54 protein-coding genes (1 of these 54 cut by a window edge) are annotated in these 57671 nt (G+C 37.9%); 49 read left to right on the top strand and 5 right to left on the bottom strand.

The genetic code is table 11. The features are described from left to right. Both BM137_RS03735 and BM137_RS03730 read right to left on the bottom strand, forming a co-directional pair. On the bottom strand, positions 1–1476 hold the 5' portion of the coding sequence (locus BM137_RS03735; RefSeq protein ID WP_092479816.1) for a M3 family oligoendopeptidase. The gene continues 339 nt to the left of window position 1, outside the view; only the first 1476 of its 1815 coding nucleotides appear in the window; it begins with the start codon at positions 1474–1476; its stop codon lies beyond the left edge, outside the window. Positions 1477–1502: 26 nt separating this feature from the next. Further along, on the bottom strand, positions 1503–3314 hold the full coding sequence (locus BM137_RS03730) for a M3 family oligoendopeptidase (RefSeq protein ID WP_092479815.1): 1812 nt from the start codon (positions 3312–3314) through the stop codon (positions 1503–1505). Positions 3315–3450: 136 nt separating this feature from the next. Between BM137_RS03730 and BM137_RS03725 the strand changes: the two genes are divergently transcribed. The 21 genes from BM137_RS03725 to recN all read left to right on the top strand — a co-directional run bounded on the left by BM137_RS03725 (position 3451) and on the right by recN (position 20115). Next, positions 3451–3969, top strand: a complete 519-nt coding sequence (locus BM137_RS03725) for a VanZ family protein (protein WP_425248173.1) — start codon at positions 3451–3453, stop codon at positions 3967–3969. Positions 3970–4079: 110 nt separating this feature from the next. Next, positions 4080–4805, top strand: a complete 726-nt coding sequence (locus BM137_RS03720) for a YebC/PmpR family DNA-binding transcriptional regulator (RefSeq protein WP_092479813.1) — start codon at positions 4080–4082, stop codon at positions 4803–4805. A 140-nt stretch (positions 4806–4945) separates the two neighbouring features. After that, a complete protein-coding gene (comGA, locus tag BM137_RS03715) occupies positions 4946–6001 on the top strand; it encodes a competence type IV pilus ATPase ComGA (protein WP_092479812.1) in 1056 nt (351 codons plus the stop codon). Beyond that, complete coding sequence (gene comGB / locus BM137_RS03710) at positions 5955–7025, top strand: competence type IV pilus assembly protein ComGB (protein WP_092479811.1); 1071 nt, start codon at positions 5955–5957, stop codon at positions 7023–7025. The genes comGA and comGB overlap by 47 nt, the downstream gene beginning before the upstream one ends. After that, positions 7022–7351: a competence type IV pilus major pilin ComGC gene (comGC, locus tag BM137_RS03705; RefSeq protein ID WP_244887639.1), complete on the top strand. Its 330-nt coding sequence runs from the start codon at positions 7022–7024 to the stop codon at positions 7349–7351. Before comGB ends, comGC begins: the two co-directional genes overlap by 4 nt. Before the next feature lie 14 nt (positions 7352–7365). Then, on the top strand, positions 7366–7803 hold the full coding sequence (gene comGD / locus BM137_RS03700) for a competence type IV pilus minor pilin ComGD (protein WP_092479810.1): 438 nt from the start codon (positions 7366–7368) through the stop codon (positions 7801–7803). Next, positions 7790–8137: a hypothetical protein gene (locus BM137_RS11205; protein WP_143084231.1), complete on the top strand. Its 348-nt coding sequence runs from the start codon at positions 7790–7792 to the stop codon at positions 8135–8137. The genes comGD and BM137_RS11205 overlap by 14 nt, the downstream gene beginning before the upstream one ends. After that, the gene (gene comGF / locus BM137_RS03695; protein WP_177192488.1) at positions 8073–8573 is read left to right on the top strand and encodes a competence type IV pilus minor pilin ComGF; all 501 of its coding nucleotides are present in this window, start codon (positions 8073–8075) and stop codon (positions 8571–8573) included. Before BM137_RS11205 ends, comGF begins: the two co-directional genes overlap by 65 nt. A 2-nt stretch (positions 8574–8575) precedes the next feature. Next, positions 8576–8950 (top strand): hypothetical protein, encoded by a 375-nt coding sequence (locus BM137_RS03690; protein WP_092479808.1) that lies wholly within the window; start codon positions 8576–8578, stop codon positions 8948–8950. Between the two features lie 113 nt (positions 8951–9063). Further along, positions 9064–10125 carry a M24 family metallopeptidase gene (locus tag BM137_RS03685; protein WP_092479807.1) on the top strand — a complete coding sequence of 354 codons (1062 nt, stop codon included), beginning with the start codon at positions 9064–9066 and terminating at the stop codon, positions 10123–10125. An 83-nt stretch (positions 10126–10208) separates the two neighbouring features. Then, positions 10209–10766, top strand: a complete 558-nt coding sequence (gene efp, locus BM137_RS03680) for an elongation factor P (protein ID WP_092479806.1) — start codon at positions 10209–10211, stop codon at positions 10764–10766. 60 nt (positions 10767–10826) lie between these two features. Then, positions 10827–11252: an Asp23/Gls24 family envelope stress response protein gene (locus BM137_RS03675; RefSeq protein ID WP_092479805.1), complete on the top strand. Its 426-nt coding sequence runs from the start codon at positions 10827–10829 to the stop codon at positions 11250–11252. Further along, the gene (gene nusB, locus BM137_RS03670; RefSeq protein ID WP_092479804.1) at positions 11249–11683 is read left to right on the top strand and encodes a transcription antitermination factor NusB; all 435 of its coding nucleotides are present in this window, start codon (positions 11249–11251) and stop codon (positions 11681–11683) included. The genes BM137_RS03675 and nusB overlap by 4 nt, the downstream gene beginning before the upstream one ends. 124 nt (positions 11684–11807) lie before the next feature. Continuing rightward, a complete protein-coding gene (locus tag BM137_RS03665; protein WP_092479803.1) occupies positions 11808–13259 on the top strand; it encodes an FAD/NAD(P)-binding protein in 1452 nt (483 codons plus the stop codon). A gap of 216 nt (positions 13260–13475) precedes the next feature. Next, entirely contained in the window at positions 13476–14327 is an 852-nt protein-coding gene (locus BM137_RS03660; protein WP_092479802.1) for a bifunctional methylenetetrahydrofolate dehydrogenase/methenyltetrahydrofolate cyclohydrolase, read from the top strand. A 16-nt stretch (positions 14328–14343) separates the two neighbouring features. After that, positions 14344–15684: an exodeoxyribonuclease VII large subunit gene (gene xseA / locus BM137_RS03655; RefSeq protein ID WP_092479801.1), complete on the top strand. Its 1341-nt coding sequence runs from the start codon at positions 14344–14346 to the stop codon at positions 15682–15684. Continuing rightward, entirely contained in the window at positions 15677–15931 is a 255-nt protein-coding gene (locus tag BM137_RS03650) for an exodeoxyribonuclease VII small subunit (RefSeq protein WP_092479800.1), read from the top strand. Before xseA ends, BM137_RS03650 begins: the two co-directional genes overlap by 8 nt. A 17-nt stretch (positions 15932–15948) precedes the next feature. Further along, positions 15949–16866, top strand: a complete 918-nt coding sequence (locus tag BM137_RS03645; RefSeq protein ID WP_092479799.1) for a polyprenyl synthetase family protein — start codon at positions 15949–15951, stop codon at positions 16864–16866. Next, entirely contained in the window at positions 16863–17687 is an 825-nt protein-coding gene (locus tag BM137_RS03640; protein WP_092479798.1) for a TlyA family RNA methyltransferase, read from the top strand. The genes BM137_RS03645 and BM137_RS03640 overlap by 4 nt, the downstream gene beginning before the upstream one ends. Before the next feature lie 234 nt (positions 17688–17921). After that, on the top strand, positions 17922–18371 hold the full coding sequence (argR, locus tag BM137_RS03635; RefSeq protein ID WP_092479797.1) for an arginine repressor: 450 nt from the start codon (positions 17922–17924) through the stop codon (positions 18369–18371). Positions 18372–18402: 31 nt separating this feature from the next. After that, positions 18403–20115 (top strand): DNA repair protein RecN, encoded by a 1713-nt coding sequence (recN, locus tag BM137_RS03630; protein ID WP_092479796.1) that lies wholly within the window; start codon positions 18403–18405, stop codon positions 20113–20115. Between the two features lie 283 nt (positions 20116–20398). Here recN and BM137_RS03625 read toward each other — a convergent pair whose 3' ends face one another. Further along, positions 20399–21361 (bottom strand): magnesium transporter CorA family protein, encoded by a 963-nt coding sequence (locus BM137_RS03625; RefSeq protein ID WP_092479795.1) that lies wholly within the window; start codon positions 21359–21361, stop codon positions 20399–20401. A 220-nt stretch (positions 21362–21581) separates the two neighbouring features. Between BM137_RS03625 and gndA the strand changes: the two genes are divergently transcribed. From gndA to BM137_RS03610, 3 genes are all read left to right on the top strand, one after another. Then, the gene (gene gndA, locus BM137_RS03620) at positions 21582–23018 is read left to right on the top strand and encodes an NADP-dependent phosphogluconate dehydrogenase (protein ID WP_092479902.1); all 1437 of its coding nucleotides are present in this window, start codon (positions 21582–21584) and stop codon (positions 23016–23018) included. Between the two features lie 305 nt (positions 23019–23323). Next, the gene (locus tag BM137_RS03615; protein WP_092479794.1) at positions 23324–24016 is read left to right on the top strand and encodes a response regulator transcription factor; all 693 of its coding nucleotides are present in this window, start codon (positions 23324–23326) and stop codon (positions 24014–24016) included. Beyond that, positions 24013–25551 (top strand): HAMP domain-containing sensor histidine kinase, encoded by a 1539-nt coding sequence (locus BM137_RS03610; protein ID WP_280521783.1) that lies wholly within the window; start codon positions 24013–24015, stop codon positions 25549–25551. Before BM137_RS03615 ends, BM137_RS03610 begins: the two co-directional genes overlap by 4 nt. A gap of 117 nt (positions 25552–25668) precedes the next feature. On the opposite strand, the gene yidC is transcribed toward BM137_RS03610, so the two are convergent. Both yidC and BM137_RS03600 read right to left on the bottom strand, forming a co-directional pair. Next, on the bottom strand, positions 25669–26598 hold the full coding sequence (gene yidC, locus BM137_RS03605; protein ID WP_177192487.1) for a membrane protein insertase YidC: 930 nt from the start codon (positions 26596–26598) through the stop codon (positions 25669–25671). 69 nt (positions 26599–26667) lie between these two features. Further along, on the bottom strand, positions 26668–26967 hold the full coding sequence (locus BM137_RS03600; protein ID WP_244887646.1) for an acylphosphatase: 300 nt from the start codon (positions 26965–26967) through the stop codon (positions 26668–26670). Positions 26968–27256: 289 nt separating this feature from the next. Here BM137_RS03600 and BM137_RS03595 point away from each other — a divergent pair, with 289 nt between their 5' ends. The 25 genes from BM137_RS03595 to yajC all read left to right on the top strand — a co-directional run bounded on the left by BM137_RS03595 (position 27257) and on the right by yajC (position 57495). After that, on the top strand, positions 27257–29662 hold the full coding sequence (locus BM137_RS03595; protein WP_092479792.1) for a DNA translocase FtsK: 2406 nt from the start codon (positions 27257–27259) through the stop codon (positions 29660–29662). A gap of 220 nt (positions 29663–29882) precedes the next feature. Further along, positions 29883–30959 (top strand): BMP family lipoprotein, encoded by a 1077-nt coding sequence (locus tag BM137_RS03590; protein ID WP_092479791.1) that lies wholly within the window; start codon positions 29883–29885, stop codon positions 30957–30959. Between the two features lie 365 nt (positions 30960–31324). Next, complete coding sequence (locus BM137_RS03585; protein WP_092479790.1) at positions 31325–32890, top strand: ABC transporter ATP-binding protein; 1566 nt, start codon at positions 31325–31327, stop codon at positions 32888–32890. Next, the gene (locus BM137_RS03580) at positions 32880–33956 is read left to right on the top strand and encodes an ABC transporter permease (protein WP_092479789.1); all 1077 of its coding nucleotides are present in this window, start codon (positions 32880–32882) and stop codon (positions 33954–33956) included. The genes BM137_RS03585 and BM137_RS03580 overlap by 11 nt, the downstream gene beginning before the upstream one ends. Position 33957: 1 nt before the next feature. Beyond that, the gene (locus BM137_RS03575) at positions 33958–34917 is read left to right on the top strand and encodes an ABC transporter permease (protein WP_092479788.1); all 960 of its coding nucleotides are present in this window, start codon (positions 33958–33960) and stop codon (positions 34915–34917) included. A 234-nt stretch (positions 34918–35151) separates the two neighbouring features. Continuing rightward, positions 35152–36417, top strand: coding sequence for an EF-P 5-aminopentanol modification-associated protein YfmF (gene yfmF, locus BM137_RS03570; protein WP_092479787.1), 1266 nt, complete (start codon positions 35152–35154; stop codon positions 36415–36417). Continuing rightward, positions 36414–37706, top strand: a complete 1293-nt coding sequence (yfmH, locus tag BM137_RS03565) for an EF-P 5-aminopentanol modification-associated protein YfmH (protein WP_092479786.1) — start codon at positions 36414–36416, stop codon at positions 37704–37706. Before yfmF ends, yfmH begins: the two co-directional genes overlap by 4 nt. Before the next feature lie 4 nt (positions 37707–37710). Continuing rightward, on the top strand, positions 37711–38436 hold the full coding sequence (ymfI, locus tag BM137_RS03560; RefSeq protein WP_092479785.1) for an elongation factor P 5-aminopentanone reductase: 726 nt from the start codon (positions 37711–37713) through the stop codon (positions 38434–38436). A 152-nt stretch (positions 38437–38588) separates the two neighbouring features. Beyond that, positions 38589–39494: a helix-turn-helix domain-containing protein gene (locus BM137_RS03555; RefSeq protein WP_230524631.1), complete on the top strand. Its 906-nt coding sequence runs from the start codon at positions 38589–38591 to the stop codon at positions 39492–39494. Between the two features lie 78 nt (positions 39495–39572). Continuing rightward, on the top strand, positions 39573–40154 hold the full coding sequence (gene pgsA / locus BM137_RS03550; protein ID WP_092479783.1) for a CDP-diacylglycerol--glycerol-3-phosphate 3-phosphatidyltransferase: 582 nt from the start codon (positions 39573–39575) through the stop codon (positions 40152–40154). Between the two features lie 140 nt (positions 40155–40294). Further along, on the top strand, positions 40295–41554 hold the full coding sequence (locus BM137_RS03545; protein WP_092479782.1) for a competence/damage-inducible protein A: 1260 nt from the start codon (positions 40295–40297) through the stop codon (positions 41552–41554). A 138-nt stretch (positions 41555–41692) separates the two neighbouring features. Continuing rightward, positions 41693–42760, top strand: coding sequence for a recombinase RecA (recA, locus tag BM137_RS03540; protein ID WP_092479781.1), 1068 nt, complete (start codon positions 41693–41695; stop codon positions 42758–42760). Between the two features lie 374 nt (positions 42761–43134). Further along, entirely contained in the window at positions 43135–44694 is a 1560-nt protein-coding gene (gene rny, locus BM137_RS03535; RefSeq protein ID WP_092479780.1) for a ribonuclease Y, read from the top strand. Between the two features lie 167 nt (positions 44695–44861). Further along, entirely contained in the window at positions 44862–45668 is an 807-nt protein-coding gene (locus BM137_RS03530) for a TIGR00282 family metallophosphoesterase (protein WP_092479779.1), read from the top strand. Between the two features lie 43 nt (positions 45669–45711). Then, positions 45712–48354, top strand: coding sequence for a DNA mismatch repair protein MutS (gene mutS / locus BM137_RS03525; protein ID WP_092479778.1), 2643 nt, complete (start codon positions 45712–45714; stop codon positions 48352–48354). A gap of 17 nt (positions 48355–48371) precedes the next feature. Next, the gene (mutL, locus tag BM137_RS03520) at positions 48372–50345 is read left to right on the top strand and encodes a DNA mismatch repair endonuclease MutL (protein ID WP_092479777.1); all 1974 of its coding nucleotides are present in this window, start codon (positions 48372–48374) and stop codon (positions 50343–50345) included. A 52-nt stretch (positions 50346–50397) separates the two neighbouring features. Continuing rightward, positions 50398–50793 (top strand): zinc ribbon domain-containing protein, encoded by a 396-nt coding sequence (locus tag BM137_RS03515; RefSeq protein WP_092479776.1) that lies wholly within the window; start codon positions 50398–50400, stop codon positions 50791–50793. A gap of 32 nt (positions 50794–50825) precedes the next feature. After that, positions 50826–51347: a DUF3592 domain-containing protein gene (locus BM137_RS03510; RefSeq protein ID WP_177192485.1), complete on the top strand. Its 522-nt coding sequence runs from the start codon at positions 50826–50828 to the stop codon at positions 51345–51347. A gap of 101 nt (positions 51348–51448) precedes the next feature. Continuing rightward, entirely contained in the window at positions 51449–51886 is a 438-nt protein-coding gene (gene msrB / locus BM137_RS03505; RefSeq protein ID WP_092479774.1) for a peptide-methionine (R)-S-oxide reductase MsrB, read from the top strand. Between the two features lie 200 nt (positions 51887–52086). Further along, positions 52087–52692 (top strand): Holliday junction branch migration protein RuvA, encoded by a 606-nt coding sequence (gene ruvA, locus BM137_RS03500; RefSeq protein ID WP_092479773.1) that lies wholly within the window; start codon positions 52087–52089, stop codon positions 52690–52692. 24 nt (positions 52693–52716) lie between these two features. Then, positions 52717–53733 (top strand): Holliday junction branch migration DNA helicase RuvB, encoded by a 1017-nt coding sequence (gene ruvB, locus BM137_RS03495; protein WP_092479772.1) that lies wholly within the window; start codon positions 52717–52719, stop codon positions 53731–53733. A 16-nt stretch (positions 53734–53749) separates the two neighbouring features. Then, on the top strand, positions 53750–54781 hold the full coding sequence (queA, locus tag BM137_RS03490) for a tRNA preQ1(34) S-adenosylmethionine ribosyltransferase-isomerase QueA (protein ID WP_092479771.1): 1032 nt from the start codon (positions 53750–53752) through the stop codon (positions 54779–54781). Between the two features lie 506 nt (positions 54782–55287). Then, positions 55288–55893 (top strand): TetR/AcrR family transcriptional regulator, encoded by a 606-nt coding sequence (locus BM137_RS03485; RefSeq protein ID WP_244887637.1) that lies wholly within the window; start codon positions 55288–55290, stop codon positions 55891–55893. A gap of 36 nt (positions 55894–55929) precedes the next feature. Beyond that, positions 55930–57075, top strand: a complete 1146-nt coding sequence (tgt, locus tag BM137_RS03480) for a tRNA guanosine(34) transglycosylase Tgt (RefSeq protein ID WP_092479769.1) — start codon at positions 55930–55932, stop codon at positions 57073–57075. A 90-nt stretch (positions 57076–57165) separates the two neighbouring features. Next, positions 57166–57495 (top strand): preprotein translocase subunit YajC, encoded by a 330-nt coding sequence (gene yajC, locus BM137_RS03475; RefSeq protein ID WP_092479768.1) that lies wholly within the window; start codon positions 57166–57168, stop codon positions 57493–57495. Positions 57496–57671 lie beyond the last annotated feature (176 nt).

The following is a 57671-nucleotide window of genomic DNA, read 5'->3' as shown; positions in this document are numbered from 1 at the left end:
ATTCTGTGCCTCAATCATCAATTCAGAGATGCGCTCTTCTGTAACAATACCTTTTTGGCGTTCAGCGTAAAAACGTGTTTCAAATAAGAAACGAGCATGGATGTTCATAAACATAGCAAGGGCATTTTGCATTTTGTTATCTAATAAAGTAATTTTTTCTTCTTTACTAGTCGCTTCTTTTACAGTGGCATCAGATACGATCATTTCAGCAAAAGTAGAGGCTGTTTCAGCTACATTCATTGCGTATTGCTGGTTCATAGGCGGCAAGTCTTTCATGACATCACTATGAAAGGCATGTCCTAACTCATGTGCTAAAGTCGCAACTTCGTTGGCACTTTGGGAATATGTCATAAAAATACGTGATTCTTTTGTTTCAGGAAGCCCCGCGCAATATCCACCTGGTGCTTTTCCAGGACGATCTTCTACTTCGATCCATTTGTTGTCAAAAGCATACTGAGCAAAATCAGCCATTTTGTTGCTGAATTTACGGAAGTTTCCTAATACAAATTCTGCACCTTCGTCATAAGGATATTTTTTAGGACGAGCATTCCCGACGATCACAGGGGCCTCAATATCTTGCCAAGCTAACTGCTCTTTGCCGAACAACTGAGCTTTACGATTCAAGTAATCTACAAACGGTTGTTTATTGTCGCTGATTGCTTTCCACATAGTGTCCAAAGTTTCTTTTTTCATTCGGTTGTATGCTAGTGGTTTCTTCAAGTAATCTGAGATACCATGCGCTTTATAATTTGCCAAACGAAAACCTGATAAATGATTTAATGTGTCAGCAAATAAAGAAGCATTTTCTTGCCAAGCTTTTTCCCATTCGACGAAAAGTTTTTCTCTAACCGCAGGATCAGGATCTCCATACATTTTGTTTTGAGCTTGTCCAGCAGATAGGTGAGTAATCGTACCATCTTCTTCTTCAAATGGAATACTGATTTTGGCTACTAGCGAGTCATAGTGGTTGCTCCAACCTTCAAAACCATCTACTGCTAAATCATTGATCAATTTTTCTTCTTGTTCGCTGAGCAGTTCTTTTCCTTCAGCGCGTGTTTCAGTTAAAACGAATGCAATAGGAGAAAATTCAGGTAATTCAATTAGTTGAGACCACTCTTCATCAGGAATAGACACAAATTTTTTGGTCAAAATAGTTTGAGCAGTTTTGTAACGACTGGACAATGCAGACACCTTGCCAAACAAAGCCCCTGTTTTTTTATCGTGAACATTTTCAGCTTGCAGAGCTTCTACAAAAGTATACGTTTGAGAAATACCATCCATCAATGCGTCATGAAGAGTCAGCATGTCTGCTAAGGCAGTATAATTTGGCTTATCCCCATCGTAGTCCCAGTCTTTAGCGTGTTGAGTAAACTCATCAGCTTGTTTGTCTAATAAAGTTAATTTTTCTTGTAACTCAGCGGAATCACTTCCACCAGGAAAAATAGATTCTAAGTCCCATGTTAAACTGTATTTCATCATTGAACACTCCTTATTGGGTTTAATTAATTGATGTATTTTTGTGTCAAATCTATAAATGTTTGGATATCTTGGTGAATCAAGTTGATACCATTTTGCCAGAAATCTGGTTGAGTCAAATCAATGTTTAAATGCTTTAGAGCCAGATTTTCTGATGTCATCGAACCGGTATCTTTCAATAGAGAGATGTACTGTTCTTCAAAGTCGCTTCCTTGTTCGATGGATTTTGCGTAAATTCCCATGCTGAATAAGTAGCCGAATGTATAAGGGAAGTTGTAAAAAGGGACGCCTGTATTGAAAAAGTGCAATTTGCTGGCCCAGAAAGTAGGGTGGTAACTGCTTAAGCTATCTTCAAAAGCTTCTTTTTGAGCGGCTTCCATCAATTCATTTAAACGGTTTTCCGTTACAATCCCTTTTTTACGTTCTTCATAAAAGCGGGACTCAAATAAGAAACGAGCTTGGATGTTCATGAACATAGTAGCTGACCGCTGAATCTTATTGTCTAAAAGATTGATTCTCTCTTCCTCGCTTTGAGCTTCTTGAACAGTTGCGTCAGAAATGATCAGTTCTGCAAAAGTAGAAGCCGTTTCTGCCACGTTCATCGCATAACCTCTGTTTAAAGCGGGCAACTCTCTCATAACATGGCTATGGAACGCATGGCCTAGTTCATGAGCTAAAGTAGACACTTCATTTGGCGATTCTGCGTAGGTCATAAAAATGCGGGATTCACCTGATTCGGGCAAGTTCGCACAATACCCACCGGGACGCTTGCCGCTGCGATTTTCTGCTTCGATCCAACTATTATCAAAAGCATGCTGAGCAAAATCAGCCATTTTTGAGCTGAATTTGCGGAAATTAGCCACAATAAAGTCTGCACCTTCATCGAAGGGATAACGTTGAGGCTGGTAATCGCCTAAAAGGATGGGCGCTTCAACATCGACCCAAGAGAGCTTTTCTTTACCTAGTAATGCTGCTTTACGATTTAAGTAATCAACGATGGGCTGTTTATTCTTGTTGATGGTCTGCCACATAGTATCTAAAGTTGCTTCGGTCATTCGATTGTATTCTAGAGGGCGCTTCATAAAATTAGTGACGCCATGTAATTTGTAATTCGTCAGACGGAATCCAGCTAAATGATTCAACGTATCCGAAAACACAGAGGATTTTTCGCTCCATGCTTTTTCCCACTCGGCAAAAATCTGTTGACGAACAGCGTCGTTAGGATCAGATCCCATTTTATTTTGTGCTTGTCCCGCTGAAAGAAGGGTTGTCGTACCATCTTTTTCTGTAAAAGGAATTTCAATGGTAGAAACGATCGTATTGTAATGATCTCCCCATCCATTAAAGCCATCCAGTGATAAGCTGTTGATCAGGGCTTCTTCTTCCTCGCTAAGTAAATCTTTTCCGGCTGTACGGTCTTCATCTAATACAAAACGAACTTCTGAAAAAGGAGCTTGAGACAGTAAATTTTTCCATTCTTTATCCGGAACAGCAACGGTTTTTTTAGTTAAAATCGTTAAAATGGTTGAGAAGGAACTTCTGATTTCCATAATTTTCCCGTAGACTGCTCCAGCTTGTTTGTCCGTTACATCCGCTGAAATCAAACCACGAATGAAAGTTGCTGCTTCGCTTAAACCGAAAGAAAGGATTTCCTGCAATTCTAAAATAGCGGCGAACTCTGTGTAGGTTGGAGAATCTTGTTGCCAATTCCAATGAGAAACGTTATCGGAAAAAGTTGTTAGTTGTTTTTCCATAGTATCGAGTTTTTTCTGCAGCTGAGGAGAGGTGCTTCCACCGGGAAAAACGGAATCCATGTCCCAATTTATATTATATTTCATTCATTACTTCCTTTCTGAATTTTAATCTTACTCTCTTATTGTAGAATTAATCTCTATAAAAATCTATGCATTTCCTGTAAAATAGTAAATTGAATATAAAATAAAATGATTAATGACATACTAGAAGGAGAGAATGATGAACAAATCGATAAAGAGTACGTTATTCATTGTGTTGGCTTTTGTCATGATGGGGATATTATTTTACAGTTCCTCTCAACCATACGGGGACCAGTCTATGACAGGATTTCTCGATACCTTACTTAAGAACGAACCTTTAAAAGGGTTGTTGAGTCATATCCGGTTTACATATGCAGGAAGCGAGGTCAGTATAGGAGCTAGCGGATACAATGCATTTATTGAGTTCTATCTCCGCAAGGCAGCTCATTTTGGCTCTTATTTTTTACTGGCTTTATTTTGGTTTTTAGGATTAAAAGATCGGATAAACGGAATCTATTTAGCGGCTTTGGTGTCATGGCTTTTGGCTGTGGGGTATGCTTCCTTCGATGAATTTCATCAAGGCTTGACTCCAGATAGAACGCCTTTGTTAGAAGATATTGTACTGGATAGTATAGGAGCCTTATCAGCGGTTGTACTAGTATTAGTATATGTATTAGTTTGGAAAAAAAAGCACCCTTTAAAAAGAACGTATAAATAGAACCGAGAGTCTTCCTTCTGCTTGAGAATGTTGCGGTAATAGCGTTTTTTTGATAGAATAGAAAGGCTTGATTGAAGCAAATACTATTAAAACGAAAAGAGGAATTGTGGATGGCAGGACATTCAAAATGGAACAATATCCAAGGGCGTAAAAATGCACAAGATTCTAAACGTGCGAAAATTTTTCAAAAGTTGTCTAGAGAAATCTATATGGCTGCAAAGAGTGGTGGTCCTGACCCCAACGATAACCCTCAATTACGTTTGGTATTAGACAAAGCCAAATCGAACAACATGCCAAGCGACAACGTTGAACGAGCAATCAAAAAAGCTTCTTCTTCAGGCGAAGGCGAAAATTACGATGAAGTATCTTATGAAGGATACGGACCAAATGGAATTGCTGTATTGGTTCATTCGTTGACCGATAATTTAAATCGAACGGCTACTCATGTGCGTACCATTTTCAATAAAAATGGTGGTTCATTAGGAGAAAAAGGTTCAGTAAGTTATATGTTTGACCGCAAAGGATACATTGCTATTGAACGCGAAGGTTTGGACGTAGATGAAGATACCATGATGATGAGTGTATTGGAAGCTGGCGGAGAAGAGTTGGAAACCTCAGAACCAGTTTTTGAAATTTATACAGATCCTTCAGATATGGCAGATGTACGTGATGCTCTAGAAGCTGAAGGTTACACGATAGCACAAGCTGAGGTAACGATGATTCCTCAAACATTGATTGAATTACCCGAAGACAAAAAAGAAATTTTTGAGCAATTAGTCTCTAAATTAGAAGACGATGACGATGTGTCAGAAGTCTACCACAACGCTGATATGTAATGTTTTTTTTAGCTTTACGACTCGATTTTGAGTTGTAAAGCTTTTTTTTGTTTTAAAACGAGAGTGATGGAAAAGAGCATATATTACAAGTATCACATACGAAAAGTATAAAAATTGAAACCGGACAGGAGTGGAGAATAGTGGAAGTAGAAGAATTTGCTTCGCATATGGTAGGAAAAGCCCATTTTACAGGAGTCAGTGATATTCATATTTTGCCAGAAGGAGATCAGTTGTTCTTGATTTACTTTAGGATCGGAGGCAACATGGTGCTTCATAAATCAATTGAAAAAGACGAAGGGGAAAGGCTGATCTCTTATTTTAAATACATTTCGAATATGGACGTTGGAGAGAGAAGAAAACCGCAAAGCGGATCAGCAAATTTAAAAAATGATTATGGAGTATGTGCACTGCGGTTCTCTATCATCACGAATTTTCGAGCGCAAGAAACTATGGTGATTCGATTATTGAGCCAAGCGAAGATTCAACCTCTTCGCACCACTACGTTTTTTCAAAAAGAAGTACAAGAGATTGAACGATTAGCCAAATACAAAAGCGGGTTACTATTATTTTCTGGCCCGGTTGGTTCAGGGAAGACAACAACAATGTACCAACTGATACGAGAAAGTTCTCATAGGCAGAAACAACAAGTTATTACCGTCGAAGATCCCGTCGAAATAGAAGAACCCAGTTTTTTGCAATGCCAAGTCAATGAAAAAGCCGGCATTTCCTATTCAACATTGCTGCGTTCCAGTTTACGCCATCATCCAGACGTATTGATCATTGGAGAGATCAGGGATGAAGAAACAGCCAAAATGGCTATACGAGGTGCTTTGACTGGCCATTTGATTATGGCGAGTATACACGCTAAAAATACCCTAGGCGTCCTTTCTCGACTGGAAGAACTGGGAGTATCTAAAGAGCAACTGCATCAATCGCTATTAGGAATCATTTACCAGAAATTGATCCCTCGATTTTGTCCACTGTGCCAAGGAAATTGTCACTTATCTTGTCCACACTATGATATGGCGGACAAAAGAGCTGCCTTGTACGAAGTTTTATCCAAAGAGCAGTTGGAGCAAATCGGACGGCACAGAGAAACGTACACATTGAATCGTACATTCAATAGTTTATTGAGAAAGGCGACCTCATATGGGTATATCAGCGAAGAGAATTGTCAAAAATACCAAATTCCATAAAGCTAAACAAAATAATATCCAAGCTTCTTTTTTACTGAAGCTATCAAAGTTGACCTCGGAAGGGTTTGTTTTGAAAGAGGCTCTGCAATTTTTAGCAACGATCATGCCAAAAGAAAAAGTTTGGATAAAAACAATTATAATTGGCTTAGAAGGCGGACAACGATTCGATGAGATGCTGAAAAAAGTAGGGTTTCCAGAGCGAATTACTGCTCAGGTATACTTATCGTTGATTCATGGCCGCTTTGCCGAAGCTTTGCAATCCAGCGGAAACTACTTAAGCGAAAAAAGCCGACAGGAAAAACAACTCTCAAAGTTGTTGCAATATCCCGTTTTATTATTAGGTTTTATGTCCGGGGTCGTATTGGCTATTCGAATGATTTTGCTGCCCAACCTATTATCTTTAGGCATAGGAGATACTAAAAATAATTCTATCATTACTTTTTTAGCGGTATCGTTCGTTCAATATTTTCCTTATTTATTAGGTTTTTGTGTGCTGACTTTAGGAAGCATGGGGTTAATTTGTTATTACCGTCTTCATCAGCAATCTGCTATAAGAAAAGCTGTCACATTGACCTCGCTTCCTTACTTTGGAAAAATGATGAGATTCTATTACACAAGCTATTTTAGTTACGAGTGGAGTCAATTGTTTAAAAGCGGCTTGCAATTAAATGAAATGATTCAATTGATGCAGACGAATTCAACTACGAAACTCATGCAGGAAGTAGCGTTGGAGATAGAAAAATCCCTGATGGAAGGAAAAAATTTCAAGCAATCAATGGAAGAATTTCCTTTTTTTACTGATGAGTTAGGCTTAATCGTCTTGCATGGCGAAGCTACCAGCCAGTTAGGCAGTGAACTAGCAGTTTATTCAGAAGACTGTAAGCAGCAACTGACTGAAAAAATAGAAAAAAATTTATCTTACATTCAACCCGTCATGTTTATTCTGATAGCGCTCATTATTTTATGTGTTTACTTAGCTCTGTTGTTGCCGATGTATAGTTTATTTGAGGGGGAAACATTTTGAAAAAAGTCCAAAAATTATCCGATAAAGGATTTACATTGATTGAAATGATTATCGTTTTGTTTGTTATTTCAGTGATCATGCTGCTGATTATTCCTAATATTTCTAAAAATAAAGAGTCGATTGATACTAAAGGGAACGAAGCATTTGTTACGGTAGTCCAAACACAATTGGATTTGTATACGATGAATGAAGGAGAAGCGGGATTGACAGATGAGAATACATTCAGTTCATTACACAAAGACAACTATTTAAGTAAAAACCAATTTGATCAAGCAGAGTCTATTTTGACAGTATCTAGAGGAGAAGTGAAACTAAAAGATAAATAAGTGGAGGTAGGCTCATGCCCAACAATGAAAAAGGTTTTTTACTGCTGGAAAGCTTATTAGTTTTAGCTATTGCCGCCAGCTTGCTCTTCATTCCGCCTTTACTGTCTAGAGATGTGATTTCTGCAACAGAGGGAGAACTTTTCAAGCAACAATTGGAAAGCAGTGTAACAGCCACTCAAAACTATGCTGTATTGTCAGGGAAAATGACAAAAATTGAACTGTCTAAACAAAACAAACGCATAAAGTTTAGTTTGTTAGACAACCCTTCGCATTCTTTTAATCATAGGTTGATTTTTCCGGAATCAGTTTCGGCTCTTAGTACGACAAAGGTGTTTCACTTTCTTGGAGGCAGCGGTAATATTCGAGAGCTTGACTCTATGGCTTTTACGATTGATGGAAAAAGAGCAGTGTTCAAGTTTCAAATGGGAAGTGGTCGATATGAGTGGGAATAAGCGGATAAATGAAAAAGGCTTTTTACTGTTTGAAGCAATCTTATCTTGGGTACTGATTACAACGTGCTTAATGATTTACTTACCTCTACTAGTCAATCTATTAACCACTCTTCATTCAGCTAAAAACGAATTGGAAATGGCTAGAATCGGATACGAGCAAATACAAAAATCAGTAGAGACAGAAGTTGGTGATGACGAATGGGAAACCAATGGCAAAATTTATACAATCAGCGAAAAAGTAGTCAATGGACGGAAAGGAATCTGGGTCTATGAAGAAGGAAAAGTATGGAACCTGCAAATGGAGAGCCTTGACCTCCTATCCTCTAGACCCTAAAGGATTCACTCTTATTGAAGTCGTTGCCGCTTTATTTATTTTTACACTTTGTTTGTCTTTATTTTCTATAGCTGCTAAACAATTGAATGCTGTCCAAGAGACGCAAGTATCAGATCGACAACTGGAGTGGCATTTATTTCTAAATCAATTTGAATTCGATTTAAAAGAAAATCAATTAAAAGAAGTCAAGAGTGAGAAGGTTACGTTTAATCAGCCTATCCCGAAAACCGATCAAGTAGAAGTAGTATCCTATGAAAGACGACTTCAAAAACTTCTTCGTAAAGTGGGAAACGAGGGCTATCAACCTATGTTGATGGAATTGAGAACCCTCTCTTTTCAATTAGATCAGACTTTTTTAATCATCAAAGTTGAATTTTTAAATGGAGAAACCTATCAATCTCAAATCAATCTTAGCGGGCATATAAAGGAGAACTAACGATGAATGAAAGAGGAGCCATATTGCCATCAATAATCGTCTTTGTGTTTTTATTGGTCGTAGTATTGTTGGGAAGCGTTCAGATTTATCGAAATCAAATGTATCAACTACTTGCCACAACCGAAATGTATGAAGCCAAAAGCATGTTGTCTTTCACTGAAAGGGAAATCCTAGACCGTTCAAAGGAGTTAAAGATGCTTCAAACAGGTACAATTACCTTTAATAATGGAAAGGTCTACATCAACAAAACTGATTCAATGCACTATCAGTTGGAAGCAGTGACGACGAATCAATTTTCTTTAGTGAAACAAATAGCTGTGCCAACTCTAAAAAATGAAACAGCACAAGATGAAGATGAAGAAATAACTGTCCCTTGATTAAAGGGACAGTTGTTTTTTTTGCAGACTGTATTTTGAGTGTAGTATTGGTTTTTTAGAAGATGCAAGTGGTGTATACTGTAATTAGATGTACAATTAAGGAGTGAAGTTGAATGACACGATTAGATAAATTACGAACGGAAATGATAGACAAAGGGTTGGACGCTTTATTGGTTACTAGTCCCTACAATTTGCGCTATGTCTCTAATTTTACTGGAACTACGGGACTTGCGGTGATTACATTAAAGAAAGCATATTTTGTGACAGATTTTAGATACACTCAACAAGCCGCTAAGCAGGCTCAAGGCTTTGAAATCGTTCAAAATTTTGGTTCGATTTATGATGAAGTATCCAGAATCGTAACAAAAGACAACCTTAACACACTTGGTTTTGAAGAAAATTTCATTACTTTTCGTATTTTTGAGTTATTAAAAGAAATGATCCCTTGCGAGTTGATCCCAGTTGCCGGATTAATAGAAGAATTACGTGAAGTTAAAGATGAAAATGAAATTGCAACCATCAGAAAAGCATGTGAGATTGCTGATTCAGCTTTCAAATTTATTCTTGGAGAAATAAAAACAGGCATGACGGAAATTGAAGTAGCGAATAAACTAGACTTTCATATGCGCAGTCTAGGTGCAACAGGTGTTTCATTCGACACGATTGTAGCCAGTGGAGTTCGTTCTGCTATGCCGCATGGAGTAGCTAGTGAAAAACGGATTGAAATGGGAGACATGATCACGTTGGATTTTGGCTGCTACTACCAAGGATATGTTTCAGATATGACACGGACATTTGCTATTGGAGATCCGGGTCAAAAATTGAAAGATATTCATCAGTTAGTTTTAGATGCTCAATTGATGGTTAATGAAGCGGCTAAACCTGGAATCACGGGAGTTGAATTAGATGCTGTAGCTCGCAATTATTTTGCAAAATATGGATACGCAGATGCCTTTGGACATTCTACAGGACATGGAATTGGCTTGGAGGTTCACGAAGGCCCTAATGTTTCAAGATTAGCTGAAAAAGCATTTGTACCAGGAAATGTGATCACAAACGAACCTGGTCTTTATTTCCCTGACTTAGGAGGGGTTCGAATTGAAGATGATTTAGTGATTACTGAAACAGGAAACGAAGTCCTCGTGCATTCTCCTAAAGAGTTGATTATTCTTTAATCCTGTTAGGATTATTAATAGTCAGAACGTTTAAAACATGGTAAACTGGAGAAGAATGATAAAGGATTGTAGGAGGAAATTAAATGATTTCAGTAAATGATTTTAAAACAGGTTTGACCATTGAAGTAGACGGAGGTCTTTGGCGTGTAGTGGATTTCCAACATGTTAAACCAGGAAAAGGTGCAGCATTTGTCCGCTCTAAATTAAAAAACTTACGTACTGGTGCAATGCAAGAAAAAACTTTCCGTGCGGGAGAAAAAGTAGGAAAAGCACAAATCGATAACCGCCGTATGCAATATTTGTATGAAAATTCCGGCTCATACGTATTCATGGATACGGAAAATTACGAGCAAATAGAATTACCAGGTGATTCTATTAAAGACGAACTAAAATACTTGAAAGAAAATATGGAAGTTCACGTCATCATGTTTGGCTCAGAAACATTAGGAGTAGAGCTTCCTAATACAGTAGAACTAAAAGTTGTTGAAACAGAACCTGGCATCCGTGGAGATACTTCTTCAGGTGGATCAAAACCAGCTGTATTAGAAACAGGAACAACTGTTAACGTACCATTCTTTGTCAACGTGGATGATGTGTTGATCGTCAACACACAAGACGGATCATACGTTTCTAGAGCTTAGGATTCCATACTGCTCAACTAAGATTTGTTAGCGTGATAGAAGAAAAGGAGGAGGGTTTTTATGGCTCAAGATTCAACATACACTGTAAATGATACTAAAGGATCGCTTGGCGAGATAGAAGTCGCTCCAGAAGTTATTGAAGTGATTTCTGGTATTGCAGCCAATGAAGTCGACGGAGTTTATGCGATGCAAGGTAAACTGGCTTCAGGCGTAACTGAGTTATTTGGTCGTGTAAACCACAAAAAAGGGGTCCATTTGACACAAGATGAAGAAGGTTTGAAAGTAGACATTTACTGCTACTTCAAATATGGGGTTTCAGTTCCATCTGTGGCACTAGAGATTCAAAGCAGAGTAAGAGAACAATTGCTGCAAATGACAGATATTGAATTAAATGAAGTAAATATTCATATCGTGGGTATCGTACCTGAAAAGTCAGCTATCAGCGACTTATTAAATATAATGGATGAAGACGGTGAAGAAGAGTGAGTCTTACAAGACGAGATATAAGAGAAAAAGCGCTGCAATCACTTTTTCAATTGTCTGCAAACGAAGATCTATCTAAAGAGGTTGCGATGCAAAAAGCGTTGGCAAATCACACTGAGGATAAAGATGAACTTGAAGACGTTGAGATTCCCTCGTACCTGAATGAATTGGTTTCAGGGGTTATCGAGCAGCAGGAAATGATTGACAACAAAATCAACAGTCATTTAAAAAACTGGTCTATCAACCGTCTTGCAAAAACAGATTTATTAGTCATGCGAATTGCCGTATACGAAATGCTGTTTGTAGAAGATGTACCTAATAAAGTGGCATTGAACGAAGCATTGGAAATCATTAAACGCTATAGCGATGAAAAATCCAGCAAATTCGTCAATGGTATTTTATCCAATATGATTGAAGAGAAAAAAGAGGACTAGTCCTCTTTTTTTTTTTTTTTTTTTTAAAAATGAAAGTAAAAGAAAACTTAAAAAAGTAAAAACACAATGTTACAATGAAAGATGAAAAAAAAAATGTACGTAAAAGAAAAGGAAGAACTAAGGTATGAGGAAAATAGCGATTATAGGAGCAGGTGTGGCTGGGATAAGCGTATTGAATGCGCTACTCAAAAACGCGTATTATGCAGACTGCGAAATAGTGATTTACGATCAGCAAAAGACATTTGGGACCGGCTTGCCGTATCAACCAGATAGTAAAGAGTTGTTGATCAACCAAACAGCAGACACCATGAGTTTGATTCCAGAAGATCCTCTTGATTTTGTTAAGTGGCTGGAAAGAGAAAAAGGGGTAGCTGATGGAGCTAAAAAACATTTTTCTCGAACTTGGTATGGAGAATACCTCAAAGAACAATTAAAGAAAGCTGTAAAAGCAATCGAACCTACTATCATCCATGAGTATGTTCTCAATGTAAGAGTAGAAAAAAACGGGAAATATACCGTTGAAACGATAGTTGGATCAGCAACGTACGACATAGTTCATTTGTGTACAGGACATTTGCCTTATCAAGATCCTTACCAGTTGATGGGTGAAAACAAGTATTATTACCATCCTTATCCTTTACAAGAGACTTTGTCAGCGATTCCTCCTAAAGCTCGTGTCGGAATTATCGGAACTGGTCTGACAAGTATCGATATCATGAGGTTCTTAACCTCTCAAAATAAAGAGTACAAGATTCAATTTTTTTCTCGAACGGGTAACTTTTCTTTATACCGAGAGATGGAAAGTGAACTGACGTTGCACTACTTGACTATGAAGAATTTGAATCGTGCGAAAAAAGAACACAACGGGTATGTTCCTCTAGAGATGATGAAAGAATGGTTTTATTTAGAATGCTTTAGTAATGAAATAGATGTCAAAGAGTTGCAGGTTTTGTATGGAAAAGGAACAAAAGAACAATTAAAAAAACAGCTTATTAATAAAAATCCGTTAAGTAAACTGCAAACGATCATTTATAAGTTTGATCCCTGTTTACCAGATTTTCTTCAAGCTTTAACTGTTGAAGATAAAAAAGCGTTCTTTTCTTTTTATGAACCCCTGTTTAATCATTTTCGAACCCCCATGCCTAAAGAGTCTCTTCGATCGTTATTGGCATTGTGGGACAGTGGAAAAGTTGACGTTGCGACTGGATTACAGAATGTTGAAGTTACAGATTCTGGGTTTGACATGATTTTAGCCCATGAAAAAGGGATGCATGTAGAGTATCTCATTAACGCTACAGGACATGACTTCTCTATGGAACCAAGCTTGTATCAAACAGAGTTGATCAATCAACTGATTGATCAACAATTAGTCCAAAGCTCAGAGTTTGGCGGAATCCAAGTCACATGGCCCAATGCAGAGGTCATCAGTCCTAAATACGGTCAGTTGAAAGGATTGTATGCACATGGTCAACTCATAAAAGGGACTCAGTATGTCAATAGCGCTCGTGCTATCATGTTGAGGGCCTATCAAGTAGTCAACGAGTCTGCAAAAGAGTGGACACAAAGGAATGTGTAGACGGTTTAGTTCTGTCTAGCCGTAAAAATAGGGTAATATCAAGAAAGGCGTAAAACAATTGTTACCCTTTCTTTCGAGGGCTGGTAAAGTCTGTGATCCTTCCTTCGAATTGTATAATTTACTTGGGTAAACCTTAAATAAACGATGGTTATCAGAAAAATTCTAAGCAGACTATGGTAGACTGTAAATAGATAATTTGAACAAGAGGTGATAGAAATGGTAGCAACGATTATGAGCGGGAAGTTATTGTCAGATGAACTAAATGAAGAAATGAAACTCGAAGTCATCAAGCTAAAAGAAAAAAATGTCACTCCTGGATTAGTGGTGGTTTTAGTAGGAGAAGACTCTGCTAGTCAAACTTATGTCAGAAACAAAGAAAAAAGAGCCAACACATTAGGGATTCATTCCGTAGTAGAAAAATATCCAGAGAAAATGACGGAAATGGAATTATTGCGAGTAATTGATCGTTTAAACAAAGATGATCATTTTCATGGGATACTGGTTCAATTGCCTTTGCCGAAACACATTGATTCCACTAAAATATTGAATGCTATTCGTCCAGAAAAAGACGTCGATGGTTTTCACCCTATTAATATGGGGAAATTAGTCATCGGCCAGCCTGAGCGAATTCCTTGTACTCCATACGGAATCATGAAATTACTTCAACGTTACGAGATCGATATTGAAGGAAAGAATGCAGTTGTGATTGGTCGAAGCAATATTGTTGGAAAGCCAATGGCACAATTGTTGTTGATGAAAAATGCGACAGTTACCATTGCTCATTCGAAAACAAAAAATCTGGCAGCTGTAGCCAAAGAGGCTGATATACTGATCGTCGCTATTGGACGAGGACATATGATCACAAAAGATTTTGTGAAGCCCGGAGCAGTAGTCATAGATGTGGGAATGAACAGAGATGAGAACGGCAAATTGATCGGTGACGTAAAAAGCGATGAGGTCCAAGAAGTTGCCGGACACCTTACACCTGTACCAAAAGGTGTAGGCCCAATGACGATTACTATGTTGATGTATCAAACGATAGAGAGCGCTAAAGAATTGTTAAATTAGGTATAGGAGTGTATGCATGTCAAATGAGTATTTAACGGTCTCCACACTAACCAAATACATCAAAAGAAAATTTGATGTTGATCCATATCTCGAAAGAGTGTATTTGACGGGAGAGATATCTAATTTTCGCAACCGTCCAGGACACCAATATTTCAGCTTGAAGGATAACAATGCAGTTATTTCTGCAACGATGTTTAAATCTGCCTATCAACGCTTAAAGTTCACTCCAGAAGAAGGAATGAAAGTCTTGGTGATCGGGCGAGTTTCGGTATACTCAGACCAAGGGAAATATCAAATCTATATTGAACATATGGAGCCGGATGGTGTCGGAGCTTTATATCAAGCTTTAGAAGAAATGAAGAAAAAATTGAAGAATGAAGGATTGTTTGATGCGCCAAAGAAATTATTGCCGACATTTCCTAAAAGAATAGCTGTCGTTACAAGTCCCAGCGGAGCAGTCATCAGAGACATCATGACGACCGTCAAAAGGAGATTTCCGATTGCTGAGTTGGTCTTGTTTCCTACTAAGGTACAAGGAAAACAAGCTGCGGACACTATAGTTGAAAGCATTCGCCAAGTAGAAGAAAAAGGCGATTTTGATACTCTGATCATCGCTAGAGGTGGAGGATCGATAGAAGATCTCTGGCCCTTTAACGAAGAGAAAGTAGCACGAGCCATTTTCGCAGCTCAAACGCCTGTCATCTCATCTGTAGGGCACGAAACAGATACGACGATTGCTGATTTGGTAGCTGATGTTCGAGCAGCCACTCCTACGGCTGCAGCTGAATTGGCAGTTCCGCAATTGACCGAAGAGATTTTGAAAATCGACCAAGTTCACTTACGATTATTAAAAAGCTACCAACGAAAAGTTGAGCGTGCTGAGGAACGATTGAAACACAGTTTGAACTCTTATGTCTTCAGACAACCTCAACGTTTATACGAAGGGTATACGCAAAACTTGGATTTGCTGACAGAGAGGTTAGAGCGTGAGATGTCAGAGAAAATCACGTCTTACCAACAAGATTTAAGAGTCTACAACATGCAATTGCAGAGCCATAATCCTTTAAACTTAGTAAGACAGAAAGAGGACAACTTGCAGCAAGTGACAGCTCAATTGAAAGTACAAATCAATCGGTATATGGAAGCTCAACAGCAGCGCTTAGACTACGGGATCCAATCTTTAGATTATTTAAGCCCTTTGAAGATCATGCACCGTGGATACAGCTATGCCTTAAAAGACGACACAATCATTAAATCAACGAATGATGTAAATATAGGAGAGACAATTGATATTCATCTCTCAGATGGAAAGTTAACAGCAAAAGTTACAGAAAAAATGGAGGATACACATGGCTAAAAAAGATGCAGCAACTGAAATTGAAAATTTGAAGTTTGAAGAAGCAATGCAGCAATTAGAACAAATCGTAGCACAATTAGAACAAGGGGATGTCCCTTTAGAAGAAGCTTTAGATCAGTTTCAAAAAGGGGTAGCGTTGAGTAAACTATGTAAAGATAAATTAGAAAATGCAGAAACGACTTTGACGAAAATTGTTAATGAGAACGGTGAAGAAACTATATTCGATCAAGAGTTAGATGCGAATTAAGAAAAGGAGAAACTCTTATGGAATTTAGTGTGTTTAGAAAAGAAGAACTTCTTAAAGTAGAACAACGGATGATTGAGTGGCTAGATAAGACACAAGACACAAAAGGCACTTTATACCAAGCAATGAAGTATTCATTAGCAGCTGGAGGTAAAAGAATTCGACCTTTACTTGTCTTGGCAGTAATCAAATCATTAGGCGGAGAAGTAGAAAAAGGCTATGATACCGCAGCAGCTTTAGAGTATGTGCATACTTACTCATTGATTCATGATGATTTGCCGGCTATGGACAATGACGAATTAAGACGTGGAAAGCCCACCAGTCATATCGTTTATGGAGAGGCAGTAGCAATATTGGCAGGAGATGCCTTGTTAACCCAAGCCTTTGAAGTTATCACAAGAAGTGAAATTTCACTCGAACAGAAAGTAGCATTGACTGTAGCTTTAGCAAAATCTGCAGGTGCGAACGGGATGGTTGAAGGTCAAATCGAAGATATTGAAGGGGAAAGTCAATCTTTATCTTTAGAAGCTTTGAAACAAGTCCACGATAAAAAAACCGGTGAGTTGATCAAATTTGCTGTTTATGCGGGAAGTGTTTTAGCTGATGCTCCAGAAATAGTCCAACAACAGCTGAATCGATTTGCTGAGTGTTATGGTCTGGCTTTCCAAATCAGAGATGATATTTTAGATGTTATCGGAGATGCGAAAGAACTAGGGAAAAACATCGGGCAAGATGAACAACACAGCAAGAGTACCTACCCTCACCTGTTGACATTAGAAGGCGCTAAAGCAGCGCTAGAAAAAGAGTTGGATGAGGCTTTAGCGATTATCAGTCAAATTGAAACAGAATATCGACCAGAAAATAAGATCATCGATATGAATTTGTTGAAGGATATGGTGGCTTTATTAAGAATCAAAGACGAACAGGTGAACCAATGAAAAAAGAACGTGCAGACAAGTTGTTGGTACAGCAGGGGTTTGCCGAGTCGATAGATAAAGCCCAACGAATCATTATGACGGGGAAAGTTATTACCGATAAAAATGAGCGCGTAGATCATGCTGGAGAACTGTTTCCCATGGAAACGATGTTCAGAATCAAAGGGAAATCGTCAGCTTATGTTAGCCGTGGCGGTTATAAGCTGGAAAAAGCCATCCAACTATTTGACGTAGAGTTAAAGGATAAACGATTGCTGGATATTGGTTCGTCTACGGGTGGTTTTACAGATGCAGCTTTACAAAACGGGGCTGCTTTAAGTTATGCCTTGGACGTTGGAACCAATCAGTTGGCTTGGAAATTACGTCAAGATCCACGTGTAGTGGTGATGGAACAAACCAATTTTCGCTACAGCAAACCTGAGGATTTCGCTCAAGGAAGACCGTCTATTGCTTCTATTGATGTGTCTTTTATTTCACTAAAGCTGATCTTGCCGGTTTTAAAACAGATCCTAGAAGATAATGGGGATGTTCTGGCATTAATCAAACCTCAATTCGAAGCAGACAGAGATGAGATCGGACCTAAGGGAATTGTCCAAGATAGAAACATTCATAAAAATGTTTTGGACAGTATCTTAGCTTTTGCCGTTCAAGAAGGATATGACGTATTAGGACTCGATTTCTCACCAATCACAGGTGGAGAAGGCAACATTGAATTTTTAGCACATTTGAGGTCTGCCAAAAATGATATTGGCGAAATCAGTGAATCAATAGACACTGCTGAAGTCATTAATAGAGCACATCAGCGTTTTTTCAATCATCGCTAACAATTAGAATGACAGAATAAAGGATTTTGCTTTTTATATGCAAAATTCTTTATTATTTTTTCTAAATACTAAATTGTATGCAAAAAAAACAAGCGTTCACTAAAACGCCGAATTATACTCACATTTACCGCAAAATCAAGATTCTTTTTAAATTTATCTTTCTAATTTTTGACAAGTAGGATAGAATAAAGGAAAAAATCAATACATAGCTTGCATAAGATGAGGTGGGGGAGTATGAAGAAAAAGGATCGTCATCGGTTGTTAAAAGAAATTATTGAAGAGTATGTCATCGAAAAACAAGAGGATTTTGTGCGTATATTACATGAAAAAGGAATCGAAGTAACACAAGCTACGATATCACGTGATATCAAAGAGCTGCACCTTATAAAAATACCTGCACCAGTTGGAGGGTATCGCTACAGTATGCCTCCAGATATGAATTATGATACCTCAAAGAAATTAGAACGTTTGTTACATGATGCTTTTATTTCAATAGACTACCAAGATTATTTTATAATTATTCATACTATACCTGGAAACGCATTCGCTTTAGGCGCATTGGTGGATGCCTCTAATTTTGAGGGAGTATTTGGAACGATTGCCGGAGATGATACGTTGTTGGTGATTTGTCGTTCTTCAGCAGATGCTTTAAACTTAAAAGAACAAATTATTCAATTGATTTAGCTGCTAGAGAAGTTTAATGGAGGTAGTTAGTGTGCTACAAGAATTAGCTATTAAGAATTTTGCTATTATTCACGACTTAGCTTTGAGTTTTGAAAAAGGAATGACTGTACTTACAGGTGAGACAGGAGCCGGAAAGTCTATCATTATTGACGCTGTGGGGCTAATTGCTGGAGGCAGAGGATCTAGTGAGTTTATTCGTCATGGTGCAGAAAAGTGCACCTTAGAAGGACAGTTCGCAGTGGAAGGAAACCCGGCTACTCATGCTTTACTGGATAAATATCAAATCGATATCGAAGAAGAGACACTCATTATTCAAAGAGATATCCATCGAAGCGGACGAAACGTTTGCCGAGTCAATGGGCGTTTAGTGAATATAGCTACTTTACGCGAGATTGGCGAAAGCTTGATCGATATTCACGGGCAAAGTGAACACCAAGAATTGATGCATTCAGAAAGACATTTGAACATGCTTGATCAATTTGGTGATGAAGAATTGATTGCATTAAAGAGAACTTACAGTAAGGCTTACCAAGAATACAAAGAAATCGAAAAAACCGTATTGAATAGTCAATCGAGCGAGCAGGAACTTGCTCAACGAGTAGACATGCTGCGTTTCCAGACAAACGAGATCGAAATGGCTGAACTCACAGTTGGAGAAGACGTCACTTTAGAAGAAGAAAAAAATCTGCTTTCCAATTATCAAAAAATTGTAGAGTCTTTGAATGTGGCGTATGGAGCGTTGCAAGGAGAAGAGTACGGAGGCGTGGATCTCGTTGGCAATGCTATGTCAGCGCTTGAAACTATTGAAGATATTGATTCATCATATAAACGAATCTCAGAGATTATTTCTAATAGCTACTTTCAACTGCAAGAAGCAGCAAGTGATATTTTAAAAGAACAAGATCAATTAGCGTATGATGAAAATCGATTGAATGAAATTGAAAAGAGATTGGAAATTATCCAACAATTAAAGCGCAAATACGGAGAATCCATAAAAGATATCCTTGTCTATTATGAAGAAATCTCGATTGAACTGGATAATATCTTAAATCGCGAAACTCATTTATCACGTTTAACAGAAGAACTTGAAGCGATCAAAAAAGACTTGGTCAAGCAAGGGAAACAATTGACACGTAAAAGAAAAGAAACAGCCAATCAATTACAAACAGCTATACAAGAACAATTAAAAGAACTGTACATGGACAAAGTACAATTTGAAGCACGTTTTCTTTCAGCCAAAGAAAGCGAAACGTCTATTTATGAGTCTGGATTAGATCACGTTGAATTTTATATTGCTACCAATTTAGGAGAGCCCTTAAAACCATTAGCAAGAGTTGCTTCTGGAGGAGAGTTGTCTCGTGTCATGCTGGCTTTGAAAACAGTTTTTTCGAAAACTCAAGGGATCACGAGCATTATTTTTGATGAGGTGGATACGGGAGTAAGCGGACGAGTTGCTCAAGCTATAGCCAATAAAATTTACAAAGTTGCTGTCCACTCACAAGTGCTTTGTATTACGCATCTTCCACAAGTTGCAGCAATGGCAGACAACCATTTGTATATTTCTAAAGCTATTGTAGAAAATCGTACGGAAACCAGTGTGAACAAATTAAAAGACGCTGAACAAATCAATGAACTGGCTCGCATGTTGGCCGGAACAGAAATCACTAAATTATCCATCGAACATGCTAAGGAGTTAAAAGACTTAGCCTACAAGGAAAAACAAGGCAACGTAAACCAAGCCTAGTGTAAATAAAAAGTCGTACGGAAACCGAGAAGGTTTGTTGTACGACTTTTTTTTACTTATCGAGTAACTTATGGACTAAACGAAGTTCATTAATGTGTAAAGGACTGATAAAAGGCCAGAACCTAACATGGCAAATATAATGATTAGGATGAAAAATCTTAAGCCTTTATTTGTTTTCTTTGATTTTTTTTGATTGTTCAAGCAGATTCCCCTCACTTCCATACGTGCTTTTGATAAGTTTACAATAACTGCTTATCCTTTTACAAGATACTTTAAAGAAACTTTAGAAAAACTCATTCTTTTTCATCCAATAAGCTGTCACAGCTAGTAAAATTACTGTTCCAAAAAGAAGGATCCAAAATCCGAATGGAGAGTTTTCAAAAGGAACAGGCACATTCATTCCCCACAGAGAACCAATCAGTGTAGGAATGGTAAAAATAAAAGTGATGGAAGTTAAAAACTTGACGACCGTATTCAAATTATTGGAAATAACAGATGAAAAAGTACTACTCAATTGATTCAATAAACGATAAGTTTGAGAAGCCATCACTTCTGCTTGGCGATTTTCTACCATCACATCTCGAAGCAGCTCATCATCTATTGGATTTGCAGTAAAATCTTCCAGTTCTTTCAAACGATCAATGACAGGATGATTGCTTTTCAAAGCAGTGTCTATAAACACCAGACTTTTTTGCAGTTCCATCAGATCAAATAAATATTGTGATTTAGAGGAAGATTGCAATTGAACCTCTAAGTCATCAGTAGATTTATTAATTTCTTTCAAATAAGTAATGAACAAAGAAGCAATATGCATGGATGCTTTCAAGACAAACTGGTCAGCTGTTTCAAAATTATTGAGTTTATCATCGTCAACTTGCATAAAGCTCTTTAAGAATTCAGGGGTATCATGAGTAGCAGTAATCAGTGTATCTTCTGCCATTATAATAGATAAAGGACGAGTAACATATTCAGTCAGGTTTAATCGACTTTTCTTTTTTAAAGGGTATAAAAGAACGATTAAACCCGGGGTATTATCATATTGTTTACCTAGTTTTTCGTAACGTGAAATTTCGTCTGCATCAAATGCTCCCGTTAGGTAATCGACTGGAAAGTGATACGTATGTGCTAAATGAAGGATATCTTCTTCATTTGCTTGACTGATGTGGATCCAGTCAGAAGAAGTTGTTTCCGGATTGTTATTCGGCAAGAAATCGCCTTTTTCATCTCGATTTAAGTAATGAATCATATTTATACACCGCCATATTTTATATTGAATGTCTTATAGCTATTGTACCTTATAAACCACAAACTAGCGTCCGCCTTGCTTATTAAATTTTTTATTCAACAGCCGATAAATAAAAAAAACAATGTAGCTTTAATATTTAGCGATTGTCTGCTAAAATTAAGAAGGAATGCTTAGCTTCATAAATAAGATACTAATGGCTTTGAAGGGAGAATATAATTACATGAGTAAACAACAAATTGGTGTTGTAGGTATGGCTGTAATGGGGAAAAACTTAGCATTGAATATTGAAAGCAGAGGTTACTCTGTTTCTATATACAATCGTACGACTGCAAAATCAGCAGCTGTCATTGAAGAAAACCCAGGAAAAAACTTAGTTTTAACTGAAACGATCGAAGAATTTGTAGATTCATTGGAAACACCAAGACGTATTGTTTTGATGGTTCAAGCTGGAAAAGGGACAGACTTAGTGATCCAATCTCTATTACCTCATTTAGATAAAGGCGATGTACTGATCGATGGAGGAAATACGTTCTTCAAAGATACAATTCGCCGCAGCGAAGAATTGGCTGAATCAGGTATCAACTTCATCGGAACTGGAGTTTCCGGCGGTGAAGAAGGAGCATTAAAAGGACCTGCTATCATGCCAGGTGGACAAAAAGAGGCTTACGATCTAGTAGCACCTATCTTAGAACAAATTGCTGCTAAAGCACCAAGTGACGGCGAACCATGTGTGGCTTATATTGGACCAAACGGTGCAGGACATTACGTGAAAATGGTCCATAACGGTATCGAATATGGGGATATGCAATTGATTGCTGAGTCTTATCATTTATTGCGTGAAGTGGTTGGATTATCTGTGGAAGAAATTGCAGAAGTCTTCAGAGAATGGAATCAAGGTGAATTAGATAGTTTCTTGATCGAGATCACTGCTGATGCATTAACTAAAAAAGATCCTGAAACAAGTAAACCAATGGTGGAAATCATTTTGGACCGTGCTGGAAACAAAGGAACTGGAAAATGGACTTCTCAAAGTGCATTAGACCTAGGTGTTCCACTTCCATTGATTACTGAATCTGTATTTGCCCGTTACATTTCTGCTTTGAAGAGTGAACGTGTAGAAGCCAGCAAAGTATTGCCAAAACCGGCTGCATACTCATTCGACGGTGACAAAAAAGAAATGGTTGAAAAAATTCGTCAAGCATTGTACTTCAGTAAAATCATGAGCTATGCTCAAGGATTTGCCCAAATGCGTACAGCTAGTGAAGAATACGATTGGAACTTGCAATATGGCGAGATCGCGAAAATTTTCCGCGCTGGTTGTATTATCCGTGCTCGTTTCTTACAAGAAATCACTAATGCATATGACCGTAATCCTGAATTGAAAAACTTGGTTTTAGATGAATACTTCATGGACATTACTAAAAACTATCAAGATTCTGTTCGTGATATTATCGGAATCGCTGTTAAATCTGGTGTTCCAATTCCAACATTCTCTTCAGCAATTGCTTATTATGATTCTTACCGTAGTGCAGATCTGCCGGCTAACATCATCCAAGCTCAACGTGATTATTTCGGTGCCCACACTTACGAACGTAAAGACAAAGAAGGCACATTCCATTTTGACTGGTATGGAGATAAAGGACAAGAAGAACTATAATCAGTACGACAAGGTTAAATTAGAAAAGTTTTATAGTAAAGACAGGATTAGGACAAAAGTTCTAATCCTGTCTTTACGAATGTTTACAAAAGGCGATGATTCCGCTTAATTCATTCCTGTGTTTAAAATTTCGCCATGTTTGGAAGAAAAGCAACGAAATAAAGAATTGTTATTCTCATTTTATTCTAATTTATGGTAAAATAATAAAAGAGAAATGAAAAATCCCATTGAGAAGTTTAATAAATAGTGCTATTGTAACAAAGGCGTGTTATACGTGCGGATAAAAAAGGAGCGAGATTATCTCTATGAGTAGAGTACTGATTATTGAAGATGAAAAAAACTTGGCAAGATTTGTAGAACTAGAATTAAAACATGAAGGGTATGAAACCGACGTCCGTTATGATGGACGAAATGGTTTAGAAGCTGCATTAGATGAAAAAGAATCATGGGATGTGATTTTACTAGATGTCATGTTGCCGGAATTAAATGGAATCGATGTTTGTCGTCGTATTCGACAAGTCAGCAATGTGCCTATCATTATGATGACTGCACGTGATTCAGTGATAGATAGAGTTTCCGGATTAGATCATGGAGCAGACGATTACATTGTAAAACCTTTTGCAATTGAAGAACTATTGGCTCGTTTACGCGCTTTGTTACGTCGTATCGATATTGAAGGCGAACAAAACATGACAAAACAAACTACGGTACATTACCGTGATCTAGTGGTTGAAAAAGAAAACCGTATTGTTCGTAGAGGCGAAGAAGTTATTGAATTGACGAAACGTGAATATGAGTTGTTGTTAGAATTGATGGAAAATGTAAATATCGTTTTATCCAGAGATGTTTTATTGAATAAAGTATGGGGCTACGAAACAGAAGTAGAAACGAATGTGGTGGATGTTTATATCCGTTATTTGCGTAACAAACTTGATGTTCCAGGAAATGAGAGTTACATCCAAACAGTCCGCGGAACAGGTTATGTGATGCGTTCGTGAAAAATTTCCTAAAAACTAGGAATGAAGAAGAAAATAAGCCAAAGCGGGTTTCGTCGTTAAAGTGGAAATGGTCACTGATTGTTGCAATCGCCATTTTTCTTACTTATATGATTTTTTCTGTGACTATTTTTTACAGTTTTAGACAAATCATGTTCAGTCAAGAAGATGAAAATGTGAAAGAAATCATTACTGGGGTAAACAATCGACTTAATGTAGAATCAGCAGTTTTGACAAAGGCAACCGTTTATCAGTCCTTAAGTCCTACTTACACACCTTCAGCTCTTGAAATTGAAGAAAACTTTGACCAGCGTAATTTGATTATCGGTCAAGATGGCAATTATCAAGACACGTTGTATGCTGAAATGAGTGAAGAGGGGATAATGGTAAGAGTATATAGCCCAACTTCTCGTTTATTGTTTGAATCGAGACCTAGTGATGTTTCGTTTAATCCAGAGGCTAAATTGACTGTACAGCTGATCGATATCAACGGTAAAGAAGGAATATCTGGGATAGCGCCGGTTTATTCGAGTCAAAACGGTATTCTAATCGGGTATATACATGTGACGAATGCATTAGACGACTACCATCAAATGTCGAGTCAAATCATTTCAGCGGTGTTTACGATTGGTGTGTTTGCTCTTTTATTCAGTGGCATAACAGGATTTTTATTGGCCAGCAAGTTTTTACAGCCATTAAAAACTATGACTACGACTATGAATGATATTCGAAAAGACACTCAATCTCAATCGCGGATTCCATTGGGAAATACGAATGATGAGTTAGCTCATTTGTCTACCGTATTCAATGATATGTTGGATAAGATGCAGCTGTACATTGAACAGCAAAAGCAATTCGTGGAGGATGTTTCTCATGAATTAAGAACTCCTGTAGCAGTTATGGAAGGTCATTTGAAATTGTTGAACCGCTGGGGAAAAGAAGATCCAGAGATATTAGATGAGTCTTTATCAGCATCTTTGCAGGAAGTTGAGCGCATGAAGACACTTGTGCAAGAGATGTTAGATCTATCCCGAGCTGAGCAGGTAGAAATTCATTACAAAAATGAAAAAACACCTATCAAGCAAGTGGTGCATCAAAATTACAATAACTTCAAAATGCTGTATCCTAATTTTGTGTTTAACTTAGATGATGATTTAAATGAAGAAATTTATGTCAGCATTTATCGCCATCATTTGGAACAAATTTTGATTATCTTGTTGGATAATGCGGTTAAATATTCGACAGACAGAAATGAAGTGCATATTTCAATTGCTTCTGATGATAAATTTGTTCATGTTGCTATTCAAGATTTTGGTGAAGGAATGACACCGGAAGATGCGGATAAAATCTTTAATCGATTCTATAGAGTAGATAAGGCAAGAAGCCGACATAAAGGCGGAAATGGATTAGGATTGTCTATTGCTAAAGAGTTGTTGCTTGGATATAAAGGAAACATTTCGGTAGATAGTGTATTGAACCATGGATCTATTTTTAGGATCACACTTCCTATCTACAAAGAAACTGATTCTGAGCTTTAAAAACAAACTAATTACAAAAGCGAATGAGATAAAATATATTTTATCTCATTCGCTTTTTCTATTTATGAAGACAAAAAAAGCCGCCAGTTGAAACTCAACTGACGGTTTTTTACATGATTAACGTTCGTTTCGTTGTTGTTTTCCAGCGTTTCTTCCTTGACCGTTACGGTTTCCGTAAGAAAGTTGGGTAGTACTTTGGTTGTTGATAGGTTCTTTAGTTGTCGGACGTCTCTTAGTGACTTCTACTTTTGGTTTGTTTTTAAATTCTTCTTCTAACTGAGCTTTTAATCTTGGTTTGAAGATCATGTTAGTGACTAAAGATTGGATGACAGCAAAGATCCCGCCTGCGATCCAGTATAAAGCCAACCCAGCTGGAGAAGTGAATGAAATCATCGTAATCATAATAGGGCTCATGAACATCATTGTACGAGATTGTTTCTTTTGTTCAGGACTCATACCCAACATAGATACATAAGCTTGTCCTAAATAAATCACACCGGCCACGATAGCAAATAAAATATATGGTTCTCCTAGATTGATACCTAAGAAAGTACTGCTGGCAATTTCATTTGATAAATTGATTGCTTGATACATTGCAGTGAAGACTGGCAATTGGATCAAGAGTGGTAAACAACCGATTCCGCCGAGCATGTTGATGTCATTAGCTTTGTAGAATTCCATCATCTCTTGTTGGATAGCGGCTTTTTCTTCATTCGTTTCAGCATTTTTCAATGCTGCTTGTATTTCATCCATTTCCGGTTTGACTAAAGCCATTTTTTCTTGTTGAACCATAGCTTTTTTAGATTGGCTTAAGTTCATAGGCAAAATGATGATTCGGACAATGATCGTAATAGCAATGATCGCCAGACCGTAGTTTCCGCCAAATAAATCAGCTAATCGAATGATCAATTGTTGTAAAGGAACAACTAAATATTCGTAAATGACGCCGGTTGGATTTCCGTTAGTATCGTAACTCATACATCCTGAAAGGAAAAGCATAAGTCCCATAAGTGTTCCTGTTAATTGCAATTTTTTGTTTTTTATCATTTTTCACAATCCTTCGTATAGTTTAAAAATTAATACTATGGCTAACTATACAGGAATCCATACAGGTTTTCAATTAGTTATAGAAAATTTAACACGTTCTTCAATACTTGCATCTTCCTCTAACGTGACATGATCTACTTTTCCGCTAGGGGATGGAGAGTGTCTGATTTCTTCAATAAAGTCGTCTACTTTTTTTGGATCACCGTTCACTTCAATATAAACAGATCCATCGTTTTCATTTCGAACAATGCCGTATACTCCGATACGATCTGCTACTTGTTTAGTGGTGTACCGGAAACCCACACCTTGTACACGTCCTTCGACAATTAAGCGGACTTTTTTTACGTTCAAATTGGTAGGCTCGTTCATCGGCGTAGTAGTGGAAGAAGATACCGGTGCAACCTCTTTCTGGGAATCTCCATTGAATAGGCTTTTTATTTGAGAGAAAAAATTGTTCATCTTAAAACCTCCTGTTTGTAAAAATACAAAATGAGCTGAAGAAAAGTCTCTTTTTAGTCTACTTACATTTTATAAAAGATATGGAAGATTGGTCAACTGATTACCGCTGAGGAACTCGCTAACAAATACTTTTCTTGCATTCCTTAGTCTCTTCATTTTGTGTATAATATAGTACAGAGACAGTGAAAGGAGCATACCCTTGGCTACAAAAAGAAAAAAGACAACTAAAAGAGCTGTTCAGAAGAAACAAAGTGTTTCTATTGAAATTATCGGATTTATTTTTATTATTTTAAGTTTATTTTCCCTTTCAAGTGTTGGCTTCATTGGAGTATTAAGTGCAAATGCATTTCGTTTTTTTGTCGGTGATACGTATATCGGAGCTTCTGTACTGTTGGGATTATATGGATTGTATTTGCTGCTGAAAGGAAAAGAACCTCCTTTTAAAAATCAGCGATTGATTGGATTGTTTATCCTGTATTTAGGAATTTTATTATGGCTGCATGCTCTTCTATTTTCAGACATCATGAAACCTGAAACGAATGTGATCAATGCTACTTACCGCTTTTTTAGAGTAGATGTGAGTAATAGCGAGTTGACTCAACCATTAGGAGGGGGAATGATAGGTTCATTGCTTTATTCAGCTAGTTACTTTTTAGGCGCACAATGGGGCAGTTATTTATCAGCAGTCGCGCTTTGTATAGTAGGGATATTTTTCCTATTTCAACTTTCCTTCAGTAAAGCATTGGAACTTATTCGTTCTGGCTTGAAATTCGCATTAAATAAGAGCCGAGAATGGATTGGTTACATGGTTAAACACGTAAAAACCAAGACTGCCGAGCAGAAAAAACAGCGGAAAGAAAAAGAGAAACGCCCGATGGAGAAAAAAGGGAGATCAACTACTCCTAAGCCGACAAAAACAACTCCAATTTCTCCGGTCGAAACAGCGAACAACGTGCCGGAAAAGAAAACAAGTCAAGTGATGGAGCCAGCAGCCCTTGAGATAGATAGTTACCAACAAAATCTGCAAGCTAAGACTATTGTGGAAAGAGAAACAGAGAAACCTAGTCTTGCTAAAGTTGCTGAAAAAAATGCTGGTGAAGAAGAGAAAAATGAAGCTACACCTCTTGATTTTGATATCGCTGCAGAGGTGGAAAATGAGGACTACCAATTGCCGCCATTTACGTTATTGAATGAAATCAAACCTCAAGACCAATCTGGAGAATACAAAATTGTCGAGAAAAATGTAAAGAAACTTGAAGAAACGTTCACTAGTTTTGGAGTAGATGCCAAAGTCGTCAAAGCTAGACTCGGTCCTGCTGTTACAAAATATGAAGTGAAACCAGCAGTAGGAGTGAAAGTGAGTAAAATCGTCAATTTGAGCGATGATATTGCTTTATCTTTAGCTGCTAAGGATATCCGAATGGAAGCACCTATACCTGGAAAACCGTTTATCGGAATCGAAGTTCCGAACAGTGAAGTAAATGTTGTATCGTTTAGAGACGTGATGGAAAGCTATGTAGAGAATAAAGATAAGATGCTGGAAGTACCACTGGGGAGAGATATCTCAGGAAACGTTGCAGTTGCAGACTTAACAAAAATGCCTCATTTATTGATTGCCGGATCAACAGGTAGTGGAAAATCCGTTTGTATTAATGGAATCATTACCAGTCTATTGATGAAAGCTAAACCGAATGAAGTCAAGTTGATGATGATTGATCCTAAGAAAGTCGAATTAAATGTGTACAATGGGATTCCACATCTATTGACACCTGTCGTAACGAATCCTAAAAAAGCTGCTCAGGCTTTGCAAAAAGCTGTAGAAGAAATGGAACGACGTTATGAACTATTTGCTACAACAGGCATGAGAAATATTACAGGATACAACGAATACGTTCATGAGAAAAACGCAGAAAATGGAGAAAACCAGCCGACACTACCTTTTATTGTTGTAATAGTAGATGAGCTGGCTGATTTAATGATGGTAGCTAGTAATGCAGTGGAAGATGCGATCACTAGATTAGCTCAAATGGCACGAGCAGCAGGAATCCATATGATTTTAGCTACTCAACGACCTAGTGTTGATGTTATTACAGGAATTATTAAAGCGAATGTCCCTTCAAGAATTGCATTTGCTGTTTCCAGCGGAACCGATTCCCGAACAATTATCGACAGCAATGGTGCAGAAAAACTGCTCGGAAGAGGAGATATGTTGTACTTACCAATGGGTCAAAACAAACCTACTCGAGTTCAAGGAGCATTCTTATCGGATTTTGAAGTAGAAAAAATCGTTTCGTTTGTTACCGACCAGCAAGAAGCAAACTATGTAGAGGAAATGATGCCTTCAGATGAGCCTGAAAACAGCGGTGATATTGAAGCAGAAGACGAGCTTTTTGAAGAAGCTGTAGATTTAGTGGTAGACATGGAAACCGCCAGTATATCAATGCTTCAGAGACGTTTTCGTATAGGCTACAATAGAGCTGCAAGGTTAATGGACGAAATGGAAATGAGAGGCATTGTCGGACCATCAGAAGGAAGTAAACCCAGAAAAGTTAATTTAGTAAAAGAAACTGAAAATGTAGATGAAAATTCATTTCAAAATGAATAAATAGTCAAAATAATAGTGCATTAAAATGACCGTTTGATCTTTAAGGACAGGACAAATGTCCTTAAAGATTAGAAAACGATAAAAAAATGAACAATTCGTGGTAAAAACGGTTTCAATTATCGTTTTGATATTTATTTTTTGGGATATTGATGGTAATATGAATTCGAGGATGAATTGGAATATTAATTCAAACTACAAAAACTTTACGGGGGTAAATATAGTGGAAAATCGTAATCTTAAGAAATTATTAGGTTTAGGGTTAACAACAGGATTGATATTAGCAGCTTGCGGAAACGGTGGAGACACTGAAGAATCAAGTGCAGGATCGGAAGAATCTACATCTACAGATGATTTCTCAATCGTTATGGTAACTGATATCGGTGGGGTAGACGACGGATCATTCAACCAGTCAGCTTGGGAAGGGATGCAAGCTTGGGGAGAAGAACATAGCAAGGAAGAAAATAATGGATTTGCATACATCCAATCTAATGAAGATTCAGAATTTGTACCTAACTTGAACCAAGCGCTTAACGCAGACTTTGACTTAATTTACGGAATCGGCTATAAATTAAAACCAGCTATGGAAGACGTAGCAAGTTCAAATCCAGATCAACATTTTGTAATCATTGACGATGTTATTGAAGCTGATAACGTTGCCTCAGTTTTATTTAAAGACCATGAAGCTGCATTCTTAGCAGGTGTTGCTGCTGCTTCAACTACTCAAACAGATCGTGTAGGGTTTGTCGGAGGACAAGAAAGTGCAGTTATTGATCGCTTTGAAGCTGGTTTCTTAGCAGGTGTTTATGCTGTGAACCCTGATATCACAGTTGATGTAGAATATGCTGGATCATTTGGTGATGCTGCTAAAGGGAAACAATTAGCTGCAGCTATGTACTCAAATGGCGCAGACATTATCTATCATGCTTCAGGAGATACTGGTAACGGAGTATTTACAGAAGCTAAAGACCGTATGAACGCAAACCCTGATGATCAAATTTGGGTAATCGGTGTTGACCGTGACCAAACTGACGAAGGTAATTACGATGGTGGAAACTTAACACTTACATCTACTCTTAAAGGTGTAGGCCAAGTTGTTCAAGATATTTCTAACGAATCTATGGAAGGAAACTTCAAAGGCGGCGAAGTAAGCAACTTTGGTTTAGCTGAAGAAGGGGTCGACTTAACTGAAGGAAATCTTTCTGAAGATGTTTGGACTGTTGTTGAAGATTACAGACAACAAATTATCGATGGAGAAATCGAAGTTCCTGAAAACCCAGCTGATGTTAAAGCTGAATAACTTCTTTCCTAAAAATATCTTGCATTAAACAAGTGTAAAACCCGTAAACTCTATAGCTGCCATATTGTATATGAGTATTCTCGTTACAATATTCAGTGCAGCTAGAAGAAGGTTCGGGTTTTCACTTATTTTAAAAGAGCTTTGTTTTTACTTTTATACCCGTAAAAAATATAAATAAACAAACTTTATGGGGGGCCCGAGAGAAACAGAGGATACCCCCTTTAATAATGCAAAGAACAAGACATTAGTCACTAAGTCGAAACAGTGCGAGTATTAAGTTCAGCATTTTGATGATAAAGTGCTCAGCAGCAATTTTCTGTTCGCTAGCTTAATCAGTACATAAATAATAAAGGAGTGCAATCAACATGCCCGACACAGCAAATGTTATTGAGATGCATGGCATTACAAAACAGTTCGGCAGTTTTAAAGCGAATGATAATATCAATTTAACGATCAGAAAAGGAGAAGTTCATGCCTTATTAGGAGAAAATGGGGCAGGGAAATCTACTTTGATGAACATCTTGTCTGGTTTATTAGAGCCGACTTCAGGTGAAATCATCGTTAATGGAAAGAAAGTAAACATCACTTCTCCAAGTGCAGCTTCTAGATTAGGGATTGGAATGGTTCATCAGCATTTCATGTTGGTCGATAAATTTACAATTACTGAAAACATCATATTAGGAACTGAAAAGACTAAATTAGGCTTTTTAGAAAGAAGAGCTGCGCAAAAAGAAATCAAAGAACTTTCTGAGCGTTATGGACTATTTGTAGATCCTTCAGCTAGGGTAGGCTCTGTTTCAGTAGGTATGCAGCAACGTGCAGAAATCTTAAAAACTTTGTACCGTGGAAATGATATTTTGATCTTGGATGAACCGACTGCTGTGTTAACTCCTCAAGAAATCACTGAACTAATGAATATTTTGAAATCATTAACAGATGAAGGTAAATCGATTATTATCATTACTCACAAAATTGAAGAAATCAAACAAGTAGCAGACCGTTGTACTGTTATTCGTCGTGGGAAAAGTATTGATACAGTAGACGTGAAACAGACATCACAGCAAGAATTAGCTGACTTGATGGTCGGACGTTCAGTATCTTTTAAAGTAGACAAAAAACCAGCTCAACCAAAAGAACCGGTTTTAACGATCAAAAATCTTGTTGTTAAAGAACACCGCGGTCTTGAAGCTGTAAAAGATTTAAGTTTAGAGATTCGAGCAGGCGAAATTTTAGGGATTGCAGGAATCGATGGAAATGGACAAAGCGAATTGATCCATGCGATTACTGGCTTGACCAAAGTAGAATCTGGAACGATCACATTGGAAGGAAAAGAAATTCAAAATCTGCCTCCAAGAGATATCACTGAAACTGGTTTAGGACATATACCTGAAGATAGACATAAACACGGACTTATTTTGCCGATGACTCTTTATGAAAATATGGCGTTACAAACTTATTATAAACAACCTTTCAGTAAAAATGGTTTCCTGAACAAAGAGGCTATGAAAGAAAGTGCTCGTCATTTAATTGAAGAATATGATGTAAGAACTCAAGATGAAAACAACACAGCAGAATCTTTATCTGGTGGAAATCAGCAAAAGGCTATCATTGCTCGTGAAATCTCTCGAGGACCAAAATTCTTGATTGCAGCTCAGCCTACCCGCGGGTTAGACGTTGGAGCAATCGAGTACATCCATAAACGTTTAGTAGAACAGAGAGATAATGGAAAAGCTGTACTGTTAATGAGTTTTGAATTGGATGAAGTCATGAATGTTTCTGATCGTATCGCAGTTATGTATGAAGGTAAAGTCGTAGGAATCGTTGATCCTGCTAAAGTTACTGAACAAGAATTAGGACTTTTAATGGCTGGTTCTTCCTTGGAAAAAGCTTTGGGAAGTCAAGATGGAAAGGAGTCAGCGCATGTTAAGTGAGAATAAAAAAACATTAACGAATTTAATGGTCCCTTTATTATCGGTTGTATTAGGATTGATTTTAGGTGCTGTTATTATGTTGGGATTTGGTTATGATCCTATCGCAGGATACCAATCTATGTTAAAAGGTGCGTTAGGCAGTCCGTTTTATATTGGAGAAACGTTACGCTATGCTAGTCCTTTGATTATTATCGGTTTAGGCTTCTCAGTGGCCAATTCAGCCGGATTCTTTAATATCGGGCTTTCTGGACAAGCTTTGATGGGTTGGCTGATATCTGTATGGGTAGCTATCAGTCTACCTGATGCGTCTGCTTTCGTAGTGCTTCCTCTAAGTGTTTTGGCTGGTATTCTAGCTGGAGCAGTATGGGCTGGTATTGCCGGTGTTCTAAGAGCTTACTTTGGAACAAGTGAAGTAATCATCACAATCATGTTGAACTACACGGCTTTACATTTAACAAACTATTTGATTCGTAACGTATTGACAGATTCTTCAGATGCAACTTCTCGTATTCCAGAACAAGCAAGTCTACGAATGGACTGGCTTTCTCAATTGGCTGGAGGATCACGAATTAATGCTGGAGTATTTATCGCTATCGCAGTTACGATTTTAGTTTGGGTATTTATGACTAAAACAACAATGGGATATGAAATCAGAGCGGTTGGGCTAAACTCTTTTGCTGCTCAATATGCAGGTATGAACGCTAAAAGAAATATCATTCTATCTATGCTTATCAGTGGAGGTTTAGCTGGTCTAGGTGGAGTTTTAGAAGGACTAGGAACGTTTAGCAACATCTTTGTACAAGCTGGAATCCCGAATATCGGTTTTGATGGTTTAGCTGTTGCCTTACTAGGATTAAGCCACCCTATCGGAATCGTGTTTTCCGGACTATTGTTTGCTATGTTGAAAATAGGTGGAGCAAGTATGCCTCTTGGATCTGGTGTACCGACTGAAGTAGTAGATATCGTTATTGCATCTATCATCTTCTTTGTTGGAGCAAACTACTTGATTCGTTTCTTTATGAAAAAATTCTCGCGTGGAAAAGATGTAAAAGGAGGAGTTGAGTAAAATGGATATTATCTCATTATTACAATTAGTAGTTTCCTCAGCTTTAATGTATTCTGCTCCTCTAATTTTAACAGCATTAGGCGGAACTTTCTCTGAAAGAAGTGGGATCGTAAACGTTGGGTTGGAAGGTATCATGGTTATCGGTGCTTTTTCTTCTGTCGTTTTCAACCTTTCTTTTGCTGGACAATTTGGTGACTGGACGCCTTGGATCGGTATGGTTGTTGGTGGACTGTTTGGATTAATCTTTTCAATCATTCATGCTGTAGCTACTGTTAACTTAAGAGCTGACCATATCATCTCAGGTACAGTAATCAACTTGTTGGCTCCAGCTTTGGCCATCTTTTTAACTCGTGTTATGTATGAAGGAAGAGGACAAACAGACTTTATCGCTGAAAACTTTGGTATCGCTGATGTTCCATTACTAGTAGATATTCCTGTTATTGGAGATATATTCTTCGACAATACTTATTTACCTGCATTTTTTGGAATCTTCGTAGCCGTTCTTAGCTGGTTTATTTTGTTCAAGACTCGTTTTGGGTTGAGATTGCGTGCTGTAGGAGAGCATCCACAAGCAGCAGACACTTTAGGTATCAGTGTTTATGGTATCAAATATGCAGGTGTATTGATGTCTGGTTTATTAGGTGGAATGGGTGGAGCTATCCAAGCTCAATTGATTTCTTCTCAATTCGCTGCTACGACAATTGCTGGACAAGGATTCATGGCTATGGCAGCAATGATCTTCGGTAAATGGAATCCACTAGGAGCTATGGGTGCGGCAATATTCTTTGGTCTGGCTCAAAGTTTAGCTGTTACAGGCGCATACATTCCTGTTATCAATACAGTGCCTAGCGTATTCTTAGACATTGCCCCTTATGTGATCACAATTGTAGTGTTAGTAGGAGTCATCGGTAAATCTGAAGGCCCTGCTGCAAATGGTGTCACATACATCAAGTCGAAATAAGCGTGCGGTTATAGCTATTAAACGAATAAATCTTATCACTAAGTCCTGCCATTTGTTAAAATCGGCAGGACTTTTTTGATGTGGTTCAAAAAAATAGTTAGTAGAATTGCTCAAAGAACAAGCAGCTAACTCGAGCAGGAAAGAAAAAAACAATAAAGGAACTTTCCCTTTATTTTTAAGGTGTTTTCTACTAAGATGAAGAGGTGCAGTTTATTTGGTAGAGGAGGACAACACATGGCGATCAATCTAGCCAAAGGTGTGCATTTACATGTATTACCAACCAAGAAATATAAAACGATTCAATTAAGTATAAAATTCAAAACACCTTTAAAAGATGGAACAGCTACCAAAAGAACGATGGCAGCTAATTTATTAGAAATCAACAGTAAACATTATCCTACTCAAACAGCATTCAGAACCAAATTGTCAGAATTATATGGCGCTGGATTTGGTACGAATGTTTCCAAAAAGGGGAACTACCATATTTTATCTGTAGGCATGACGATAGTGAACGATAAGTTCGTCAACATGGAATCCAATTTGCTGAAAGAAGCGGTTGATTTTCTAAACGATATTCTATTTCATCCTCATGCAAATGATATAGGATTTGACAAAGCAACTTTTGACCGAGAAAAGGATAAGCTTGCTGATGATTACGACAGTTTATTTGATGACAAACAAACTTATGCAAAATTAGCTTTGCAACGCTTAATGTTCGAAGATAAAAATCAGCAGCTTCCTAGCATTGGTACAAAAGAAGAATTGATGTCTATCACCAATGAAACACTTCTAAACGATTATCAAGAGATGATAAAAAACGATGAAATAGACATCTACGTATTAGGAGATGTGGCAAAAGAAAAAGTAGTGGAAGTGTTTAAAACGTTAAACTTTACAGATCGGGACGTGGGAAAGGTCCCAGTGTTTTACCATGAGGCTGCTGTTTCCCCAGCCACTGAAAAGGCTGAGCGTCAAGAAATCACCCAAGCTAAATACAATCTCGGTTATACGACGCCGATTTTTTACCATGGAAAACAATATTATGCTGGTCAAGTGTTCAACGGTTTATTTGGAGGCTATCCACACTCTAAATTATTTATGAATGTCCGTGAAAAAGAAAGTTTGGCTTATTACGCATCAAGTTCTTTAAATACATTTGATGGCACAATGATCGTCCAAACGGGTATAGACAGTAAAGAAGTAGAGAAAGTAAAAACCATTGTAGCTCAACAGCTAAAAGATCTGCAAAAGGGTAACTTTTCTCAAGAAGATTTTGAACAAACAAAAAGTATGTTGAAAAATAATGTTATTCAATCTGAAGACAATCCCGGCTCTATTATTGAGCGAGTGTATGCAAATCACTTAGCTTTAGGTGAAGTGATCGATATCCAAGACTGGATATCAAATATTGATCGAGTAACCAAAGAAGAGGTCATAGCCGTTGCTGAACAAGTGCAGTTGAAAGCAACATTCTTTTTGACAGGAGGTGCAACGGAATGAAACGAATCGACTACGATCAATTGCAAGAAACAGTGTATACCGAAACCCTCGCAAACGGATTAACGGTGACCTTATTGCCAAAAAATGATTTTTATAAAACGTACGCTTTATTTACTACTGATTACGGTTCGATCGATAACACTTTTGTTCCTTTGGGTGGTGAAGATCTGATAACGGTACCCGACGGAATTGCTCATTTCTTAGAACATAAACTATTTGAAAAAGAAGATGGCGACGTGTTCCAGAAATTTGGCAAACTAGGCGCTTCTGCAAATGCCTTTACCAGTTTTACTCAAACCAGTTATCTATTTTCTAGTACAGAAAATGTGAAAGAAAGCTTGTTGACACTGATTGATTTTGTCCAAGATCCTTATTTTACGGAAGAAACTGTTAATAAAGAAAAAGGCATTATTGCACAAGAGATTCAAATGTATGAAGATGAGCCTGATTGGCGTTTGTTCTTTGGGATTTTATCCAACTTGTATCCTAAGCACCCGTTGCACATCGACATTGCTGGTACTGTAGACAGCATCATGGATATTACGCCTGAATACTTGTACCAATGCTACAACACTTTTTATCACCCAAGTAACATGAATCTTTTTGTGGTAGGGAATTTAGATCCTGAAGAGATGATGCAGCTCATAAAAGAAAACCAAGAAGCAAAAACGTTCGAAAAACCTGAGAAAATCACTCGACATTTTCCAGAAGAAACAGTAGCTGATATTGTAAAAGAAAGCTCTATTTCAATGCCTGTCAATCGACCAAAAAGTATTTTGGGCGTAAAAGGGATAAGCGAAGTTCCTTTTGGACGAGAAGGTTTAGTATTGAAGACGAAAATGAATGTTTTGTTGCGATTATTGTTCGGATCGACTTCTCAAAATTATTTAGAGTTGTATGACAATGGGTTGATTGATGACAGTTTTTCTTATGAGTATAATATAGATCGCTCATTCCATTTCTTAGAGGTGGGAAGTGATACAAAAGATCCTGAAACATTCGATCGAAAAATAAGAGAGTTGTTATTGACAGCTAAAGACAGCAAAGAGTTGACAGAAGAACATTTACTGCTGATCAAAAAAAGAATGATCGGACAACATTTGCAATCGTTGAATTCATTAGAATATATTGCTAACCAGTATAGTCAGCAATTATTTGGAGAGGCTGCTTTATTCGATATGGTTCCAATCATTGAGAATATACAATTGGAAGAATTGAGAGATTTGGCAGCTGAGTTCATGGTTGAAGAACATATGAGCACTTTTACGATCTGGCCAAAAGGGGAATAGAGCAGTGAAATTTGCATTAGTTATGGGAGCTAGTGGAGATATCGGAAAAGCCATTGCCGATGAATTGGCGGAGGATGGCTGGTCTCTTTATTTGCACTATAATAAAGGAAAACAAAGTGTCGAGGAGCAATTGGTCTTGCTACAGCAGCAGTACCCTAAACAAGATTTCTTCAGCTTGCAACTGGATATGACGCAAGAAAAAAACATCAGTGAATTAGCAGAAAGTTTGTTTCAAGTAGATGCAGTCGTTTTTTCCAGCGGATTTACGACATATCATTTACTCACTGAAGTCAGCGCAACTGAAATGCACGACTTATTTGCTGTACATGTTACAACGCCAATACAATTGATTCAATTGCTCCAAGATAAATTAACCCGATCAGCCTTAGGGAGAATCGTGTTCGTAGGTTCCGTCTATGGTGAAGCAGGTAGTCCAATGGAAGTCATTTATAGTACTGCTAAAGGCGCACAATCAGCCTTTGTCAAAGCTTATAGTAAAGAAGTAGCTAGTCTTGGCATCACAGTAAATGTAGTAGCTCCTGGTGCAGTGGATACGAAAATGATTTCAGATTTTTCACAAGAAGAATTAGAAAGCTTGCTGGAAGAGATTCCAGCAGGCCGATTAGGTACACCTCAAGACATCAGTTTTTGGGTGAAGCAATTGTTAGACCAAAGAAGTGGGTATATAACCGGTCAAACGATCACTGTAAGTGGCGGCTGGTTAAAATAGCAAATCTTAAAGATAACGCCTTATCAAAATGGGAAGGAATTTCTAAAAAATCGTCGAAAAAGATGCTTCTCTATATAGCGTTATGTTATACTCTTAAATGAATGAGATTTGTATGCTCACTAATTTCGCAGAATAGGAAGGAGAGAAACTCTGTGGCAGAAGTAGGAGAAAAATTACAAGAAGCGCGCAAGGCTAAAGGGTATACGTTGGATGATCTGCAACAAATCACTAAGATCCAAAAACGTTATCTCATTGCTATCGAAGAAGGCAATTACAATGTGATGCCAGGTAAATTTTATGCACGCGCCTTTATCAAACAATATGCTGACACTGTAGGATTAAATGGAGATCAACTATTAGAAGAATATGATGATACTGTTCCGCACACTCATGATGAAGAGTTTGTAGAAAAAGTATCTTCCAGTCAAACAAGATCAGGCAGTAAAAAACAAAATTCTTTTCTTGAAAAAATTCAAGATAATCTACCAACAATCTTGATTGTTTTACTGGTTTTGGCAATCGTGGTAGCTATTTATGTAGCTGTTGCTAATTCTGCTGGAAATAATGCTGATGAAGATATGATCTCGGTAGATTCCTCAAGTACAGTCGTTTCAAGTGAAAACGAAAGTTCGGCTGAGGAATCGGAAGAGTCTGCATCAGAAGAAAGCAGTGAAAGCGAATCAGAAGAATCAGAGGCTGAAGACAGTGTTGAGATCGTCTCTTCAACAGGGGCATCATCTGTTTATACAGTTTCCAGTCAAGCTGAGACGAATACAGTAGCTTTAGTAGCTGATGGTGGAGACACATGGGTAAGTATTGCAGCAGATGGAACCACACTTGAACAAGGATTGGTAAGTGATGGTGAGACATTGGAAGCTGAAATTCCAACTGGAACTTCTTCTGTCGAAATGGTTATCGGAAGTGCACCGAACACCGTCATCCAATTAAATGGCAATGAAATACCATATGCACCAGAAGCTTCTGAAAGTGTGCGTCAAGAGATCGAATTGCAATTTGAAGCAGCAACTTCAGAATCTGACACAAGTTCTGAAGAATAAAGATAAACAGTAAACCAACAGTAAGAGTCCTGTGGTATTGTGCCCGGGACTTTCTTGCTGTTTTAAGGAGGGTCTTTCTTGAATTTACCAAATAAATTAACCGTCATTCGGATTATTTTGATTCCAGTTTTTATGCTGGTGGTTTTAGCTCCCTTGAATTGGGGAGAATTAACAGTTTTAGGTTCAACTATTGAAATAACACAATTGGTAGGAACGATTATTTTTGTTGTAGCCAGTTTGACAGATTGGTTGGATGGTCAAATAGCGCGCAAAAGAAATTTAGTCACCAATTTTGGGAAGTTTGCTGATCCTTTAGCGGACAAATTACTAGTTGCTACCGCTATGATCGTTTTAGTAGGACAGAACTTGGCACCATCTTGGGTAGTAGCCGTTATTATTATGCGAGAATTAGCTGTAACAGGCTTACGTCTGCTTCTTGTCGAGCAAGGCGGAACCGTATTAGCTGCTGCTTGGCCTGGCAAAATAAAAACCAATACGCAAATGTTTGCGATCATCTTTTTATTGTTGAATGACTTTCCGTTCGGATTTTTACCATTCTCTATAGGTACTGTAATGCTGTATATCTGTTTATTCTTTACGATTTATTCTGGAGCAGATTACTTCATCAAAAATAGTCAGGTATTTAAAGGTTCGATGTAAACAAATAGATAAAAGAAGCTGCAGTGAAACCATCGTGTTTCACTGCAGCTTCTTTTATATGTTATTTGAAGAAGTATGATAAAATTAACAATGTAAAAGCTCCAATGCGTACAGTAAGTTTAGAGAGGAGAAAACGGTATATGAACGCTGAAATTATTGCAGTCGGAACTGAATTACTATTAGGACAAATCGTAAACAGCAATGCGAGTTACTTATCTAAAGAATTGGCTTTATTAGGAATCGATGTTTTCAACCACACTGTAGTGGGTGATAACGATAAGCGAATGCGAGAAGCTGTAAAAATAGCTGAAGAAAGAGCAGATATCTTGATTTTTTCTGGAGGATTAGGACCTACTCAAGACGACATGACAAAACAAGTATTGGCAGATCATTTAGGATTGCCGTTAGCTGTGGATAAAGCTACGGAGCAAAAAGTTGTTCAATACCATGCAGACATGGAAAGAGAAATGTCTGAAAACAACCGTTTGCAAGCGGTGGTTATTGAAGGAGCTACAGTCTTGAAAAATGAGACTGGGTTAGCGGCAGGAATGTACGTAGAACATGAGGGGAAAAAATACATTCTCTTACCTGGTCCCCCTAATGAACTTCAACCAATGTTTGACAATGAAGTGCGACCTATTCTGGCTAAGTTGACAGAAGATAGTGACCAACTAGTGTCTCGAGTGTTGCGCTTATTTGGAATCGGCGAGTCCCAGTTAGCCGCACAACTAGAAACTATCATCGACACTCAAACCAATCCTACCATTGCCACGTATGCAGAAGAAAACGAAGTATCCATTCGTATCACTGCTAAAGGACAAGACCAAGATCAGTGCAACCAATTGATTGATCAAATGGAAAAACAAGTGCGTGATATTGTGGGGGATTATATTTACGGGGTTGGCAGTGAAACTTCGTTAGCTCAAGTCGTACGCGATTTGCTAGTGAATAAAGATTATCGATTAACTGCTGCAGAAAGCTTAACAGGTGGACTGTTCCAAAGTTCATTGGTAAATATCCCTGGATTGAGTTTAAACTTTATAGGCGGACTGGTGTCTTATAGTGAAGGAATCAAAGAAAGTGTTTTAGGGGTATCAGAGGAAACCATTGAGCAATATGGAGTGGTTAGTTCTGAGTGCGCTGAAGAGATGGCAGACAAAGTAAAAGAAATGTTTGATGCGGATATCGGAATTTCATTTACTGGATATGCAGGTCCTAAAGAAGTTGACGGAGATAAAGCAGGAATCGTATGGATCGGGCTGGCTGTTACCGGCAGAGAAACTCAAACTTATTATTATCATTTTGGAAAAGACCGCAATGGCAATAGAAAGCGATCCGTTCTGACTGGTTTTGACCTTGTTCGGCGTTTATTATTAGAGTTGCCTAGTCAGAAAAAATAACAAATTAACCGAATGTTTGTTCGCTTTTTCCTTGCTTATTTTTCTTTAAAAAGGTATAATTAATGGAGTAGCAAATAACTGATAACCCCTTAAAAAAATTAAATTCTAAAGATAAAAAGATATCAAGGAGGACATTACATGTCAGAAGATCGTAAAAAAGCATTAGACGCAGCGTTGAAAAAAATCGAGAAAAATTATGGAAAAGGTTCAGTAATGAAAATGGGAGATAAAGTAGATACACAAATTTCTACTGTTTCTTCCGGATCATTGTCTTTAGACGTTGCTCTAGGTGTAGGCGGCTATCCTAAAGGTAGAATTATTGAGATCTATGGACCAGAGAGTTCAGGTAAAACAACTGTAGCCTTGCACGCTGTTGCTGAAGCACAAAAAGCGGGTGGGACAGCAGCGTTTATCGATGCAGAAAACGCATTGGATCCTCAGTATGCAGCAGCTTTAGGTGTAAACATCGACGAATTATTACTATCTCAACCAGATACAGGTGAACAAGGATTAGAAATCGCAGATGCACTAGTTTCTAGTGGAGCTGTTGATATTGTGATCGTCGACTCTGTAGCAGCTTTAGTACCGAGAGCGGAAATTGAAGGTGAGATGGGAGATTCTCACATGGGATTGCAAGCTCGTTTGATGTCTCAAGCATTGCGTAAATTATCTGGTTCAATCAACAAAACTAAAACGACAGTTATTTTTATCAACCAAATCCGTGAAAAAATTGGGATCATGTTTGGAAACCCTGAAACAACTCCAGGTGGTAGAGCGTTGAAGTTCTACAGTACTATTCGTTTGGATGTTAGAAGAGCTGAGCAAATCAAACAAGGCCAAGACATTTTGGGTAACCGTACTCGTATTAAAGTTGTAAAAAACAAAGTTGCACCTCCATTCAAAGTTGCAGAAGTAGACATTATGTATGGAAAAGGAGTTTCTCAAGTAGGCGAGTTGGTAGACTTGGCAGCCGAAAAAGAAATTATTGATAAAGCAGGAGCTTGGTATTCTTATGGGGACCAAAGAATTGGACAAGGTCGTGAAAATGCGAAACAATACTTCCTTGATCATCCAGAATTAAGAGCAGAAGTTGAACAACAAGTTCGTGCTGCATACGGCTTTGGTGAATATGTACCCGCTGAGAAAAACACAGCATCTAATGACGACGTAACAGAAAGCGAAGAAATTGAGTTATTAGAAGATTAATTCAGTGAATCTTTATACATTAAAAATGTTATCTAACATCCATAGGATCGAATCATGTATTCGTTCCTATGGATGTTTCTTTGCATTCAGAGGACAATAGAATAGGTTGTTTGTAAAGGAATAACTCTTTTAGAATCACAGTAAATTTTTGTAAAACGAAACAAATGGATAAAAATTGACTATTTAACTAGATATGTGAATAAGAATTACCCCGCATTTCTTGATTTGAGTTGACATGTCAACTTTCTACAATTAAAATTAGGTTATCTATTAAAAGATAGTTTAAATAGATATAAATTCAGCAAAAAATAGGGATTTGCTGGTGAAATGAAAATGATGAAGACAAATTAAATAATGGATACGGAGGTGTTAAATTGGACTTTTTAAGTATAGCCTTCGCTATCGTTACTTTAGTTGTCGGTCTATTTGTTGGATACATCATCCGCAAAACAACTTACGAAAAAGAATTGGATGATGCTAGAAACACTGCAACTGGTATTTTGGAGAATGCAAATAAAGAAGCAGAAACCATGAAAAAGGAAGCGTTGTTAGAAGCGAAGGATGAGAGCCACAGATATAGAACTGAAATTGAAGCTGAACTGAAAGAGCGAAGAGCAGAAATCTCTAGACAAGAGAATCGATTAGTTCAACGAGAAGATAAACTCGATCGAAAAAGTAGCGGGTTGGAGAAACGTGAACGCGATATTGAAGCGAACGAGAATCGACTAAGTTCGAGACAACAACAAATTAACGATTTAGAGCAAAAGGCAAAAGATCTGATTACGGATCAACAAGAAACACTAGAGCGTATTGCAGCTCTTACCAGAGAAGAAGCCAAAGAAATTATTATGGCTGAGACTCGAGAAGAATTGTCTAATGAAACAGCTGTAATGATCAAGAATCTTGAAGATGAAGCTAAGAAAGAAGCAGATCGCAGAGCGAAGAATTTAATCGCTACCGCTATTCAACGTAGTGCTGCTGATCAAGTGTCTGAAACAACAGTTTCTGTTGTGACGTTGCCGAACGATGATATGAAAGGCCGCATTATTGGACGCGAAGGTCGAAACATTCGTACTATTGAATCATTAACAGGTATGGATTTGATTATCGATGATACGCCTAATGCTGTTGTACTTAGCGGATTTGACCCAATTCGTAGAGAAATTGCAAAAATGACTTTAGAAAAATTGATTCAAGATGGTAGAATTCACCCAGCACGTATTGAGGAAATGGTTGAAAAATCTCGTAAAGAAATGGATGACCATATCCGTGAAATTGGTGAAAAAGCTACATTTGATGTAGGGGTTCATTCGTTACATCCTGATTTGATCAAGATCGTCGGTCGTTTGCAGTTCAGAACAAGTTATGGTCAAAATGCGTTATCGCATTCTTTAGAAGTAGCTAAATTAGCTGGTGTCATGGCTGCCGAATTAGGAGAAGATATCACATTGGCTAAACGAGCTGGATTACTTCATGATATAGGTAAAGCCTTAGATCATGAAGTAGAAGGTTCTCATGTAGAGATCGGTGCAGAGATTGCCCGTAAGTACAAAGAAAATGATACAGTGATCAATGCTATAGCTTCTCATCACGGAGATATCGAAGCAACATCCGTAATTTCTGTATTGGTAGCTGCAGCAGATGCCCTATCTGCCGCTAGACCAGGTGCAAGGAGCGAATCATTGGAGCACTACATCCACAGACTTGAGAAGTTAGAATCTATTGCGAAAGATTTTGACGGTGTGGAACAAAGTTATGCTATTCAAGCGGGACGTGAAGTCAGAATCATGGTTAAACCAGAAGTTGTGGATGATTTGACGGCTGTAACTCTAGCGCGCGAAGTGCGTAAACAAATCGAAGAAGAATTAGATTACCCTGGACACATCAAAATAACGGTTATCCGTGAAACGAGAGCTGTCGAGTACGCAAAATAAAAGTCATGAAAGGAGCGGGATGCATTCCTGCTCCTTTTTTCTATTGCTCTTAGAGAGCCTTTCTTTTCGAGGTAATTCTTGTTAAAATTAGAGGGATAGAAAATAAAATACAAACTAGTATATGAGTAATCTTATAATACATAAGATACGAGAGAAGAGGATTTTTAATGAGGTTGATTTTTGTTGGAGATGTTGTAGGTTCACTTGGAAGAGATATGGTTCATGAGTATCTGCCAAAAATAAAAAAAATCTATAAACCGCAAGTAACCATTTTAAATGGCGAAAATGCAGCGTCTGGTCGCGGTATCACAGAAAAAATATACAAAGGATTTTTACAAGATGGCGTAGATGTGGTTACCATGGGGAACCATACGTGGGATAATCGAGAGATATTTGAATTTATCGACGATGCCAAAAAAATGATTCGTCCAGCTAATTACCCCGAAGGTATGGTCCCGGGAGAGGGAATGACCTTTGTAAAAGTGAATACTCAAGAATTGGCGGTCATCAACCTTCATGGGAGAGTTTTTATGAATGATGTAGACGATCCCTTTAGAAAAGTTGATGAGCTGATTGAAATAGCTAAAGAGCGGACAGATCATATTTTTGTAGATTTCCATGCGGAAACAACTAGCGAAAAACAAGCTATGGGATGGTATCTAGATGGACGAGTATCTGCTATGGTTGGAACACACACGCATGTACAAACAAATGACGCTCGTATATTGCCAGAAGGAACGGCATATCTGACAGATGCAGGGATGACTGGTCCATATGATGCAGTTTTAGGAATGAAGAAAGAACAAGTATTGCGCAAATTTTTAACGCAAATGCCGACACGATTCGAAGTACCTAAAGAGGGACGACAAATGTTATCAGCGTGTTATATTGAAATAGATGATCAAACAGGAAAAGCAAAAAAAATCGAACCCATTATGATCAATGAAGATCGTCCTTTTGGGTTGGATCGTTAAATTTTAAGATAGAATGAAAAGAAAATAGGGGGAATCAGTACACATGCCGCAAAAAACAAAACATACCCCAATGATGGAGCAATATTTGAACATCAAAGCACAATATCCAGATGCGTTTCTTTTTTATCGTTTAGGCGATTTTTATGAAATGTTCAATGAAGATGCTGTAAAAGCTTCACAAGTATTGGAAGTAACTTTGACAAGTCGAAATAAAAATGCTGAAGACCCTATACCGATGTGTGGAGTGCCTTATCATGCAGCGCAAGGGTATATCGATACGTTGATCGAAAAAGGATATAAAGTAGCTATTTGTGAACAAGTAGAAGATCCTAAGACAACTAAAGGGATGGTTAAACGTGAAGTAGTTCAAGTAGTGACTCCAGGGACAGCTATGGATCTGAAGAGCCAAGATGGAAAAAGCAATAACTATTTGACCGCTTTGTTTATTGATGAAACCAATCATTATCACTTAGCTTATGTGGATTTGAGTACAGGAGAGTTGAAGGTTACTCAAATAGACACGAAAGAAGAATTAATCAGTGAATTGATCAGTCTTAAAACGAAAGAAACTGTCTTCATGGAAGGCGAATCGATTGAAGAACAAGCAGAATTGAATACTAAGTTGGGAATATTGATCTCGACTCAAAAAACGGTTGAGTCAGCCGAACCATTGATTCATTTGTTGGGAAGCGTAGAGTCAAAGAATAAGCGTTTTGTGCTGAATTTATTGTTATCTTATTTGTCAGAGACACAAAAAAGAAGTTTGGATCATCTGCAGACAGCTGAAGAATATACGCCTTCTCATTATTTGAAGATGGATCATTATTCTAAACAAAATTTGGAGCTGACTAGTTCTATTCGAGATGGACAAAAAAAAGGAACGTTGTTGTGGCTGTTGGATGAAACGAAGACAGCAATGGGAGGACGTCTGTTAAAGCAATGGATCAACCGTCCTTTAGTTCATAAAGAGAAAATCGAAGCTAGACAGCGTATAGTAGAGAACCTGCTGAACCACTTTTTCGAACGCAGTGATTTAAACGAAGTGTTAACGAAAGTTTATGATTTAGAAAGACTTGCTGGAAGAATCGCTTTTGGAAACGTGAATGGACGCGACTTGATCCAACTAAAAACTTCATTAAATCAAATCCCCCTTTTAAACAATTTAATCCAAGGGATGAACGAGAACGAAGAATGGACCAGCTTGTTGAAGCAATTAGATCCTGTAGCAGAAGTCAGCGACTTGATTGAAACAGCCATTCATGATGAGCCGCCTATTGCCATCAAAGATGGTGGTATCATTAAAGACGGATACAATGCTAAGTTGGATGAGTACCGGGACGCCATGAAAAACAGCAAGCAGTGGATTGCTAGTATGGAAGCAGAAGAAAGAGTGAAAACTGGAATCAAGACCTTGAAAATTGGATACAATAAAGTATTCGGTTATTATATAGAAATTACTCGAGCAAACTTGGTTCTTTTGCCTGAAGGAAGATATGAGAGGAAACAAACCCTTTCTAATGCAGAGCGGTTCATCACTCCTGAACTGAAAGAAAAAGAAGCGATCATTTTAGAGGCAGAAGACAAATCTACGGCTTTAGAATATGAATTGTTTGCTGAAATCAGAGAAACGGTCAAAAATTCCATTGAACGGTTGCAAAACTTGGCTAAAGCTGTGGCTACTGTGGATGTATTGCAAAGTTTTGCTACAGTGAGTGAGAAATACCATTATGTTCGTCCATTGATGGAAAAAGGCAGTCAAGAAATTGAATTGATTGATGGCAGACATCCGGTAGTGGAAAAGGTTCTGGGGCAGCAAATCTATGTACCAAATGACGTTGAAATGGATAAAGATACGCAAATCATGTTGATCACAGGACCCAATATGTCCGGTAAGAGTACCTACATGCGTCAGTTAGCATTAACAGTGATCATGGCACAGATAGGCTGTTTCGTACCGGCTAATAAAGCCAAACTGCCTGTATTTGATAAAATTTTTACACGTATTGGTGCTGCAGATGATTTAATTTCTGGTCAAAGTACCTTTATGGTGGAAATGATGGAAGCTAACCAAGCTTTGACCTATGCCACAAAGGACAGCTTGATTTTATTTGATGAAATCGGGCGCGGAACGGCAACGTATGATGGAATGGCTTTAGCAGAAGCGATTATTGAATACATTCATCAGCATGTTCATGCTAAGACATTGTTTTCGACTCATTATCATGAACTGACTGCTCTAGAACAAGAGTTGGAACAGTTGAAGAATTGTCATGTAGGAGCTATCGAAGAAGAAGGCGAATTGGTCTTTCTGCATAAAATGCTTCCTGGCCCATCGGATAAAAGTTATGGAATCCAAGTAGCAAAACTAGCAGGGTTGCCGGAAGAATTGCTGGAAAAAGCAGCAACGATTTTGAAAAAATTGGAACAACAAAAACCAGTAGTGCAGGAAATGGCCGAGTCAGTTGCAGAAAACACACCAAAAATTCAGTCGACTGCGCTTAAAACAAAAAAAGCCCCGGTAGAAAGTACTGCAGAGCAGCAGATATCGCTGTTCAGTTTAGAAGATCCTCAAGAGAAAGAAGTTATTCAGTTGTTGAAAAATATCAATTTATTGACTCTTACGCCATTAGAAGCAATTAATGAATTGAACCGTCTGCAACAGAAGTTACAGAATAAAGAATCATAATAAAGGAGATGGGATAAGTGGCTAAAATTGAAGAACTTTCAGAAATGCTTGCCAACCAGATCGCAGCGGGCGAAGTTATTGAAAGACCGGCGTCAGTTGTGAAAGAACTGGTGGAAAATGCCATCGATGCTCATAGCACCCAAATCGATATCCGTATTGAAGAAGCAGGATTAAGAAAAATCCAAGTGATCGATAACGGGGATGGAATCCCTTCTTCAGAAGCGGAAAAAGCATTTAAGCGGCATGCCACAAGTAAAATCCATTCAAGAGATGATTTATTCCGTATTCGGACATTGGGGTTTAGAGGAGAAGCTTTGCCTAGTATTGCTTCTGTCTCAGAAGTGACTCTAGAAACTTCTACAGGCAAGGAAAAGGGTACTTACTTGCATTTAAAAGGCGGGAAAATAATCGAACAACGATCAAGTGATGCTCGTAAGGGATCAAAAATCACCGTTGAGAATTTATTTTTCAATACACCTGCTCGGTTAAAGTATGTCAAGTCCCTACAAACAGAGTTGGCTAATATAGGAGATATGATCAACCGTCTAGCTATGAGTCATCCTGATATTGCTTTTCGATTAGTTCACGATGACAATCAAATGCTGAGGACAGTCGGCAATGGAGACTTGCGTCAGACACTAGCTGGAATATACGGCGTACAAACCGCTAAAAAAATGCGCCCGATCGCAAATGAAAATTTAGATTTCAAAATAGGCGGCTATATATCTTTACCGGAAGTAACCAGGGCCAGCCGAAACTACTTGTCCATTATGGTAAACGGTCGGTACATTAAAAATTACCTATTGAACAAAGCTATTATTGAGGGTTACGGTTCAAAATTGATGGTAGGACGTTTTCCGATTGCGGCCATTACGATCGATATGGACCCTTTGTTAGTAGATGTGAATGTCCACCCGACAAAACAAGAAGTTCGGATCAGCAATGAAAAAGAGCTGATGGATCTATTGACAGAAGCCATTCGACAGTCTTTAAGTAAAGTACAACTGATTCCGGATGCCTTAGAGAATTTAGGCTTTAAAAACAAATTCAATAAATCGACTGATAAGGCCGAGCAGATCCGATTAGATATGACTGAAGATTGGACAGATGAAATAAAAGAATCTTCCTCTTGGGTTAGATCAGAAAAAGAAAGTCGACTTGATGAGGAAACATCCGGTTCTGTTCATCTTACTGAAGAAGGAATAGAAAAGGCTGGAAAAACGAATTTTTACGTAAGCGAAGATACGGAATTGAATAAGGCTTCACTTTCCAGAGAAGTTGCTGAGATGGATTCTACGTCGGTTTTTGAACAGGATGTTTCCAGTGAATTGATCGAGCTGCATCAAGAGTCGCATATCAAAGCAGCCGAAAAAATGCTGGCAGAAGAAGAGGAAGTAAAGCAGTTGCCGTCATTAGAGTATATTGGTCAAATGCATGGGACTTATTTATTCGCTCAAAACGAGAATGGTTTGTATATTCTAGATCAACATGCAGCACAAGAGCGCATCAAGTATGAATATTTCCGTAAAAAAATTGGCGAAGTCAGCTCGGATCTGCAGGAATTGCTAGTGCCGATTATGTTGGATTATCCAAATAGTGATGCCTTAAAAATTCAGGAAAATAAAGAGGCTTTAGAAAAAGTAGGCATCTATTTAGAGCCTTTTGGACAAAACAGCTTTTTGCTTCGAAGACACCCAATTTGGTTCACTTCTGGAGAGGAAGAAAAAATCGTACGAGAGATGATCGACCTTCTTTTAGAAAGCGGGTCAGTTTCAGTAGCGAAGTTTAGAGAAGCTACAGCTATCATGATGAGCTGCAAGCAATCGATCAAAGCCAATCATTATTTGAATGATCAAGAAGCTCGGCAACTACTAAGAGATTTAGGCTATACGGAGAATCCATATAATTGTCCGCACGGAAGACCAGTGATCATTCACTTTGGCAATAAAGATATGGAGAAAATGTTCAAACGTATACAAGATCCTCATTAAAAAAGATGAAGGACGAAAGGGGATTTCAGGTGCAGTTAGCACCGACTAACAGATGAAAGAAAAAATCAATCGCTTCATGCAAGGCAGATATGGAATAGACAATTATTCTAAGTTTTTAGTTGCAACAAGTTTGATATTGGTTTTATTGGCCAACATCACTTCATTTTCAGTTTTTACGTTTTTGGGCTTGGGCACGTTGATCTATGCTTATATACGAGTGCTGTCTAACAAACCAGCTAAACGATGGAGAGAAAATCAGCTTTATTTGCAACACAAAAGAAAAGTTTTAACTCGAATTAAAAAATTACCGAACGACGTAAAGCAAAAAAAACAGTACCGTTTTTATCGCTGCCCTTCGTGTAAACAAAAAGTACGTGTTCCTAGAGGCAAAAACAAAATCAGAATCACGTGCCCTTCATGTCGTACACAATTCGTGAAGAAAACATAAAACCGATACTACAAAAAGGCAGGAGAAAGTTGATGGATGATGCAGCAGTAGGATTATTGATGTTAGGAATATTAAGTGTTTCAGGATTGGCAATGATTATTATAGGTTACGCAATCAAAAAAAGAACTGAAAACAAACTGGATCGTTGCACTCGAAAAACAGAAGGCGAAGTAACGGGATTCGACGCTAGAGGCAATGGATTATATTTCCCTATTGTACGTTTTGAACACAAAGGCACCCCCTATAAAGCGCGTTTGATTTATCGAGCAATCGCGGTAAAGTCGAGTAATCTTTATGGGGAAACTGAAGTAACGGGAGATAAATTTGACCAAACGCTGCACGTAAAACGAAACAGCGTGATGTCTCGAAATCCCTTAGAATCTCTTTTCCCTATTGGTTCTTCCTTAGAGGTTTATTACAATGAGTTGAATCCAAAAGAAAACTATGTTCATCGCAAACCAAAAAGTCTTATGCCGATGATTTTAATGTTGTCGGGTGCGGGTTCTATTCTAGTAGGACTGATACTGTATGTTGTCTTTACTTCTATTGGATAATAAGACTAATCCAATTCATTGAAAAAATTCGATGCATGCTATATACTAATAGTAAGTGAAAAGTGCATTGTTACAAGAAAGCAAGGATGGAGTGAAATAGAATGGCAAAATATTCAGAAGAAGAATTGAAACAACGCTTGACTCCAGAACAATTTGAAGTCACTCAAAATGAAGGAACAGAAAGACCTTTTACAGGCGAATACGATGATTTTTATGAAGATGGAATTTATGTAGATGTAGTAAGTGGCGAACCACTATTCTCATCTAATGATAAATACGATGCGGGTTGTGGATGGCCTTCATTTACTAAACCAATTGAAACGAAAGATGTCATTGAAAAAATGGATACACGTTACGGCATGCGCAGAATCGAAGTGCGCAGCAAAGAAGCGGATTCTCATTTAGGACATGTATTTCCAGATGGACCAACAGAAGCTGGAGGATTACGTTACTGCATCAATTCAGCAGCTATGCGTTTCGTACCGGTTGAAAAACTAGAAGAAGAAGGCTATGCAGAATACCGTAAGCTATTTGCTTAACCTCGTCAAAAGTAGAAAAAGCTGTCTCTCTTATGAGACAGCTTTTTTTGTTCTATCGTAAATTATGCTGATACGGATATTACTGACAAGTTTTGGTTTATCTTATTAAAGGTGTATTGGTGATTTAAATCAGATTGTGCTAGAATAAAGGGAACAAGTGTGCTGTTTTTATCGAAAGAATGGATAGGAGAAATTAACTTATGTATGAATACATAAAAGGCATACTGACATATGTTAGTCCAGCCTATGTAGTAGTAGAAAATCAAGGGATGGGTTATCAAATCCATTCAGCAAATCCGTATCGCTTTTCCACTAAAATGAATGAAGAAGTGCTGATATACGTGTATCAAGCTGTTCGTGAGGATGATATCACGTTGTACGGCTTTAAAGATCTAAATGAAAAAAAGCTGTACCTAAAATTATTGAATGTATCTGGTATTGGTCCAAAGAGTGCATTGGCTATCTTAGCGAACGAAGACCATTCGGGATTGGTTCAAGCTATTGAACACAATGATGCCAACTATTTAACTAAATTCCCGGGAGTAGGCAAAAAAACGGCTTCTCAAATCGTATTGGATTTGAAAGGGAAATTAGGTGATCTGGATGTCGAATGGGCTCAAGGAACGGCTTTGACGTTTGATAGCGTAGAAGGAAATGTCCATATCACGGAAGCATTAGAAGCGTTAAAAGTTTTAGGGTATTCTGCTCGAGAGATCAAAAAAGTATCAGGAGAATTAGAAAAAATCCAGCATGATACAACAGATGCTTACTTGCGTGAAGCCTTAAAGTTAATGATGAAAAAATAAGTCTATAGAAAGAGGTGAGTGCATATGACTTATGAGGAACGGATTATTTCTGGTGATATTGAAGGTGTCCAAGAAGAAATGGTTGAGAAATCACTACGTCCCCAATACTTAAGACAATATATTGGACAGCATCTTGTCAAAAAAGAGTTGTCTATCTATATTGAAGCGGCTAAATTGAGAGAAGAAGCATTAGACCATGTATTGTTGTATGGACCACCAGGACTTGGTAAAACAACAATGGCGATGGTCATAGCCAATGAACTGGGCGTCAACATTCGAACGACCAGCGGACCTGCAATCGAAAAATCAGGAGATCTGGTAGCACTGTTGAATGACTTAGAAGCAGGAGATGTGTTGTTTATCGATGAAATCCACCGGTTGCCAAAAGTAGTAGAAGAAGTCTTGTATTCTGCAATGGAAGATTACTTTATCGATATTATTGTAGGAGAAGGGCCAACTGCTCATCCTGTTCATTTTCCATTACCGCCATTTACTTTGGTAGGAGCTACGACACGAGCAGGACAATTATCAGCACCCTTACGCGATCGATTCGGAATCGTCTCGCATATGGAATACTATTCGGTGAAAGATTTAACTGATATCGTTCTACGTTCGGCGGACATTTTTGAAACGCGCATTGAGGAAAGCGGCGCTGTAGAAATTGCCCGACGTTCCAGAGGGACCCCCCGTGTAGCTAACCGTTTGTTGAAACGCGTTCGTGACTATGCTCAAGTCCAAGCAGATGGCGTCGTCACAAAAGAAACTGCACATTCTGCTCTCAGCATGCTGCAAGTCGATGATAAAGGTTTAGACATCGTCGACCAAAAATTATTAAGAATGATGATCGAGAGTTACAACGGAGGCCCTGTAGGATTGTCAACGATTGCTGCAAATATCAGCGAAGAGATTGAAACAATCGAAGATATGGTCGAGCCGTTCTTATTGCAAAATGGGTTGATTCAGAGAACTCCGCGCGGTAGAATAGTCACTGCTGTAGGATACGAGCACTTAGGCTATCCTTTACCTGCCACAGAAAACTAGATTAGGAGAAATGAAGATGTTAACAACAGAAGATTTTGATTTTGATTTACCGGAAGAATTGATTGCACAAACGCCGTTAGCTGATCGTTCAAGCTCGAAATTATTGGTGCTGGACAAAGAAACCGGAAAGATGAAAGATACTCATTTTACTTCTATCATAGATGAGTTGAACCCAGGGGACGCTCTTGTCATGAATGATACAAGAGTGCTTCCTGCACGTTTATACGGAGTCAAACCGGATACTGGCGGACATTTAGAAGTGTTATTATTGAAAAATATCGAAGGAGATCAATGGGAAACATTGATCAAATCTGCTAAAAAAGCTAAAAAAGGGACAATCATCCATTTCGGAGACGGCCGACTGAAAGCAGAAGTAAAAGAAGAATTAGAACATGGAGGTCGAATCGTAGAATTTTCTTACGAAGGGATTTTCTTGGAAGTGTTGGAATCTTTGGGTGAAATGCCTTTACCGCCGTACATTAAAGAAAAACTGGAAGATAAAGAACGCTATCAAACGGTTTATGCAAAAGAAAATGGTTCTGCAGCTGCACCAACCGCAGGATTGCATTTCACTCCTGAGTTGTTGGAACAAATCAAAGCTAAAGGTGTAGAATTGGTCTTCTTGACATTGCACGTTGGACTAGGCACTTTTAGACCAGTCAGCGTAGACAATATTGAAGAACATAAAATGCATGCAGAGTTTTATCGTTTAACCCAAGAAGCAGCAGACAAATTAAATCAAGTACGAGCTAATGGAGGCAGAATCGTAGCTGTTGGGACTACTTCTATTCGAACACTCGAAACGATCGGTACGAAATTTGATGGAGAAATCAAAGCAGACAGTGGTTGGACTGATATTTTTATTGCCCCGGGTTATCAATTTAAAGTAGTAGAAGCTTTCTCTACCAACTTCCATTTGCCTAAATCAACATTAGTGATGTTAGTTAGTGCTTTTGCTGGAAGAGATCATGTCCTTTCTGCCTATGAGCATGCGGTTAATGAAAAATACCGTTTCTTCAGCTTTGGAGATGCTATGTTCGTGAAATAAAACAAAAATAGAAGTTGGCTGATGATGCGGCCAACTTCTATTGGTTTACAGAGGAATTAGGAAGATAGAGGGTGTTGAATCAAGTTTTAAATACTCATGTTAAACATTGGTTCGGTTAATCTAAAAGTTTTTCGGTTCATGCACTTTGCTCATTGTAGAAATTTTTTTAAACACCTTCATAATCTGTGTTCCAAAACTGGTATTCGAATCGATCTTTTCTTGAATCTGAAAATCAGTTGTTCAAAAAGAATGTTCCAAAAGCTGTTAAACTAAACATCTAACTCTATCTTCCATGTTGCATTCCTCTTCCCACTTATAGAATAACACAACTTGAAAGCGTTTGCTAGTTAAATATCTCGCTTATTAACAAATTTTGACATTTTTTTAGACAGTAAAAAATGAAAAATACCAAATGTACTTTAGTTAAAAATCAAAGTATGATAATATATAGCATTGAGTCAGCATTTTACATGAAGATAAGCTGATAAGATATGGAGGCTTTTGAAGTGAAAGAACTACATCCCATCGATATTAATAAATTAACTAAAACTCAACAAAAAATCGTTGATGCAGCATTGGATTTAATATCGCATGTTGGCTATAAAAGCACGACCACCAAAAAAATTGCAGATCAGGCTGGAGTAAATGAAACGACGATTTTCAAAAACTTCACCTCAAAGCAACTATTGATCGATACAGCGTATAAACAACATACCGCTCAAATTACAAATGAAGTAGATGAGTTTTTCAGTCTCGATTTTGACAACACAGAAGATTTAATGAGAAAAGCAGGACGCTTTATTGTCGAAATGTACAATCGTCATCGTACGATCGTTATCGGAACAGTCAAAGAAGTCGGTAATGAAAATATGAAATCTATTTCTAATTATAAAGAAGATTATGTCAAAAACTCATTATGCAAGAAATTAAAATCTTTTTCTTCAGAACACAATATCAGTGAACAGGAATACGAGACCATTGTGTACATTTTCAATGCAGCGACCTTAACTTTATTGATGGATAATGTCAGAAAAGAATATATGGAACACACCAACGAAAGCAATGTAGGTTTAGACGATATTATTGAAATGATGCTAAAAATGCTTTCGTAATAAAGGTAGATATGAGAGAAAGTAGGAAAATTAAAAATGTCAGAACCAGCTATCAAATATCGATTGATTAAAAAAGATAAACGTACAGGAGCTCGTTTAGGAGAGATCATTACTCCGCATGGAACGTTCCCAACACCTATGTTCATGCCTGTAGGAACATTAGCAACTGTAAAAAGTATCGCCCCTGAAGAGTTGGAAGAAATGGGTGCGTCTATTATCTTAAGCAACACGTATCACTTATGGTTACGACCAGGAGAAGATATCGTTGAAGAAGCAGGCGGATTACACAAATTCATGAATTGGGATAAAGGAATCTTAACGGATTCAGGCGGATTCCAAGTGTTTTCATTATCGGATATGAGACGTATTGAAGAAGAAGGTGTTCATTTCAGAAACCATTTAAACGGTTCAAAAATGTTCTTATCTCCAGAAAAAGCGATTAATATCCAAAATAAATTAGGACCAGATATTATGATGAGTTTTGATGAGTGTCCGCCATTTGACGAAAGTTACGACTACGTAAAAAAATCTGTAGCTCGTACTTCAAGATGGGCAGAACGTGGATTAAAAGCACATGCTAATCCTGACAGACAAGGACTATTCGGTATCATCCAAGGTGCAGGATTCAAAGATCTAAGAGAGCAAAGTGCCCGCGATTTAGTGGCAATGGATTTCCCGGGATATTCTATTGGAGGTCTTTCAGTTGGGGAACCTAAAGCAGAAATGAATCGTGTTCTAGAGTTCACAACGCCGTTGATCCCAGAAAACAAACCTCGTTATCTAATGGGAGTAGGAACGCCGGATTCATTTTTCGATGGCGTCATCAATGGAGTAGACATGTTTGACTGTGTGCTGCCGACTCGTATTGCACGTAACGGTACTTGTATGACCCATAAAGGACGACTAGTCGTTAAGAATGCTAAGTATGAACGAGACTTTGGACCGATTGATGATCAATGTAATTGCTATACTTGTCGTAATTATTCAAGAGCGTACATTCGTCATTTATTCAAATCGGATGAAACATTCGGATTGCGTCTAACAAGCTACCACAACTTATATTTCTTACTGGAAGTCATGCGCAATATCCGTCAAGCGATCCTTGATGATAACCTGTTAGAATACAGAGAAGCATTTATGGAAGAGTATGGATACAACAAACCAGATGCAAAAAACTTTTAAAAGGTGTAGTATTACTCGCTGATTTTATGGTACAGTTAGTAGTGAAAAATAAGGTGAAATCTATTTTATCAATGTTTAGGAGTGAAACGAATGGAATTTATTTTTAGTTTGCTTCCTTTTGCGTTAATCATGTTATTGATGTACTTCATGATGATCCGCCCACAAAAAAAGGCACAAGAAAAAACACAAAGCATGCTGAGTTCTTTGAAAAAAGGAGACGCAGTTGTGACTATCGGCGGTTTGCATGGACTCATCGATGAAGTAAGAGAAGCTGAAAAAACAGTTGTTATTGACTGTGAAGGCATTTTCTTGACTTTTGAAAGACGCGCTATCGCTCGTGTAGTGACTTCTGCAACGACAGATGCCGTAGATGTTTTAGGAGACAACACTCCTACAAATACAGATTCAAACGAAATGTAATACTGATTTATTACAGACTAATTTGATACACGATATATCAAGATCAGGAAAGGTATAATGCCTTTCCTTTTCTTTTTCGTATCTACGTCTCATTTTTTGATATAGATTGATTTTATGGCAAAAAAAAGTAAAATAAATTATAGAAGAATCACAAAAAAATAGTCCTTAGAAGTGTA

Source organism: Desemzia incerta, from assembly GCF_900115825.1.
GTDB lineage: Bacteria > Bacillota > Bacilli > Lactobacillales > Carnobacteriaceae > Desemzia > Desemzia incerta.
This window is presented reverse-complemented; position numbering and strand designations above follow the sequence as displayed.

Bases quoted from the DNA above. Each gene is read 5' to 3' on its own strand.
- BM137_RS03730 (WP_092479815.1), bottom strand. From the start codon at position 3,314: ATGAAATATAATATAAATTGGGACATGGATTCCGTTTTTCCCGGTGGA.
- BM137_RS03725 (WP_425248173.1), top strand. From the start codon at position 3,451: ATGAACAAATCGATAAAGAGTACGTTATTCATTGTGTTGGCTTTTGTC.
- BM137_RS03720 (WP_092479813.1), top strand. From the start codon at position 4,080: ATGGCAGGACATTCAAAATGGAACAATATCCAAGGGCGTAAAAATGCA.
- comGB (WP_092479811.1), top strand. From the start codon at position 5,955: ATGGGTATATCAGCGAAGAGAATTGTCAAAAATACCAAATTCCATAAA.
- comGD (WP_092479810.1), top strand. From the start codon at position 7,366: ATGCCCAACAATGAAAAAGGTTTTTTACTGCTGGAAAGCTTATTAGTT.
- BM137_RS11205 (WP_143084231.1), top strand. From the start codon at position 7,790: ATGAGTGGGAATAAGCGGATAAATGAAAAAGGCTTTTTACTGTTTGAA.
- comGF (WP_177192488.1), top strand. From the start codon at position 8,073: ATGAAGAAGGAAAAGTATGGAACCTGCAAATGGAGAGCCTTGACCTCC.
- BM137_RS03690 (WP_092479808.1), top strand. From the start codon at position 8,576: ATGAATGAAAGAGGAGCCATATTGCCATCAATAATCGTCTTTGTGTTT.
- BM137_RS03685 (WP_092479807.1), top strand. From the start codon at position 9,064: ATGACACGATTAGATAAATTACGAACGGAAATGATAGACAAAGGGTTG.
- efp (WP_092479806.1), top strand. From the start codon at position 10,209: ATGATTTCAGTAAATGATTTTAAAACAGGTTTGACCATTGAAGTAGAC.
- BM137_RS03675 (WP_092479805.1), top strand. From the start codon at position 10,827: ATGGCTCAAGATTCAACATACACTGTAAATGATACTAAAGGATCGCTT.
- BM137_RS03665 (WP_092479803.1), top strand. From the start codon at position 11,808: ATGAGGAAAATAGCGATTATAGGAGCAGGTGTGGCTGGGATAAGCGTA.
- BM137_RS03660 (WP_092479802.1), top strand. From the start codon at position 13,476: ATGGTAGCAACGATTATGAGCGGGAAGTTATTGTCAGATGAACTAAAT.
- xseA (WP_092479801.1), top strand. From the start codon at position 14,344: ATGTCAAATGAGTATTTAACGGTCTCCACACTAACCAAATACATCAAA.
- BM137_RS03650 (WP_092479800.1), top strand. From the start codon at position 15,677: ATGGCTAAAAAAGATGCAGCAACTGAAATTGAAAATTTGAAGTTTGAA.
- BM137_RS03645 (WP_092479799.1), top strand. From the start codon at position 15,949: ATGGAATTTAGTGTGTTTAGAAAAGAAGAACTTCTTAAAGTAGAACAA.
- BM137_RS03640 (WP_092479798.1), top strand. From the start codon at position 16,863: ATGAAAAAAGAACGTGCAGACAAGTTGTTGGTACAGCAGGGGTTTGCC.
- argR (WP_092479797.1), top strand. From the start codon at position 17,922: ATGAAGAAAAAGGATCGTCATCGGTTGTTAAAAGAAATTATTGAAGAG.
- BM137_RS03625 (WP_092479795.1), bottom strand. From the start codon at position 21,361: ATGATTCATTACTTAAATCGAGATGAAAAAGGCGATTTCTTGCCGAAT.
- gndA (WP_092479902.1), top strand. From the start codon at position 21,582: ATGAGTAAACAACAAATTGGTGTTGTAGGTATGGCTGTAATGGGGAAA.
- BM137_RS03615 (WP_092479794.1), top strand. From the start codon at position 23,324: ATGAGTAGAGTACTGATTATTGAAGATGAAAAAAACTTGGCAAGATTT.
- yidC (WP_177192487.1), bottom strand. From the start codon at position 26,598: ATGATAAAAAACAAAAAATTGCAATTAACAGGAACACTTATGGGACTT.
- BM137_RS03600 (WP_244887646.1), bottom strand. From the start codon at position 26,967: ATGAACGAGCCTACCAATTTGAACGTAAAAAAAGTCCGCTTAATTGTC.
- BM137_RS03585 (WP_092479790.1), top strand. From the start codon at position 31,325: ATGCCCGACACAGCAAATGTTATTGAGATGCATGGCATTACAAAACAG.
- BM137_RS03580 (WP_092479789.1), top strand. From the start codon at position 32,880: ATGTTAAGTGAGAATAAAAAAACATTAACGAATTTAATGGTCCCTTTA.
- BM137_RS03575 (WP_092479788.1), top strand. From the start codon at position 33,958: ATGGATATTATCTCATTATTACAATTAGTAGTTTCCTCAGCTTTAATG.
- yfmF (WP_092479787.1), top strand. From the start codon at position 35,152: ATGGCGATCAATCTAGCCAAAGGTGTGCATTTACATGTATTACCAACC.
- yfmH (WP_092479786.1), top strand. From the start codon at position 36,414: ATGAAACGAATCGACTACGATCAATTGCAAGAAACAGTGTATACCGAA.
- BM137_RS03545 (WP_092479782.1), top strand. From the start codon at position 40,295: ATGAACGCTGAAATTATTGCAGTCGGAACTGAATTACTATTAGGACAA.
- recA (WP_092479781.1), top strand. From the start codon at position 41,693: ATGTCAGAAGATCGTAAAAAAGCATTAGACGCAGCGTTGAAAAAAATC.
- BM137_RS03530 (WP_092479779.1), top strand. From the start codon at position 44,862: ATGAGGTTGATTTTTGTTGGAGATGTTGTAGGTTCACTTGGAAGAGAT.
- mutS (WP_092479778.1), top strand. From the start codon at position 45,712: ATGCCGCAAAAAACAAAACATACCCCAATGATGGAGCAATATTTGAAC.
- BM137_RS03515 (WP_092479776.1), top strand. From the start codon at position 50,398: ATGAAAGAAAAAATCAATCGCTTCATGCAAGGCAGATATGGAATAGAC.
- BM137_RS03510 (WP_177192485.1), top strand. From the start codon at position 50,826: ATGGATGATGCAGCAGTAGGATTATTGATGTTAGGAATATTAAGTGTT.
- msrB (WP_092479774.1), top strand. From the start codon at position 51,449: ATGGCAAAATATTCAGAAGAAGAATTGAAACAACGCTTGACTCCAGAA.
- ruvA (WP_092479773.1), top strand. From the start codon at position 52,087: ATGTATGAATACATAAAAGGCATACTGACATATGTTAGTCCAGCCTAT.
- ruvB (WP_092479772.1), top strand. From the start codon at position 52,717: ATGACTTATGAGGAACGGATTATTTCTGGTGATATTGAAGGTGTCCAA.
- queA (WP_092479771.1), top strand. From the start codon at position 53,750: ATGTTAACAACAGAAGATTTTGATTTTGATTTACCGGAAGAATTGATT.
- tgt (WP_092479769.1), top strand. From the start codon at position 55,930: ATGTCAGAACCAGCTATCAAATATCGATTGATTAAAAAAGATAAACGT.
- yajC (WP_092479768.1), top strand. From the start codon at position 57,166: ATGGAATTTATTTTTAGTTTGCTTCCTTTTGCGTTAATCATGTTATTG.